Consider the following 57,671-nt stretch of genomic DNA (forward strand, 5'->3'; position numbering starts at 1 on the left):
GCCCCTGAGAGAACACATCAAAATTTCCTTTTACCAATCCGCTAGCGGAGTTAACTATATTACCAGTAACCTTTGCAGCACTAACCATTGTACTAGAAGCATTATCAGCATTGGCAACTACTCCAATATGAGTGTAAGCATTATTTACAACACTAATGTTATTATTAGTAATAGAAGCATCAATTCTTCCCACACTTAATACAGCATTATCATTTGCTTCAGAGAAAATACCGTAATTAGCGGCATTAGTAATTATATTATTAGCTATTTCGGTAATATGTTTGGCATTTCCATAAGCGGCAACACTAATACCATTACTAGAAGAAGTTGAGCCTCCACCATCAATAGTATTATTATTTATACGCCCTTTTATAGTTCCCGAGCCTTGATTTCCAACACTGCATGCAGAAAGACCATTATAACTTGATTTTAAAGTGTTATTTAGAATATTGTAGCTCACAGTTGCTGTACCGCCTACTTGCAAAGATAAACCATTGCTTCCAGGACTTACAGTTGCTGCATTTATAGTATTAGCATCTGTGGATGCATTATCTCCTCCAATTTGAACTGTATTTACAGAAGATCCGCTAAAATTCAGAGCTAAACCAGTAGTTTTTGAATTAGAAAAATCATTCTTTTTAAAAACTAATGTATTGTTTGTTGTTCCTTTAGCTTGAAAAATAAAATTACTGTCTCCGTTTGATTTATTAAAAGAGTTTTTAAATTGACAACCGGTTACTGTCAAATTAAGTGCAGGATTTTGAGAAAGTTGTCCATTAAATCCAAAAAAGCCTCTTCCCCAAGAATCATTAACATTTGTGTTTGTTATCGAACATGTCCCTTTTAAATTTAACGCAAATATTCCTCCAACACTTACATTTCCTCCATTTGCACTTCCACAGCCTGTAATTGTACTATTAGCTAATACTAAATTATTAACATCATTCAAATTTATTCCAACAGAGTTTGTAGTACCAATGATAACAATATTATCTAAACTAACACCTCCAGAGATGGTTTTAAAATGCAGTGCACCATAAGAATTAGTGTTATCATCTTCAGGATCTCTAATTACAGTAGTAGAATTATTTGCATTAGTAAAATTCATGTTTTTAAGCGTAACATTGGCACACGATATAAACTCAACACCTCTTAAAGCTATATTTTGTATTGTCCCTCCAGATCCTGCAATAGGTCCTGTTCCAGTAACCTGAAAACTTCCTTGTGAACCACTTACTGAAATTCCTTTAGAGACTCCACTAGCAGAAATACTGGTAAAAATACAATCTAAAGTACCACCGCTGGTAATATTAACGGCCTGTGCATTTGTTGTACTAATAGTTGTATTCCTAACTTTTAAAGCTCCAATAGATGAACCAGATAAAGTACCTGTTAACGCAACAGCTTGAATATCATTATTTGCTTTTAAATTGACACCGGCAATAGTAGGATTTGTTCCGCCAGTAGATGGTAAAACGTTACTATAAGTTGGCACGGAAAGACTTAATATAGAAGCCAGACTTGCACTTGCCCCTTGTCCAATTACTTTTTGATTATCATTTAAAGTCAAAAGTCCAGTAACTGTACCTGAGTAAATAAAAATAGGATATGCAGCACTTCCTGTAATAGCATTTAAAGTTTGGTAAGGTGTAGCTAAAGTTCCGTTTCCTGCTGTTGCAGCCGCACTATTAACAAAGATAATAGGAGTTGTTACCGCAATATTTACTGTTGCAGTTGCAGTTTTACCATTAGCTGATGTTAAAGTGTAGGTAAAACTATCAGATCCGGAATATCCTGCGTTTGGATTATAAGTAAAAGAACCGTTTGCATTCAGAATTACAGATCCGTTTGTTGCTCCTGTCAATAAAGAAACTGATAAAACAGTTCCATCAGGGCTAAAATCATTTGCTAAAACACCGCCTGCCGCATCTACATCTATTCCAACATTTCCGATACAGGAATAAGAATTATTGTTTGCTATTGGTGTTGCTTTAAAAGAGTTTGGAACTAAGGTTAGATTAGAATCTAAAATATCTTCGAAATTCATTCCTAAAGCATCTTCCGCACCTGTATTTGTTATCGTTACAGTAAAATCAAGCTGAGAACCAGGCTGAGCATTTCCACCTCCATTTACCGCTACAGTATTTGTTACGGTAACTGTAGCAGCTACAGCTGGCACGGTTGTTTTATCTGTTTTTATTTCAACTTTTTTAACTTTACTTTCTTTTTTCTGATCTATAAAAGTTTTTTCAGCTTTTACAAAACTTTCAACTATAGGAGCAACAAAATTTTTCCTAATAATAGTGTTGTATTTCATTCCAAAACTTAGAAATCCAACTAGTATTATTACAACTAAGAGTTTGTTATTTTTCATTTTTTTTGCTTTTAATTAGCCTAATTAAGAAAATACCGCTTCATATTTCATTCCCACTTCATCAAACCCAAGTGGTGTAAGAAATAATTCTAAATTGCCTTCTTCAGGGTGTATAATATTAAAAATACCCTGTTCGTAATATTCGTCTTTTTGCTGAGTTCGAAAAACTAGAGAAAATGGAGTTCTTTGTAACGGAGAGTAACTATCGAATTCAGTTACAGAAATTAACTCCGCATCATGCTGAATTTCTTCTGAAAATTTAATAACAAATACTCTATTAAGCATAGAATTAAACTTATTTGCAGAGAGTAAAGATATATCCATATAATTTTGTTAATCGTTAAAATCAGTTATTAGAATTCCATTCCATTAAATGGTAAACACCATTTGTTTCACTTATTTTTTTAAATCCTAATCGTTTATATAAATTCATTGCTGGGTTAAAAGCCTCAACATGTATCGAGACATTTAAATTATTGCTGCCTGCTTTTTTAAGGATTTCATTTAAAATGGAGCTGCCAATATTTTTATTTCTCCATTCAGGCAATATTGTAATATCTATAATTCTCACAGGTTCATTTTCAGAAAGGAAATCAATATATAATCTTCCAACCGGAACTTTTTCTTTTTCAATTATATAAAATTTTGCATCTAAAAAATTCTTCTGATAATATTCATGTTGGACAGAAAATTGCTGATCAATAAAAAGTCTTTTCTGTTCATCATTCCAATTAGTTCCTTTATCTAGTTCTTCTTGACGAGTACTGCCATATATTTCCCGAAGAAGAGTTTTATCACTTTTCTGAATCTCTCGAAAACTAATATCTTTTATTTCTAAATTCAAATCCATTTAAATTAACTTCTTGGTGGAAAAATTCCCTGAAGCGCAATACAAAAATTCATTGTCAAATAAGGCATCATATTATTGTGTGGCAAACCCGAGCCAGCTATAGCTACGGAGTTTAAGCTCATATTGGTATTTGTTCCCGTCTGGCCATAAATTCGTATAGGATTTCCACGGCCTAAACTATTATTAGTCGGAGATGTTGACTGTGAGTTTGAAGTTGCAGCCATCAATGAATGATTGTGAGATGGAATTTCAGACTCAAGCAAACTAACATTTTCACTTCCGCCTGTTTCCCCTAAATCGTGTAAAGATAATCCTGGACCTTGTCCTGGATGCATAGGAACACTCCCTTGTAAATTCGGGAGAGCAAAAGTGCTTTTCCCGTCACCTCCATATGTAGTTCCCAGCAAAGAAAAAAGCGATGTATTTTGAGATATAGGCAATAATTGCCCATTGCACATGGCCCAACCTTTTGGTGCAAAATTGAAGGGAAAAAGGCGTATCTCGGCAACAAATTGATCCATAGATATATTGTTTTTTATTTTTATTTAAAAAGTATTGAAAATTTTAAAATTTCTATGTTTGACTAGGAAATATTCCATACAACGAAAGAATAAAATTAACGCACAAATAAGGCTGAAAATTAGTGTGAGGCTGACTTCCTCCTGCACTTGTAACCGATGATGCATTTAAATCTGATGTTGGTACAGCACTAGAAAACATTTTACTTCCTGGAGGATTAGTGCTAAATAGCGCATTAGACGGACTTGCAGTATCTGCCAAATCTGTAGTCGCTATTAAATTATGCGTGTGAGCAGGAATTTGATTAATGGTTAACGTAATATTTTCTGCCCCACCTGTTTCTGCCAATGTATAGTTTGTACCGCTAGAGGATGTGCCGAAATGGATAGGAACTCTTCCGCGTAAATCTGGTAGAGCAAAAGTACTTTGGCCATCACCTCCATAAGTAGTGCCAATTAATTGAAATAATGTATCATACTCAGAAATAGGAAGAATCTGTCCTTCACAGAACATCCATCCTGCAGGAGCAAAGTTTCCTCCAAACATTCTGATTTCCCCAACGAAAGGTTGTGCCATATCTTTACTTTTTACAATTAATAATTAATTTTGAGAAGGAAAAATACCTTGTAAAGAAATACAAAAATTCAAGGTAAGGAATGGTTGCATGTTTAAATGAGGCTGACTTCCGCCGATACTTTTAAGAGAACCAGAGTTCATCGAAGTAAAATTTTGACTTTGACCACTATAAACTAAATTAGGGGCAGTATTAGCCAATGAATTTAAAGAGCCAGGTACATTGGTACTTACCGAATCTGTTTTCGCCTGCAATATATGAGTGTGCTGAGGCAGTTCTGATACACTTACAGTATGTGCTTCTTCTCCACCTTGGTCTCCTATTGTATGCCCATTTCCAAAATGAATAGGAATTCTTCCTTTTAAATTTGGTAAAGCAAATGTCGTTTGTCCATTGCCTCCATACATTGTTCCTAGTAGAGAAAACAAAGCTTGATTTTGGTTTATAGGCAAAAACTGCCCATTACATAAAGTCCAGCCTTTTGGAGCAAAGTTAAAAGACATGATACGTATTTCTCCTAAATAAGGTGTTGCCATAATATTGACTATTTGTAAGTTTTACGAAGTAAAATATATTAGACCAAAAAAGAATCTGAAGCAAAACTATGCTTAGAAATTATTTCCTTTTGATATACGATAGAATTGCCTTCTTTTATCATAATTTTTGTCACGGTTTGTTCTGGGGATAAATTAGTTTGCAGAGAAACGCTTCCTTTTCTTGTATAAAAGCCATAAGGATCTAATTTCTGTACTGGAGCAGGAAATAAATAATGAGATAAATTAACATCGTTACGATATATATTTAAGTCTTTCATAGCTACAGTAATAGCTTCTAAATCAAATCCCGATAAAGGTCTTAGAGATTTCCAGTTACCATTTGAATCTTTTCCAAAGCATAGCAAAACATTATCTACTTTTCCAGTAGCCTCAGTTTGAAGATGCATGGGAAACATTTTTAACAGACCGTCCGAAGAACCGAAACAATAATTTCCTGAAGCAGCGTATCCCGTCTTCTCCCATTTTAAAATAGATTTTTTATAGCAATCTGCTAGAGATTGATCTAAAAGGAAAGCATCAAAAAAAGTTATTTTTGAGAATTTGGCTAGAATATTTTCTTCATCATTTTCTGAAATCGAAAAATTTTCCAGAGTGCTCTGAGCTGCTAGAGAGCCACAAAAAAGAGTTGTTACACCAACAAATCCAACATTTTTTATAAAATTTCTTCGTGCTAAATTGATCATAATCCTCTGCTTTTCTGTTAAATTCACAGTAAAAGTAATAAAAGGAAATATGAAATGGTAATTTTTTGTTAAAGAACACAATAAAAACCGTATAAGTACGTTAAATAACTCTTTTTTTAAAGAAAACACTTATACGGAAAAAATATGCAAAGATAAAGTGTAGAGTTAAAAAGGAAGTCCAACAAATCCTGATAAAATCAATAAGCTTACAATTCTTAGCTGTTTCATATTTTTTGTTTTAAAAGTTATTTTACTTCTGGAACAATAATTTGATATTTTCCGCTAAGATGCATTAGACTAAAAAGATACATTAGCCCATCATAATACGGATCAAAATAACCGTCTTCATAAGGTTCGAGCTTTGCATTCCAAACCGCATGAACAAAATCTAAACTTTCTTTATCCTGATTGACCAATGATGCTGTTGCTGAAGTAGCCACTAGACCAATAGAATGTCTTAGTTTTTTAACAGGGCCAGCCTGAAGGATAAAGTCAGGAGTCGAACCATCCAAATTAAATTGATCTTCGAACTTGTCTAATCCTTTAGATCTAAGAAAATTTTGAAATCGCTTCGAATAGTCTTCCTGCCATTCTTTATCTTTTCGGTACCAAGTGTAATCCATAGCAATATTCATAGGGACACGCCAAGAATCATAACGGAATCCAGGAGGCATCCAAGGTGTCGGATGTGGTTCTCCGTTAAATTCGGTATAATCTGAATTTAGCCCCGTAACAGGATGGCAGGCCTTATGTAAAAAGTTACGTGACACATCGGCACATTCCTTATAGAACTGTTCATGTCCGTCTTTAGCATAGCATGCCCATATTTCATAAAAGGCTGGAACATGATAAGAAGGATCTGTCCAATTGTAACCGCCTCCTTCTGGCACAAAAGAAATTTGCTTATGTTCTGTATTAATAATATTATGCACATTGCCTGTTCCGTCTTTTTTCCACATGGCATCTAGTATTCTTCTGGCTTCTTTGTAGTAGTTTATTCCTGTATCATTACCCCATTTATTAGAAGCGAAAAGCAAGCTCGTTATATAATATAGTTCTCCATCTGAAGCAGAACCTAGAGAATTTTGTTTTTTAGTCTCTGGATTTACGCTCCATGCAAAATATCCTTCTCTAGGTCCATCTTGATGTTGCATGTATTTTACAGACCATCTCCATAAACGATCAAAAACCTCTTTCTTGTTAAGCTGAACGGCAACCATCATACCATAAGACATCCCCTCGGTACGGGCATCTTTATTTTTAACGTCAGAAACATATCCCAAAGAATCACCTTCTTCAAAGTACACTTTATTTGGACCTTCGAATATATCAAAATAAGCTTTGGCTAATTTCTTGTCTATTTCGTCTTGACTGTAGCCTGCTTCCTTAAAGAGATTTCTATACTGAGGCCTTTCAGATTCTGTTTTAGCTGCTTTCTTCTTATTCTGCCCTAGTCCCGATAATGGCAGTGTCAGTACAAAGATCATCACAAATGCAGAAATTTTAATGTTTAATTTTTTATATTCCATCATGTTTATCTTTTTAAATAGTATTTCTTCATATGAAAAAATAAAATGAGATTTTATTTTACAGAACTTACGCCATCTGTAGTTTGTACAATTTTTTGAATGGTTCCGTCTTTATTATAATGCATATAGTCTACGCAGATTGAACGTCTGTAACTGCCTCCTGTTGGCAAACTTCCATTGTGGTAAAAAAAGTACGACTTTCCTTTATAGTCAATAATTCCGGGATGTGTGGTAAAACTATTTGGTACATTTTCCTGAATAATTCCCTGATACTTCCATGGTCCAGTTATACTTTTTGCTGTACAATACTCTATCATTTCGGGTTTTGTTCCTTCACTGGCGTACACTAAATAATAAAGTCCTTTTCTTTTATAGACCCATGGACCTTCAATATAATTTTTAGGCTTAAAAGTGGTAATTTCACCATCTACCTCTATCATGTTCTTCTTAAGCTTTACCCATTTGCAACTTCCATTTCCCCAAAACATATAGGCTTGTCCATCATCATCTATAAATACTGTTGGGTCAATATCATCCCAACCATACTTCATATCTGTTGTCATTTCATTTATAATAAGTGCTTTTCCTATTGCATCTTCAAAAGGCCCCGTTGGACTATTTGAGACTGCCACTCCTATTGCAGCACCGCCTTGGCTTACTTCATTTTTTTTATGAAATGTCGAAACAAACCAATAAAACTTTCCATCTCTCTCGATGCATTGAGCAGCATAAGCATCGCCGGTTGCCCATGAAAATGCGCTTGGCGAAAGCAGCGCTCCGTGATCTTTCCAGTCCTTCATATTTGTTGTCGAAAACACATGCCAGTCAGCCATTTTATAATTGGTATCATCCTGAGTTGCTACATCGTGTCCTGTATATAAATACAAGATTCCTCTATGTACAAGAGGAGCTGGATCTGCTGTAAAGATGTTTCTAATAATAGGATTTTGTGCTTCTATGTTTACTGTAAAAAAACAAGAAATGGTCACAAATAAAATTTTACTTATATTTTTCATTTTTTAATTCTATTAATTCAAAATACAATTTGACTTTTTCTTCAATACTATTTCTTTAAACAATAAACAGCGCATTTACTGCGCTGTTTATAAAAACTAACTTAACTTAAACTAACCAAAATTTAAAGCCTTAATAACCAGGATTATTATCGCTAGGCTTTATTTTAGGATTAGACGAGGTTTCTCTGTTTGGTATTGGCCATAATTCGCTTTTACCAGCAGTAAAACCTGTTCCTTGCAATACAGTACTCGCTATACCCCATCTTATAATATCATCAAAACGAGATTGCTCTCCGGCAAATTCTACTTGACGTTCGTGAACAATTGCAGCAAAAACGGCATCTTTTGATGCTGTAATATTTGTTGTTAAATTTGCTCTATCACGAACTTCTTTAATGTATGCTATGGCCGCTGTTTGTGAGCCGCCATCTCTTTGGTTTTCACATTCTGCTTTCATAAGCAATACATCTGCATAACGCATTACTTTAAAGTTAATGCTTGAACGTGTTGCCTCATCTTCTCTATCGTAATAGTTTTGATATTTTTTCCAACCCGCTCTTCTAATACCAGCAGAGGTTGTAAAATCACTTGCCACCATTACCTTAGTTCCCTTTAAATAAGATGATCCTGGTACATAAAAAGTATCTCCAAAGCGGTTATCGCCTACTTCATAAGAATCTAAAAGATCATCTGAAGGATAAACATTGTACCAGCTAAGATTACCATATTCTTGACCTCTTAGTGTTGATTCCTCAAAACCAGTTCCTTGGCTATCACCAGCAGCACCCCATTGATCACCAGTTCCATTTTTTTCATCAAACTCAATTTCAAAAATAGATTCTCTACCATGTTCAGTTTCTTCCATAAAGTTGTTGTAAAAACTCCCTTTATCTTCAAGACTGTAACTTGTAACATTATTAAGCGCAGCTAAAGCTTCATTATATTTTTTCTGATATAACAATACTTTACCCAATTGAGCATAAGCGGCTTCTTTATTGGCTCTTCCTGCCGCTTCTGATGTTTTTGGCAAAAGGTTTTGTGACGCAAATACAAGATCTTCCTCAATCAGAGCGTATACCTCTGCTTTAGGGCTTCTTGCGTTTCCGATAATAGTACCAGTTTTATAAATTGGCAAATCGCCAAAACGTTTCACTAAAAGGAAGTAATAGTATGCTCTTAAAAAATGAGCTTCACCTAGATATTTGTTCTTTTTTTCCTGAGATAAAACAGCATTTGGAAGGGCATTAATTTTAGCTTCATTGTCTAACACGAAATTTGCTCTTGAAATTCCGATATAACAAGATTCCCAATAATATTGAATAATATCGTTTCCTGCATTAAAAGAAAAATCCTGAAAAGGTTTCTTATTACCTTCTAACTGAGGATTTCCTAAAGCATCATGTCCCATAAGATCCATGGCAAAGAAAAGATTTCTTCCATAAAGCCCTCTTGTCTGAAGATTTGCATATGAAGCATTTACCGCAGACTGCACCTGTGCTTCTGTTTTAAAGAAAGTTTCAGGCGATAAAGTATTGGGATTACTCAATTCTAATTCGCTACTGTCACATGAAGTCATTGTTAAAGCTCCAGACAGTACTATAAGTATATATTTAATTTTTTTCATCGTCTTTAAATATTAAAATGTAACATCAATTCCAAAAATTACCGATTTCGGCTGTGGATATCTTCCTAAATCAATACCTGCTGAATTTGCATTACCGTCTGCACGTGCAATTTCTGGATCTAAACCAGAGTAATTTGTAATTGTTATAAGATTTTGTCCGCTTATATAGAATCTTGCTTTAGAGAAATAGCTCTTAAAGGCATCTCCTGTTAATGTATAACCTAAAGCAATGTTTTTTAATCTTGTAAAAGAACCATCTTCAATATAGCGTTGGTTTGCAGAAGACCAGTTGATATCGGCTCCTTGAGCTCTTGGCAAGGTAGCAGAAGGGTTTGTTACGACACCGTTTTGAACAATTGCCCTGTCTAAAACATCAGTGCTTGCATTAAACAAACGATTCATTCCTTTTAAATCAAAAGTATTTGCATTATAAATATCGTTACCCGCAACTCCAGTTATAAAACAGTTAAAATCAAAGTTTTTATATGCTGCGCTTAAATTTAATCCGTAAGTAAAATCAGGATATGGATTTCCGATGTTTGTTTTATCCTCAGAATTGATGATTTTATTGCCATCACGGTCAACAATTTTAATATCTCCCGGTTTTATAGCAGTCTGGCCCGGTCCAAAAACAGCATCAACTTCTGCTTGGTTTTGGTAAATTCCATTAGTCTGATATCCATAAAAATAAAATAAAGGCTGTCCTACTTCTAATCTAGAGAAATTTTCAAGACCCGCTCTTGGTGTAGGACCTCCTAATACGCTAGTTACGCCAGGCGCTAAGCTCGTTACCTCATTTTTACTTGTTCCTAAATTTGCCACTGCAGACCATGTAAAGTCTCCTTTTCTGTCATTGTAGCCAAGCGAAACTTCAAAACCGCTTACTTTTACGTCTGCGATATTTTGAATTTGAGTTCCACCACCTGCAGATCCAACAGAAGCAGCAAGCGGAACTGCAAAAAGAATGTCACTACTTTTATTGTTAAAATATTCAAACGAACCTGTTAGTTTATCATCAAATAAACCAAAATCAACCCCAATATTTCTATCTAATTTTGACTCCCATTTCAAGTCTGGATTAGCCGCAACACCTAAAGAAACCCCAGGCGCATTTGCTCCTCCAATTGGATAGTTATAATTTGCCAATAAAGTAGCGCTATATTGATAGTTGTCTATTCTATCATTTCCAGTGGTTCCTGTACTAGCTCTAAGTTTTAATGTGCTGAAAATAGAATTTTCCATAAAACTTTCTTTAGCTATGTTCCATCCTACAGCAACAGAATAGAAATTACCCCAACGGTTATTTGATCCAAAACGAGAAGATGCATCTCTACGTCCTGAAACAGCTAATAAGTATTTATCAGCATAATCATAGTTGATACGAGCAATATATCCTAAGTTTTTTTCTTCATAATTAGCAGATCCTAAACTTCCTTCATTATAACGCAGCTGATCAATTTCGTTTGAAATATAATAGCGGCTTCCTGCTGCTAAGCTTTGTGATTTTCCGTCAATTTTAGTAATAACTCCTAATACTTCAAGGTTGTGTTTTTGAGCAATAGTTGTTTTATATGTTAAGCTATTATCAAAAACGATAGTTTGTCCTTGTGAATTTGTTTCGTTTGTTGAAGAAAATGCCTGTTTGTGATAAGAACCATCCTGAAAACCAGGAATAAAAGTATGGTCTTTGCTTGTATAGTAATCTAAAGAAACTTGTGATCTGAATTTCAAACCTTTGTAAATTTCTAACTCGGCATAAATATTTCCGATAATAGATAAATTATTAATTTTCTGATATCCTAAATTAGCTACACGCACTGGATTTTCTGCATCGTTTCCATCAATAGCACTAGGACCTTGATAGCCTCCGATATTATCTTCATTATAAATTGGTAAATAAGGAGCCATTTTAATAGCATGCTCTAAGAGTGTTCTTCCGCCCGAGCTGCGTTCTGGATTTATTGTACTGAAAGAAATTCCCATGTTGCTTCCAATTCTTAGTTTACCAATATCTTGTGTATTATTAGCTCTAAAAGAATAACGTTCGAAACCAGTGTTTATAATAGCTCCGTCTTGTTTCATATATTCTGCAGAATAACGTCCTGTCGAAGTTTCTGTACCATTCGAAAAGCTCAGGTTATAATCCTGCATAACTCCAGTTTGAAAAATCTGGTCCTGCCAATTTGTGTTAATGTTTCCAAATTCAGCCGCTCTTGCTGTTAGATCGCTTCCTAAATCTTTAGCATATTGAAGATATTGTTGCGTATTTAAGACATTGTATCTTTTTGTCACTTCCTGTCCTCCAACGTAAGTGCTAAAACTTAATTGCCCTGGACCTTTTTTACCTTTTTTAGTAGTAACCATAATTACACCGTTAAAAGCTTTAGAACCGTACAAAGCTGTAGTCGAAGCGTCTTTTAAAACAGAGATACTCTCGATATCATTAGGGCTTAAACCAGAAAGATTTCCAGTTAAAACTCCATCGATTACATACAAAGGAGCGCTATTTCCCATTGTAGCCAGACCACGAATACTAACGGTAGGATTAGAACCTGGTGCACCATTTACAACTGTAACACCTGCTGCACGTCCTTGTAAAGCAGATTCGGCATTCGTAATAGGCACTGCGGCAATATCTTTTGAGCTTACTGTTGAAACTGCTCCTGTAACCTTAGTTCTCTTTTGAGTACCATAAGCTACTACAACTTCATTTAAATTTTGTGCAGATTGAATAAGAGTTACATTTATTGAGTTTCTTTCGCCCACAGTAATAGTCTGTGACACTAAGCCAACATAAGAATACGTTATTTTATCAGTAGGATTAACTCCTTTTAAAGAGTATTTACCGTCAAAATCTGTTGATGCGCTATTCTGCGTACCTTCTACATTGATGCTGGCACCTGGCAACGGAAATCCCGAAGGATCTGTAATCACGCCATGAATGGTCTTTGATTGTGCCATTATACTATGACTGCCCACGATCAGCAGTCCGATTAGTGCAATTTTGAGTTTTAAGTTCATGTTAATAGTTTTTTTGTTTGGTTTAAATAGTTAATGGTTTTTTGTTTGTTTTTTAATTCAAGGTTTGGTTCATAAGCTTTTTGTTTAAATCTTTTTTAGTTTCAGGTTGTTTTTATCTTACAGAATATTCTTCTAATTGAGTTATAGGGCGGAGAAATAACGAAAGCAAATATAAAAAAACAACTCAAAAAACAATCGGTTGTTTTATATTTTATTCAAAAAAAACTCATTTTAAAAACACAAAAAATATTTTTTAACTTAAAAAATTAAAAATATACTAATTCAAAGACTTAATATAAATTGAAAATAAATAATTTAATATACATTTGTCAGATTTTTTGCAAAAAATACAATAATAAAAAATTAGATAAAATTTACACTAACATTAAATTATATAAATAAATTACTACTAATATTAGTTAAAATAATGTATTTTAGAAATTATCTTATACTATTTTAGTCATTAATAGAAGCAAAATAATCGAAAACAACAATCGGTTGCTTTAAAAGTATTCTATTTTGCATTAGAAATGTAGATTCTAAAAAATTTAGTTTATCAAACTGTAGTACAAAACTTTATAGTAAATATTCTCATTTAAACATCAATTTCATGAGCCCTCTTTTAATGCAATAGATTAGTTTTTATAATGTCTTCCATTTTGTAGGAAACCTTAATTGCCCTCCATTCTCTAACTGCAATAAAACTTAAAAAAACTGAAGGCTAATCCGTACCCATAGCTAATAAAAATTAATGCATTGCCTTTAACTGGAATACCTCATTATTTCTTTAGAAAGAATACCTTTCTTTTGTAGTGGGACTACTTTTGTTGATTCATACATACAACAAAAAAAGCCAGCTTATTTATCTTAAGCTGGCTCCTATTGGAATTGAATAAATCAAATTTGGCTATATCACATATTTTCTACCCTTTTAATTGGTTAATAGCATTCCACCGTTGCATGGTATTTTCATTTCAACTTCTTTATTTTTATTTACCACTAGCTTGCTGATCTTTCCATTTAGCTGATCGTCATCGCTGTAACAATCTACTTTAGCACCAGAATTAAACATATCTAATTTTAGCTTTATCTTTAGCAGTTTTTTTTCAGCATTAATTCCAGCAACATACCACTTTGCTCCCTTTCTTCTAGCCAGCACTACATATTTGCCAGGATAACCATCTAAAAAGCGAACTTCATCCCATACAGAAGGCACTTCCTTCATAAACTTAATAGCCCACTCCGGAGCATCATATAAATTATTTGGTGCTAAGGCAAAATGTTGCACACCGCTTTGAAAAAGTACCGAAGTCGCTAAAGCAAACACATCAGATGTCATTCTTTTTGATCCTTTACCTGCAATATTATCGCTATTATAGAATTTATTTAAAGCACTTCCTCCAAAATCCATACTTCCTACCGTGTTTCTAATAAAAGTATGCGTTGTGGCATTTAAGGCTTCATTATCGCAGCTTAGTTGTCCAAAATGCAGATTTTCACTTGCCAAAACCGCTTCGCTAGATGCATAATTTGGATACATGCGTTCCCAACCTCGAGGTAAAGTACATCCATGAAAAATAACCATAATTCCAAATTCATTGGCATCTGTCAAAATATCTTCATACAATTTCATGGTCACCTGTTTATCTCCTCCAAAAAAATCAACTTTGATTCCTTTAATCCCAATGCTATTCATCCATGCCATTTCCCTGCGTCGGATAGTTGCATTATCCATTAAGCCTCTCGGCCCCTGCGGAGCATCATTCCAATACCCATTTGAATTGTACCATAAATAAAGCCCCACGCCTTTCTGCGCACCGTATGCGGCTAATTCTGCAATTTTATCACGACCTATTTGCGTATCCCAAAGCGCATCAACTAAAATGGTTTCATATCCCATTGAAGCGCTAAAATCGATATATTGTTTTTGTACAGGAAACGTCGTGCTGTTGTCCATCTTCATAATCCAACTCCAAGTTCCTTTTGTGTACTGGTATTCTTTAGAAGCTTCATATTTTGGTTTAACCAAATCAAACGAAACAGTAGTTTCAACTATTGGAGCCAGTGTCTCCCCAATTGTGATGGTACGCCATGGAGTTTCTCCTGTAAGTGGAATTCCAGGCGCAACTGTACCGTTTCCGTTATTTTCTCCCTGCATAGGAAATCCAATTGAATATAATCCGTTCTCATGCCCAATTAATCTGCTTGCACAATAACCGCTGTCTACCCCAGTTTCAGAAATTAAAACCCATCCGTCGCTATTTACTTTAAACAGACATGGAAACGTGTAGCCATTTCCCAAACCATTTTTTCCGACAGCATCATCAAGTGCATATGAAGTTTCATAACTTGGAGCTGTTCTCGCAAATCCTGTCATTGGATTACTTTGCGGACACAAGAATGTCGTGGTTCCTTTTGGCAGTAAAAATCCTGAGACTTCTTCCTCAACTACGCAGGAAACTGTTTCTTTCTGTGGATATATTTTATATTTAAATGCCAGATTATTATTGCTTACTCTAAAAATCACATCAAAAGCTGCCCTGCCTTCTTTTGTAAATGAAAAAATAGCTTCGTTAGCGGTATAATGAACATTGCTTTTTTTTATGTTACGCAATTGATAAGATTCGTCAATTTTATTTTGATTGTTATTTGCCTCTAAAGTCAAACCGAAACTAAAATCTACTGCACTTGTTTTTAGACCTAATGGAGACTTCTCAATAAACGTTTTTTCATTGTATGTTACATTATACTGCGGTATTCCATTATCTGCAGAAATCGACACAACAAGTTTTCCATCAGGACTTTTTACTATTGGCTGCGCGTTTAGCTGAAAGAAACCAACAAAACATAAGAATATTATTTTTTTAAGATTCATAAACTTTTAAAATTTTTCTTTTGTGAATACTCAAACTTTTTCATCTTCCAGAAATAGCATTGACGTTTAAAATATTATTTACAAAACAGTGTTAAATGAGTCTGCCTATACAGGTTATGTAATGCAATAGTTGTTTTTTTGATTGTAGACTATTTCATTTCTGAAATCGTATCCTCAACACGGAAATAATCAAAATCAGCGAAACCGCCTGCAGTTTTTGAAGCGTAATTAAAAAGTCCAAATCGGTAACCCATAAAATGAGGAAGTGTATAAGGCATTTTTATAGTTTTTCCAATGCTGATCCATTTTTTTCCATCTAAACTGTAATAAAATTTTCCTTGATCTGCTTGATTTTTAAAATTGCATTCGGCTTTAAAAAACACTCTATCCTGATTTAATAAGGCACTTTCTATTTCTTTTGGATTTCCGTTCTCTGCATTTATCATAACTACTTTTTTCTTTCCATTCTCAACTTTTACACCAACTAGACCAAAATCTTTTTGCAGTAATGAAAGCCCTGCAAAATCACCTTCTTTCATATTAGAAAACTCGATCATAGTAGATCCCGAACATACAGGCCCAAAAGTTCTTTGTGTCAAAATATTTTTTACCTGCGTAAAACTGCTGTCTATTTTAGATGTTCTTAATCTTAAATAGCCTTTTCTTTCTTTAACAGACCAATTTGAATTATCCGGATTGTGATTCCACTGCCAGACCAACGGCAGATCATTTTCTCCATTTTTACGGGTAAATTCATCTGAGTTTACAATTCCGGGAATAAGGCTTTTATTGGCTGGAAGATCTAAATTATCAGGCACTTTACCATTTTCCCCCAATACAGGCCATCCATTCTCCCATTTTACAGAAACAAGATACGGAATACGGCCAACACCTCCTGCATCTTTAAACAGATAAGAAAACCATCTGCCATCTGGAGTATCGATAAGTCCGCCTTGTGCTACGCCCAAATCCTGAAGTCCGACTTTTCCTTCCCAAGGACCTGCCATCGAATCGGCTCTGTGTATGATTACAGTACGCATGCCATTTTTAGGCCAGCAGATATTAAATAAATAGTATTTCCCCTTAATTTTAAAAAGCTGCGATCCTTCTGCCGGAAGCATGATCTCACTCATTGCAGGAGCATTAGCATTTTCAATTAAAACTTTCTTCGTTTCTTCTTTAACTTCTAACAAATCTTCTTTTAATTCTACAACTTGAAGTTTTCCGCCTCCCCAGACAAGATAAACTTTGCCATCATCATCAAAGAAAAGCGAATGATCATGGTACGAATTGCTTAATACAATTCTTCTCCAAGGCCCTTTTTCAATATCTTTTGTAGAAAAAATATACGTTTTATCTGTTGTTCCCGAAAAAGTACTCACATAATATACCCCATTATGATAGCGCAGACTGCTTGCCCACGAACCTCTACCATAGTCATTTTTTCCATTATCTAAGTTCAGGCGGTCATCTTTATCTTCTAAGGTTTGGTAAACGTAATTAACGAGATGCCAATTCACTAAATCTTTAGATTTCATAATCGGAACACCTGGATTCATGTGCATAGTTGTACTGCTCATATAGTAAGTGTCGTTTACCCTGATTATGGATAAATCTGGTACATCGGCAAAAATAATAGGATTTTGAGCTTTGCCTTTTTGAGCTTGACCCGCAAAAATGTTCATTGCTAGTGCCAAAAAAGCACATATAAAATCTTGTGTTTTCATCTTAATTTCTGTTTTCGATATTTCTAAAGCTTTAGATTTCATTTCTCTCGAACAACTGTCGAAATCCCATAGAAAAACGGACAGTTAAACAAACATCTTTTCGTCTCATTTTATTCATTTCATTTTTTTGCATGTCCTATTTTCTTTCCAAATCTAGTGGTACTTTCAAATTTGGCCCGTCGTTTCTAAAACAGTATATTTTGCAAAACTCGATTCATCAACGGGTTTGAATAGTAATTGCGAAAACATATATAAGCTGTTTTTCCATACTTTAAAATCGTGAACTCCTGGTTCTAAATAATAAATGTGCGGCACATTATTTTTAACTAAATAATCGTGAGTGCGTTGACTGTTTTCAATTAACCAATCCTTATCTCCGCAAGAAATCCAAAGCAGTTTCAGTTTCTTTTTAGTTTCCTCGGGATTTGGCACTAATTCTTCTGTTTTCTTAGTATTTGGAGCCGATGAAAACCCTCCTATCCAAGCAAATTTATCCAAGTTTCCTAAACCGAAATTCAGCGATTGTCCTCCTCCCATAGACAATCCTGCAATGGCACGATGTTCTCTATCTTTGCGAACATTATATTTTTTTTCAATAAAAGGAATTAAATCTTTTAATAGATCTTTTTCAAAATCTGCAAATGCCTGCACTTTCTCTGGCGCCATAATATTTCCCGAAGCACTATCATCTTTCATAGCTCTTCCGTTTGGCATTACCACAATCATTGGCTGTAATTTGCCTTCTGCATAAAGGTTGTCTAATATAATCTGCGGACTTCCGCCGTTAAGCCATTCTTTTTCATCTCCTCCAATTCCGTGCAATAGGTATAAAACTGGGTATTTATTATTTTTAGCAAATCCTGGCGGTGTATAAATAGTTGCTTTTCTAACTGTGCCAACCGTCTTTGAATTATAACTTACCGTTTCTATTTTTCCTGTCGGAACTTTCGGGTCTAGCGCGTCGAATCCTATTGGTGCCTGAACAATAAAAGGGTCATTTGAAGCATTTGACTTGTAGCCTAACAGGGAAAGCATTTTTTCTGCATAACGCTTTCCTAATTCTCTATATCCTGCAGCATTGAAATGAAGAAAATCTGTAGCAACTGCACAACCCTTTGATGAAATTACATACGAGGTTGGAATAGTCTGAGGCAATGTTGCAATAATTTTATTCATGCTCGCACATTTTCCGTTTTGGTCTTCATTGACGGTCTCTCCAGAAAGTAAAGGCACTTTTTTAGGATCTAAATTGAGATCCCTCATCAGATTATCATAGACTATTTTGACCTTTTTCGGCCACAATGTATCACCCGTATTAGATTCTCCCTGATGTAGCAAAATACCTTTTATAATACCTTTTTTCTGTGCAATTTTTGCCATCTCTACAAGTCTAGCATACGGACTCCCATCATATTCTTTGATTATACCCAGCATCCAGTCTGGCGCTGTTTTGATGTAACTCTCTAAATTGTCTTTATCAAAAAGTTCTATCTTACATCCTCCAACTGCAACATTTACCACTCCCACTTGTATGTTTTTAGGAAGATTGGCAACCATAATTCTTCCAAAATAATCTGTTGGTGTTAATCCAGTTTTACATCGGCATAGAGGTGGTATTGCTGTATACCATTTACCCATTTCGCGGTTTAAATCTGGACAGTCTACTGCTTCCAGCACTTGAAAGCGAGGATCTATATCTATCTTGTCTTCAGCTTCTATTGGCGCGGCACCTTCCATATTAGACTGACCAAAACTTAAATAGATATGAAAATTTGGATCTTGAGAATATCCCTTCTGCCCTGCAAAAAAAAGGACTACAATTAAGAAAAATCTAATTATTGATTTCATGATATCTTGTTAAATCTAATTTTATTTAAATAATTCTAAATGAACTGCTTTACCCATTTTTCGGTATCATGTTCCAAACCAAAATAATGAGCTTTTAATGCTTTTATTTTCTATTTCAGAATTGCATTATTGGAAGCAGTAGCATACAAACCAACCAAAGCCCCTGTAAATCCTCCTGCTACATTTGTTGAAAGAATATCTCCTGAAACTCCTGTTCCAAGATTTTCAAAATCAGCGCTGTTTAATGCATAACTAAACTGATAATTATCTCCTGCAGCTTTAACTTGCAAACGTATTGCACCCATAATTTCAATTTTTTTGCTAGCTATAATTTCAGATTGACCATTTTCTGTTCTTTCTAGCAAAACATAAGTATCTTTTTCTTTTTTAGTTACCCCAAAAACATAATTGAAACTTTCATTCTGCAGACATACAATTCCTGCCAAATCTTTCTCAGATTCAGGTTTATAATCTAATGTGGTTTCAAATGAAAAAGTGTTGTGCTGCTGTCTATAAAATAATGTTGAAGTTGGCTTTAGCTCTTTAATATTTACCGGAAATGGATTAATCTGCAAGCCTTTTTTAACAATAGAAATAAAATGTTCTCTCGGCCCCCTTAATCCTATCCATCTATAATCTAATTTTTTTGAGGTAAAATTCTCTGTAAATGTAAAATTGCCATTAGGAAGAAAACCTTCTTTGCCAGTTTTGTTTATTGCACCATTTGGCATTTTCAATTTTGGCACCATTGGAATTAAACCGTTTTCAAAAATAGGGAAAGTCCCCGACCAGTCTACTGGCAAGATAAATGTTTCGCGTCCTGTATTTACTCTGTCTTTTTCATTTGGACGAATTCCCAAAAACACACCATAATATTTATTATCAGGACCAAGCACTAAATCTGCGTGTCCAGCCCAATCTACTTTATCGGGTCTGTTTTTAGGGAAATATCTTTGCGTAAGAATTGGATTATTGGGTGCTGGCTTAAAAGGACCTTTTGGACTATCGCTAATAAAAATAACTTCACTATGATTATCTCCTGTACCTCCTTCTGCACACATTAAATAATAATGATTGTCTTTCTTATACAAATGAGGCGCCTCTATCCATATTGGTTTCTTAGAAAGATCAACTCCGCCATCTACTATAATTTTATCTGTTCCAGTAATAACCTGATCTTTATCTAGATCATATTCCCATACTTTAATAACACGATGTCCATTATACAATTCTTTTCCTTTATCTGGAGCATCATTGTGCACCACATAACCTTTTCCGTTGTCATCAAAGAAAATAGAAGGATCAATTCCGTTAAAAGCCAATTTAATTGGACTTCCCCATCCATTTTTTGGATCTTTAGTTTTCACAATAATATTTCCCATATTTCCTGTAAATGCCGTTACAATCATGTAGAAAGTGTCATTGTGTGGATTATAAGTAATTCCCGGCGCGTAAACACCACCACTAATGCCTGTATCATGGGGATTAAACTCTGATACATTATTCAATACTCCTCCCAAATCAGTCCAGTTTACCAAATCTTTAGAATGAAAAATTGGAACTCCTGGAAACATAGCAAATGAAGAACAAACCATATAGTAGTCCTCTCCTTTTCTTGTAATAGCAGGATCTGGGTAACATCCTTGCAGAATTGGAGAATAGAATTCATCGGGTTTTAAAGGATTTCTTTTATAGATTTCATCATCTCCCTGATATATAACACTAGAGAAGATTGGAAATCGCTTATTTGACGTTTTGTTTGATTTTTTCTCTTGGGCTGTCAGGGAGAAAAAACATAAAAATCCGATAAAGTATAAAAAAGATATTTTTTTTGTAATCATTGCTGCTTTTATTTTAATCGTTTTTACTTGTTTTAATTGTTTGAAAGACTTGATTGAAAAACTAGAAAAAGTTAATTGCCTAACGCAAAAAGGCCGAGCTGTACTCACATAAAATTCTAAGCACATATGCATGCAAAACCTGTAATTATGAGAATATTATAATTACAACGAATTCTGCAAATAGTCCATTTTAGTTTGTTTCACATTCATAAAAAGTTAGTTTAATTATTTAAAGTTGGTTTTGTTCGCTAGCTATTTTAAACACTTAAAGAACTTAAATATAACAATATTTTATAAGTGTATTTTTTACAAATATAAACAAATAACTATCAAACACAATCGGTTGTGTTATTTTTTATTGATAACTATAAAAAAAATTGCAATAAAAAACATTTTAATCGCATAAAAAAACATAAAAAACTAACAAAACATTAAATTCAATTAGAATACTGACATACTATTTAATGAAAATTATCTCTTAATGCGATATCATTACAGAAAATATAAAAAGATAAAATCCTACCTTTTATTTTAAAGTTTTAAACTTTAGCATTTCTGGCATTACAAATAGCTAAAAAAAATAATCACTACAATCATACATTATTGTATCACTGTATAATAACTACTCTTAAGTATAAAAAACGAACATCAAAATGAAAGGAGTTTGCGCATAACGTTCTTTAGCTATCCTGTGTATTTGTAAAATTAAATGCATCCAAAAATCATCAAATTAAGGAAATTTCATTTAGTCCGGAATATTCCAAAAAAATGCCACTGCTATTTTAATTATACAATACAATAGCTTGAATAAGCAATAAAAACACAATATTTAGCATAATAAATTATTGATAAATCAAAAAAAAAAAATCATTTTTTACGAAATAAAAATTTCAGGTTAGACAATTTTTTCCTTTCTTTACGCAATCGGTTGTATTTTTTTTTCTATAACATAAATCGACTTTCGCTTCAAATAAAAAATTATCTGCATGAAAACAAAAAACATAAAATATCAGATTCTACTATTGATCTCATTTTGCATTTCAGCACAAAATAATGAGCCAAAATTTCTTTTTCAAAATACCAGTGCCACATTTGAGGAACGAGTCGAAAACTTAATCAGTCAGCTTACATTAGAAGAAAAAGTAGCACAAATGCTAAATGCCGCACCTGCGATCCCAAGGCTTGGAATTCCAGCTTATGACTGGTGGAATGAAACTCTACACGGTGTTGCAAGAACTCCTTTTAAAACAACAGTTTTTCCGCAGGCCATTGCAATGGCTGCAACCTTTGATAAAAATTCTCTTTATAAAATGGCCGATTATTCTGCTTTAGAAGGCAGGGCAATATACAATAAGGCAGTGGAGCTTAAAAGAACAAACGAACGTTATTTGGGACTAACCTACTGGACTCCTAATATCAATATTTTTCGTGACCCAAGATGGGGACGCGGACAGGAGACTTATGGAGAAGATCCCTATTTAACAGCTACGTTAGGTGATGCTTTTGTAAAAGGTCTTCAGGGTGATGATCCTAAATACTTAAAAGCTGCAGCCTGCGCAAAACACTACGCCGTGCATAGCGGACCAGAATCTCTACGACATACTTTTGATGTTGATGTCACTCCTTATGAACTGTGGGATACTTACCTGCCAGCATTCAAAAAATTAGTTACCGAATCGAAGGTAGCCGGAGTAATGTGTGCCTATAATGCATTTAGAACACAGCCCTGTTGTGCAAGTGATATCCTTATGAATGACATTCTGAGAAAAGAATGGCATTTTGACGGCTATGTCACATCGGACTGTTGGGCTATCGACGATTTTTTTAAAAATCATAAAACCCATCCTGATGCTGAATCAGCCGCTGCAGACGCAGTATATCATGGAACAGATGTTGATTGTGGAACCGACGCCTACAAATCGCTTGTGTCAGCTGTTAAAAACGGAAAAATTACTGAGGAGCAGATTAATATTTCTGTAAAACGTCTTTTCTTGATCCGCTTTAAATTAGGAATGTTTGATCCTGTTTCGATGGTTAAATATGCACAGACTCCAAGTTCTGTTTTAGAATGTGAAGAACATAGCAATCATGCTTTAAAAATGGCCAGACAATCTATAGTTCTGCTAAAAAATGAAAAAAATACGCTGCCATTGAGCAAAAAACTCAAAAAAATTGTTGTGTTAGGGCCAAATGCAGATAATTCAATCTCCATTCTTGGAAATTACAACGGAACCCCATCTAAGCTAACAACTGTACTACAGGGCATAAAAGAAAAAGTAAGCGCCGATACAGAAGTTATTTATGAAAAGGCTGTCAACTTTACGAATGATACTTTATTGGTTTACAAAGATCTTAAAAACCAATATTCTTATGAAGGAAAACAAGGTTTTAAGGCAGAATACTTTACTAATAAAACATTGTCTGGTAAACCTGAAATTACAAGAACTGAATCTGAAATAAATAATTTTTGGCAAGAAGGAGAAGTTATTACTAAAAACATCAAAGCAAATCATTTTTCAGCACGATATACCACTAATTTTAAAGCTGACGAAAATGGTTCAATCACTTTTGAAATCCGTGCAGACGATGGCTACAGATTCATCATAGATGGAAAAGAAGTCATAAATGCTTGGGAGAAAAACCGATGGGGCGAAAAAACCTATAGACTTCAAACCAAAAAAGATGCAGTTTACAATTTAGTGCTAGAATACTGGCAAGGTGAAGGAAAAGCCGAAGTGTCATTGCAAACAGGAAATTTTATAAAAACCGATTTCAATACTTTAATTGAACGTCATAAAAATGCAGACGCATTCATTTTCGTAGGAGGTATTTCACCACAGCTTGAAGGAGAAGAAATGCCAGTAAATGTTCCAGGATTTAACGGCGGAGATCGTACCTCTATATTGCTTCCTGAAATACAGACACAACTTTTAAAAACTCTTAAATCTTCTGAAAAACCCGTAGTTTTTCTGATGATGACAGGTAGTGCAATAGCCGTTCCGTGGGAGGCGGAAAATATACCTGCAATACTTAATATATGGTACGGCGGACAATCTGCTGGAACTGCTTCTGCTGATGTTCTTTTTGGCGATTATAATCCTGCTGGAAGACTTCCTGTGACTTTTTACAAAAGCGACTCTGATTTACCTTTGTTTACTGATTATAAAATGGAAAACAAAACATACCGTTACTTTAAAGGCACTCCATTGTATGGTTTTGGCTATGGTTTAAGTTATACCGAATTTAAATACAGCGAGCTAAAAATACCAGAAAAAATCAAAAAAGGACAGCCAATCACAATTTCTGTCAAAGTAACAAATTCAGGAAAAATGGAAGGAGAAGAAGTCTCGCAACTGTATTTGGTTAATCTAGATTCGACAATAAAGGCACCTTTAAAAAGCCTTAAAGGATTTGAAAGATTTAATTTGAAACCTGGCCAAAGTACTGTCGTAAGCTTTAATCTTTCTCCAGAAGATCTTTCCTATGTAACCGAAGACGGAAGCCTAAAACAATATCAAGACAAAGTTCAGATAGCTGTAGGTGGCCGTCAACCTGACGAAAAGGAAAAAGGAAAAAATAATTTAATAACTAAAACTTTAAAAATAGAAAAATAACCGCTTTTAAAAACGTTAAAACATTAGTTTTAGCGTTTTTTTTATGTTTTTTCAGAACTGTTTGACCATCTTTTACAACTATAACCTAAAGGTTCAAAAAATTAAAAAGCTGAGCAAGTACAACAGCTCAGCTTCTATATTTAGCTTAAGGCTTTTAAATCTTATTTAAAAATATTTCTTATCGCTTTTCCGATTTCAGCAAAATCATCATGACTGCTTACTGATCTTTTTTCGGTATTGTTTGAGGTAGTTTTAGAAAAAGGATAGATGAGCATGTAGTTGTTATTACTGAATTTCAGATTTAAAAGATCTGGAATATCTCGCATTCGCGAAAAATACGAGTGCATTCCCCTATCTCCCATCATAATAATTAATCCTTCATTTTCTTCAATAGTTAGAGCGGTTTGCTGGGCATCTTCCCAATTTTCAAAAACATCAAATGTTGCTTCTATAGAAGCTTTTTTAGCGATTCGTTTTAAGATATTTAGTGTTTTTTCCTTTCCATAGAAACTCATTTTGGCTCCAGAATTACGGCCAATATTCCAAATTCTCAACATCGAATGAAAAAATCCCGCATCCAATTCGGCATCTGCTGGAATAAAAACCAAATATCTTTTAATAGTCGCTGCTGGCTGAACCGCATGATAGACCATTAAATTGATATTTTTATTTCGGAGATAACCATTATACAAATTGTATACAAATGAAGCCGAAAAGCCTTTTCCGCCTTCTAGACCTACAATAAGATCGGTAATATCTTTTTCTTTTATCACATTGCTTATTCCGCCAGCTGTATCATTATCGTGACGCGTAATTGGATGCAATTCTACATCGGCAGCCGAAGCAGCTTTTATCGCGCTTTCTAGTATTCTTTCGGCATTTTTTTCAGAAGATTCATTGGCATCTTCATTAATCACATTTACGGCGTAAAGCTGTTTGTTTGATGCCGTTTTTACCATCAAGCCAAGATTCACCATTTTTTCTACCGTAGCTTCATGATTCACAGCAAGCAGTATATTTTCCTTCTCTTTACTATCGCCCGATACTGTGTTATCTTTTTCTGCTTGTGCAATGCGTTGTGCACTCGCCATAGAGACAAACGATGATACGGTACAAGAAACCAAAATAAGAAGAATACTGCCGTTAAGCACATGTTCGTTTAAAAGTCTTATAGGTTCACCCGCATCATTTTCGCCAATAATTATATTATAACCAACCATAACAGAAGCCAATGTCGCTGCCGCTGATGCCGAACTCAGTCCAAAAATTAACTGTCCTTCATCATTAGTAAGTTTAAATGTTTTTTTCGTCAGAATAGCTGCGACATATTTTCCTCCTATTGATGCCACCAACATAATTGACGCTACCCACAAGGTCTCCCAACTTTGAATAAATGCATTAAAATCAATCAGCATTCCCACACTGATTAGGAAGAAAGGAATAAAAATCGCATTTCCGACAAACTCAACCCTGTTCATTAATGATGATGTATGCGGAATCAGTTTATTTAAAGCCAATCCGGCAAAAAAAGCTCCAATGATCGATTCGATTCCTGCCAATTCAGCCAAAAGTGCTGCCAGATAAATCATAACCAATACAAAAAGATATTGCGAGATTTTGTCATCTACAGTTTTAAAAAACCATCTAGCAATTATTGGAAAAATGAGCAGTACAATTAAAGCAAAGACAACCATTGAAACGGATAATTTTACCCAAAAAGCTGTTCCGACTTCTCCCTGCGACATTCCAACAATAGCAGCTAAAACCAAAAGCGAAAGTACATCGGTAATCATCGTTCCGCCTACTGTAATATTTACAGCGAGGTTTTTAGCAATTCCCAAACCACTTACCATTGGGTACACAATTAAAGTGTGCGACGAAAAAAGACTGGCAAACAAAATTGAGGTAAGCAATGAAAAATGAAGTAAATAATAACCGCCTAAAAGCCCTAAAGCAAACGGAACGGCAAAAGTGAAAATCGAAAAGATAATACTCTTCCATTTGTTCTTTTTAAAATCGGCCATATCAATTTCCAGACCTGCTAGAAACATGATATACAAAAGACCTGTAGTTCCTGTAACTACAACGCTGCTGTCTCTAGAAAGCACTCCAAATCCATTTGGACCAATAAGAGCACCGGCAATAATAAGACCGAGCAAATGTGGTACCTTTATTTTGTTCAATAAAAGCGGAATGCATAAAATAATGATAATTTCGATAAGATACTTTAAAAGAGGATCTTCGATGGGAAAGGTTATATGATGTATACTCAGTAGCATAAATTACTTTTTAGTAGATGGAGTAAGTTCAACTGAGAATTTTGCGATACAATTATCCTGACCCGTTATAGTCTGCGTGCCTTTTATGATATTTTTTTTAATATCATCTAGCACTACGCTCACTTTTATTTTGTTTTTTGAAGAGGCTTCTTTTGCCGAATCAAGGACGATTTTACTTTCTAAATATTGTCCAGCAAAAACACGTTTAATTTCGTTATTACTTAAAACGTTTGTAAACATTCCAGTAGAATCTGAAACAAACTCCCAAACCTCACTGCGCTGATCGCCAATAACATAATTACTGCAGTTAGATTCTCTGCAGATCATTTTGCTATTCCATGTCACTTTGAGATTTTCTGGCCATTCTTTTATCTTAGGAAGTGTGTCTTTTACTTTAGAAACAGACAATAAACTGTCTCTCATTTTTAAGAGCTTATCATAATCTGCTTCTTTATCTTGAAATTGTTTTTCTCTTTCTAAAAGCGCATTTTCACGCACAATGAGTTCCTGTTCTTTTTTATTGCTGCAGGAAGATAAAACAAGTACAAAAAGGATAAGGAATAGTCTATTTATAGTCATAAAAATTGGTTTTGGATTCTACAAGATAAGCAGAAAAATCCTTTTAGCAGGCCAAAAACAGATAAAAAAGAGATTTTTTTTCTCTTTCTTATCCGTAAAACCAAGATTTTGAGTGCTGTTTTTATAATAAATTTACTTTCACGCTATTTATTTTTCCTTCAAATTTAAAAGGCGCTTTTTTATAGTAACGAATAGAAACTGGCCCTCCTAAATCTTCGCCGACATCAAAAGTTTCGCTTGCGGTAAATGCTACAGGAACAGTACGTTTTACTTGCCCTTTAGCATATTCTTTTCCATCAACCGTAATTGCAATATCGGCAGGAGCACCCGGTTTTGCAATAGTCGTTAAAACCTCTATTTTATGTTTTCCTGCCGGAATTTTTTCAGAAGATTCAACATTGTAGCGTTCAATAATTAGCATGTTATATTCGTAAACTAATTTCCCGTTATCCATAAACAAAGTCACACCGCCACCAGAACCTCCAAGCGCATATAAAACTCCCGAAGCATTTTCTTTAATTTCAACATCGGCAACTACTTTATTGCTTTTTTTGCCTAAACCTGGGGCGCTAAACTCGGGCATTCGTTTAGTTGTTTCATCAAAAGTCCATGAAGTGTAAGGTGCTTTAATAACATCTTCTGGATGAATGCGAAGCCAGATTCCAGCACCAATTGGGTAATCTTTGTTCTTTTTCGCTTCTTCGTTAAAGACTTCCTGTAGTTCTTTTAACTTCTGCGGATTCTTAGCTGCCAAATCATAATACTGTGTATAATCCTCTTTAATGTTGTACAGTTCCCAAACATCTTTAGTAGAATCCCATTCGGCTAAACCTTTCTGAGCAGGAATCCACGGATATAAAGGTCCAAAAGTACAGGCATACCAGCCATCTTTGTAAACTCCTCGGCTTCCGTTATTATCAAAAAACTGAACTTTGGATACTTCTTTTGCTTTAGCATCATTAAAAGTATATTTAAAACTCACTCCATCGAGAGGCATCTGCTCAAAACCATTCACCACTTTTGGCGCTTTAATATTCAAAATATCATAAATAGTAGGCACAATATCGTTTATATGATGAAACTGACTTCTAGGCGTACTATCGGGTTTAATCATTTTTGGCCAGCGAACCACCATTGCATTTTGTGTTCCGCCAAAATGAGAAGCCACTAATTTGGTATGTTTAAAAGGCGTATTTCCTGCCCAAGCCCAAGCGGCATGATAATTATTCTCTAAAAGAGGGCCGCCAATGGCATCCAATCCGCCAAGTTTATCCAAAGCTTCAAGCTGCTGCTGAATGGTATTTGAAACGCCGTTCTGAGCCAATAATTCACTTATAGAACCATTTTGCCCTTCGGCACTCGAACCATTATCTCCCCAAATAAAAAATACGATGGTATTGTCCTTTTGCCCATTCGCTTCAAGCGCATCCAAAACACGACCAACTTCATGATCAGCGTGTTCTACATATCCTGCAAATACTTCCATCATACGAATTTGAAATGCTCTTTCAGACTTCGGAATACTTTCCCATGAAGCCATTGTTTTATCTCTCGCTGTCAGCACCGCGTTTTTCGGAATCCATCCTAATTCTTTCTGGCGTTTAAATACTTTTTCGCGATAAGCATCCCAACCATCATCAAACTTTCCTTTGTATTTGTCTGCCCATTCTTTAAAAATATGATGTGGCGCATGCCCAGCACCTGGAGCGAAATACAACAGAAAAGGTTTGTCTGCTGCATACGATTTATGCTGTTTCATCCATTCTATTGCATGATCTGCCAAATCGGTTGTTAGATGGTATTTTTCGTCTTTTGGAGGTTCTACTGGTGTAAAATCATTGATTAATCTTGGTTCGTATTGTGAAGTTTCTCCAGCCAAAAATCCGTAAAAATGCTGAAATCCGTAATTGACTGGCCAGTAATCAAAAGGTCCCGCAACCGTTGTCTGGTTTGCTGGCGTATTGTGCCATTTTCCGAAAGCAGAAGTGCTGTAACCATAATCTTTTAAGACTTCGGCAACGGTAGCTGCTTCTTTGGGAATAATTCCCGTGTAACCATCCCAATCTACGGCTCTTTCTGCTATAGTTCCGTTTCCTACGTGCGTATGATTTCTGCCTGTTAATAAAGCAGCACGACTTGGAGAACAGATTGAAGTGGTATGAAACTCATTATACGCAATTCCTTCTTTAAATACTTTGGTTAAAGTTGGTGTATTTACTCCGCCTCCAAAAGTTGATGGTGTACCAAAACCCAAATCGTCCATTAAAATGATAATGATATTTGGTGCGTCTTTCGGCAAATGATCTGGCTGCGCTCTTCTTTTGTGTGTGCTTTCTGCCAGTGTTTCGTTGGCCACGCTCGCACTAGGAACTGGCGGAAAAGGCAGAACATCTTGCGCGTAAATTTTTATCGTACCGCTTAAAATTAAAACCGCTAATAAAAATATACTGCCAATATTGTTTTGGAAAGAACAATTAAATTTTAAATTGATGATTTGCTTTAAACTATAATATTCTTTCATGATTTCCTGATCTTAAAGGTTCTGATACTATTTTTAAAACTTTGATTCTGTTAGCTTTTCTTGGCATAAACAATTTTTGTCTTTCCTATTTTTCCATTGAATGAAAACGGAGCCTGATCGAAATAGTCTAAAGAAACGGGCGAATCTAAATCGGTTCCAATATCAAAAGTGGCGTTTGATGTAAAATGAAGCGACATTGCTGTTGGAACCGTTCCCTGACCAACTGTTGATCCGTTGACTTTTAATGTCACGTTCATTGAACCGCCAATTTTATCTACTAGTTTCGACTCGACTTCAATTTTCACTTTACCTTTTGGAAGTTTATCTTTTGATTTGATTTTTGTACGCTGAATTTCAAACAGATTAAATTCGTAGTTTAGATAACCATCTTTTACATAACACGCAACTCCTCCCGAAAATCCTGCAAGAGCATACAGAACTCCATTTGCATTATCTGGAACTTCTACATCCATCGTTACGGTGCTGCTTACTTTTCCTAATTTCGGAGCTGCTGATTCTGGCATTCCTTTTATAGGTGAATCAAAAGTCCACTCGGTTAAAGGAGAAGAAGGTGCGTCTTCTGGATGATAAAGGGCTGTTGACCATAATCCGCCACCAATTGGTAGGTTTTTATTTTTGGCTGATTCTGTTAAAAATAAAGCTTTCATTTCTTCCAGCTTTTTAGGTTCTTTTGCCGCCAAATCGACTGCCTGCGACCAATCCTGATCCAGATTGTATAACTGCCAAGTATCGGTAAGCGGCGACCATTGTTTAATGCCTTTCGGAATTCCTCCTACCCACGGCTCTCTTGGCCCACGGGCGCTTGCAAACCATCCGTCCTGATAAATGCCTCGGCTTGCCATAATATCAAAAAACTGTGTATGACGCATTCCTTTTGCTTTTGGATCAGTAAAAGTGTACACCATACTTACTCCGTCTAACTCATCTTGCGCAAAACCATTCACTACTTTTGGCGCAGGAATCTTATCAATTTCGTATATCGTTGGTGCAATATCAATTACGTGATGAAACTGCGATCTAGGCGTTTTGTCGTGTTTAATTCCTTTTGGCCATGAAATAGCCATTGGCTGACGAGTTCCTCCAAAATAAGCGCCCTGCAATTTTGTTCCTTGATACGGAGTGCTGGTTGCCCATGCCCAACCTGCATTAAACATATTATCGGTTTTTGGTCCACCTAAGACATCTAAACCTCCTAATTCATTTAAAGCGGTAATATGCTGTTCTATTTTTGTCGGAATTGCATTTTGTGCCAATTGCTCGCTGATTGTGCCGTTTAAACCCTCTGCAGAAGAACCGTTATCTCCCCAGATATAAATGATAATCGTATTGTCAAGTTCTCCCAATTTTTCGATTTCGTCGATAACTCTTCCTGCATTAAAATCGGCATGTTCTGCAAAACCAGCCCAGATTTCCATAAGTCGTCGCTGAAAAGGTTTTTCTGCTTCTGGAATATTTGCCCATGACGTCATCGATTCGGCTCTTGGCGTAAGCAATGTATTCTGCGGAATCCATCCTAATTCTTTTTGACGTTTAAATACTCTTTCGCGGTAAGCATCCCACCCATCATTAAATTTGCCTTTGTATTTGTCTGCCCATTCTTTCATAACATGATGCGGACCATGAGCCGCTCCAGGTGCCCAATACACAAAAAAGGGCTTTTCTGGTGCGTAAGCTTTTTGTTCTGTAAGCCACAAAATTGCATCGTCAGCCAGATCTTCTGATAAATGGTAATAATCATGCCCGCCTGATGTTTTTGGATGTTCTACATAACTTGTATTTCGTACCAAAGTAGGTTCATATTGTGAAGCTTCTCCTGCCAAGAATCCATAAAAATATTCAAATCCATAACCTGTAGGCCAATAATCAAATGGCCCTTTTGATGTGATTTGTTCTTCGGGCGTATTGTGCCATTTTCCAAATGCTGCGGTATTATAGCCATAGTCTTTTAATATCTCTGCAAGTGTTGCAGAACTTTTTGGAATAGTTCCGCTAAAACCATCAAAATCATTTGCAATAGCGGCAATCTGACCGTTTCCTACACGAGTATGATTACGTCCTGTAAGCAAAGAAGCACGCGTTGGCGAACACATGGCTGTTGAATGAAAACGATTGTATGAAATTCCTGTATTGGCAACTCTGGATAATGTTGGCGTGTTTATTTCTCCCCCGTAAGTCGAAGGAGCTCCTGGTCCTGCATCATCCATTAATATTATTAAAATATTAGGCGCATTTTCAGGCAGGTGTTTGGGTTCTGTTCTTTTTTTATAACTCGATGTTTCAATTGTCACTCCAGCCTGAGAAGCAGAAGGAGCTGGAGGAAATGGCAATACATCCTGCGCATTTACAGAAAATGAGGCTAAAAAAATAATACTTAAAAAGAAAATTATCTTACTATATTTTGCAGTTTTCATCGCAGTCAGTTTAGTATTTGAAACATTTATTTTCAATTTTATAATTAACAGCATTATATGCGAAACAAAAACTGAGTCTATAAAAGACAAAAAGTGATTTTTAAATTCTACTTCTGTTTTTTTAATACACTCAGTTTTGCTAGTATTTATAATAAATTCAAAAATTAAGATTTTAAATTCACCGTAACTTTATCTATTTTACCTTGAAATTTAAACGGCACTTCATAATCTCTGATTACAGGAGTTCCAAAATCTTCGCCAACATCTAATGTTTCGTCTGATGAAAATCTTTTTGGAACAGTTTGAGGAATATCTCCTTTTGCAGCTTCTTTGCCATCCACCAATATGGTTACTTTGGCAGCTTTACCTGCTCCGCCGCCAGCATAATCAAAATTCATAACAAGGGTATGTTTACCTGCTGTTAAAGGAGTTGGAGATTGTATGGTCCATTTATGGTCTGGATAATGAGAAAAAGCGTATGTAAAAGTTGGTTTTCCTTTTAAAAGCATTAGCGCTGTTCCTCCAAAATAACCTCCTTGTGTAATAATCATTCCTTCATCACCAGATTTCACTTCAATATCCGCTTTTATGCTGTAGGATGTATTTTTCATATTTGGAGCCATACCTTCTGTAATACGAGATGTTCCTTCATGAAAAACAAATTCATTTCTTCCTTTATTAAAATTAGGTCTGTTTTCGGGATTAAGCCTTTCAATGTATCGATCATCTAACGGATAAACTTCGTATTTAGAAGCTTCTTTATTAAATACATCCTGTAATTCTTTTAATTTCTGCGGATTTTTAGCTGCAATATCATTAGTTTGAGAAAAATCGGTATTTAGATTATAAAGTTCCCATTTATAATCATTTACAGGATCTTTTGATGCAGGATGATTTCCTTCCCATGGCAGTATTTTTGGCGTTGTGCTGGCAATCCAGCCATCTTTGTAAATTGCTCTGTTTCCTATAATTTCAAAATATTGTGTGGCATGCTTTTCTGGAGCTTTTGCATTATCAAAAGTATATTCGATGCTTGTTCCTGCCATAGGCTCTTGTACAAAACCGTCAACACTTTTTGGAACTGGAAGACTCGCTGCTTCCAAAATTGTAGGCACTATATCTGTAATATGAGTAAACTGACTGCGAATTTGTCCTGTCTGTTTAATTTTTGCAGGCCATGAAATAACCATTCCTGTACGGCTACCGCCTAAATGTGAAGCAATTTTTTTATCCCACTGATACGGTGTGTTCATTGCATGCGCCCAACTTTGCGAATAATGTTCAGCCATCCAAGGCCCTCCAAAATTATCTAAGTTTTTTAGCATAAATTCTTCTGTGTCTACTTCACCATTGACCATAATTCCTATTTCGCTGGTAAGCCCATGACCAGTAGGATCTTCGGCACTAGCTCCATTATCACCCATAATATAAATGATTAAAGTATTATCAAGTTCACCCATATCTTTTATGGACTGTATCACTCTACCTATCTGATAGTCGCTGTAAGCTAATTGAGCGGCATAAACCTCCATTTCTCTTGCGACGATTTTTTTCATATTCGGGCTTAAGGCATCCCATTTTTGATATTCACTTGGCGTTGGTGCCAGTTTTGCATCTTTTGGTATGATTCCCATTGCTTTTTGTTTTTCAAAGGTCATCTGGCGTTGTTTTTCAAAACCATAATCAAATTTGCCTTTAAACTTTTCAATCCATTCTTTTGGTGCCTGATGCGGAGCGTGAGCTGTTCCGGGCGTGTAATAAACAAAGAAAGGTTTATTTGGTGATACTGATTTTTGAGTCTGAATCCAATTAATTGCTTTGTTGGCTAAATCTTTGTCCAAAATATAGTTTTCGTCTACTTTTCCATCAACAATATAAGGGTCTACAGGTTTTGTATTCTCCATAAGAGCAGGTCTAAACTGGTGCGCATCAGCTCCTAAAAAACCATAGAAATATTCAAATCCTAAACCTGTAGGCCATAAATTGAATGGTCCTGCTGGACTGGTCTGCCAATCTGGAACATTATGGTTTTTACCAAACCATGAAGTTCCGTAACCATTATCGGTCAGGATTTTTCCAATTGATGCCACACTTCTCGGCACTAAACTATTGTATCCCGGATATGGTGTAGAAAACTCCATAATAATACCTGTTGCTGCCGTATGATGATTTCTTCCTGTAATTAAAGCCGCTCTTGAAGATGAACAGACTGCTGTGGTGTGAAAACGATTATAAGTTAACCCATTTTTTGCTAAATTATCGAAGACGGGAGTTGGTACCGGACCTCCAAAAGTAGAAGTTGCACCATAACCTACATCATCAATCATAATTAGTAAAACATTTGGCGCTCCATTGGGAGCACTAATTTCTTTTGGCCATTCGATTGGATCAGAATCTTTAATGGTTGGTGCAATTTTGCCAACTTTCTGATAAGGCTCAATTGGCAGTACTGTTCTGTCTGGCCATGAATTTGACTGCTGCGCATTGACTACATTCATTGAAATTAGAAAAGCCAGTCCGATAAATTTATACTTAGATTCCATACTTAATTTTTTTAGTGACACTATAAAATTATGTATGAAAAACGGAATTGATTAAAATATACATTATCAAACTTGTTGCAAGTTATAATTTGCAACAAATTTATAAATCAAAGAGATAGCGATTAAAAATATAAAAACAGAAAACTCCTTGTATATATGGCAGTTTTCTGTTTTTAGACTTACTAAATAATTTTATGAATATTACTCAGCACCTGGCTTTTTAAGACCAATATCTTTCATTGGATATTTTTGATAAGTAGCAAGATGTGTAGCGATTAATTGCATGACGCCAGGAATTCCCCACTCAAAAAAACGATGTCCTGTACTTAATTGTTCTTTTGGATCTGTGTACAAATTATATACCCAAGGACTCATACCAACTCCTTCAATTGTAGATTGGTCAATGTTTTTTCTAAGTCCCGAAGTGTTAAAAACATTCATGTGCATTTTGTATTCCTGCCAGCGTACAGCCATGAATTTAGTTTCTGAATACATAAAAACAGCATTTCGATTCGACACTCCTTTGTCTGACAGAAAAAACGATAACTGATCTACTCCATCAATATAATTGGATGAAGGAATTTTATCTAAAACTCCTGCTGCTGAAAGAGAAGTATTGAACATATCGCAAATATCAAATAATCCATCGCTTATGCGTCCCGGAGCTATCATACCTTTCCAATAAGCAATTCCCGGTACTCGCACTCCGCCTTCCCAAGTTGTTCCTTTTCCTCCTCTAAACGGAGTATAACCGCTATCTGGCCAAACATCCTCATTTGGTCCATTATCTGAAGTAATGAAAACTAATGTGTTTTCATCTATTTTTAAGTCTTGCAAAAGTTTCATTAGTCGGCCAACGATATCATCAACTTCTACTACAGCGTCTTTATATGGAAAAGCTGCGGGGCTTTTTCCTTTATAACCTTCAGATACGTAATTGTCATTGTGCACTTTAGAAAAAGAATGAATCAAATAAAAAGGTTTATCTTCTTTAACCGAACGTCTGATGAAATCTTCACTGTAATTAGCAAAAACTTGATCTACTTTTGATAGCTCTTCAATAGTAGAAATTGGCTGCACAATTTTATTTTCGCCACCTTTTTTACCTGTTAAGATATTCTGATCAACCAGTTTTTTCATTGCTGCCAATCGTTCTGGCTTATTGATCAAATCAGGGTAAATCCATTCGTTGACAAACTGCGCATATTCTGACTGAACAGAACCAAAACCAAGCCATTCATCATAACCAACATCGTTAGGAAGACTTCCTTTGCTTTCGCCTAAATGCCATTTTCCTGAAAGAGCGGTTTTATAACCATTTTGTGAAAGTAATTTTGCAGTTGTATTTTCAGAAGTCCATGGATTTACTTTAGGATTTTCACCTGTTAAAGTTGGTCGTGTCAATCCTGATCTTGCTGGGATTCTTCCGGTCATAATCGCGGCACGACTTGGCGTACAAGTTGGCTGCGAATATGTTGATGTAAGCTGCAAACCTTCGTGAGATACTTTGTCAATATTAGGAGTTGGCGCACCAATAGCAACACCTCCGCCATAAACACCAATATCTCCGTAACCCATATCATCAATAAGAATAATCAAGATATTAGGTTTCTTTTTCAACTTGCTCATTTTGTCCTTCATCTCTTTGTCCTGATCAGGATGCGGAATTGCTGGTTCTAAATAATCTTTTACTTTAACCGTTGGATTAAAATAGTTTTGCTGCGCGCTCATTTCGGTTACAAAAGCTAAGGCTGCTAATAGAACAATATATTTTTTCATAATAATTTATTTAAACTAAAATTCTTAATTCACAATTCACCATTTACAATTCATTATTATTTCAAGTCTATGTCAACTTTGTCAATAATTCCGGTAAACCTGAATGGAAGCTTGTACGAATTTGCAACTGGAGATCCTGTATCTTCACCAATTCCGAAAGTATCGATTCCGAAGCGAGCTGCGACAGTTTTATCAATTCGACCTTCGCCGACTAATTTATCATTGATATACAGTTTTCCAGTGCCACCTTTTCCAGTTCCGCCGCCATCATAAGCGAAATCAAATCTTACGGTGCTTTTTCCAATCGGAAGTGATTCTTTCGAGGTAATGACGTAACGAGCATCATCAAAATAATTATAATGGTAAACCAATTTTCCGTTTTGAACATACAAAGCAAATCCCGCCGAACTTCCGCCAGAGGCCACAATAATACCACTGTCTGATTTTGATTTCAGCTCAATTTCTGCCGTAATGCTGTGCGATTTGTTTTTAGTGTTTGGAGAAGCTGTTTCTGCCAATCTAGTCGCTCCTGCATAAAAAGTAAAATGTTTACGTTTAGGATCTGATGGCGTTGGTTTTGGCGAAATTAATCTTCCCGTACCTCTATCATCCAACGGATAAACGTTATATTTTTTGGCTTCTTCATCAAAAATGGCTTTCAATTCTTTAAGCTTTTCTGGATATTTTTTAGCTAAATCAACCGATTCGCTATAATCTTCATCAATATTATAAAGTTCCCATTTGTCTTTGTCCCAGTTTCCTGGTGCATAATCCTGTCTCCACGGAAAAGTATGCTGCGTTGCCGCTACCCAACCGTTGTCATAAATCGCGCGGTTACTGAAAACTTCAAAATATTGTCTGGTTCTAACAGGTTTAGCATTTTTATCAGTGAAAGTCGATAAGAAAGAAACCCCATCCATCGGTTTTTGCTCTACGCCGTCTACTGTTTTTGGTGCTGGCAAATGAGAAGCATCTAGAACCGTTGGAAGTACATCGATCAAATGTACAAACTGACTGCGCATACCACCTTTATCTTTTATCACTTTTGGCCAGCTAACCACCATAGGATTTCGGCTTCCGCCAAAGTGAGAAGCTACTTGTTTTACCCACTGAAAAGGAGCATTTCCTGCCCAAGCCCATCCTACAGGATAATGTGGCTCGGTATTAGGCCCTCCAATTTCGTCAAGATGTTTTAAGTTATCTGCCAAAGGAGTTGAAATACCGCTTAATGCTTTTATTTCATTAACCGTTCCCTCCATTCCTCCTTCAGAACTTGCGCCGTTATCTCCAACAATATAAAATATTAAGGTATTGTCGGCATCTGGAAGTTTGCTTAAGGCTTCTAAAAGTCGTCCCGTTTCATGATCTGCAAACGAAAGATATCCTGCATAATTTTCCATCAAACGCGCAAACAGTTTTTTCTGATCTGCCGAAAGTTTATCCCAAGGTGTAACCCAGTCTGGTCTTGGAGTAAGTTTAGTTCCAGGCGGAATAATTCCCATTTTCAGCTGACGTTCGTAAGTTTCCTGTCTCACAACATCCCAGCCTTTATCAAACTGACCTTTAAATTTGTCACGCCATTCTTTTGGCGCATGATGTGGCGCATGTGCAGCTCCTGGAGCAAAATACATCATAACCGGTTTCTGAGGTGCAACCGATTTACTGTATTCTAACCAATTAATGGCTCTATCGGTCATATCGGTCATAAAATGATAACCTTGTTCTGGAGTTTTATCTGGTTCTACCGCTTTAGTATTTTCAAAAAGAACTGGATAATATTGATGCGTTTCACCGCCTATAAATCCGTAAAAATAATCGAATCCTAAACCTGTTGGCCAACGATCAAATGGTCCAGCAATACTACTTTCCCAATCTGGCGTATTGTGGTTTTTGCCAAACCAGCTTGTACTATATCCGTTTCCTTTTAAAATTCTTCCAGATGTTGCCGTAGTTTTCGGAATCATACAATTGTAACTTGGATATCCTGTTGCCCATTCGGCCAAGAATCCTGAACCTGCATTGTGGTGATTTCTTCCGGTCAACAAAGCAGCACGCGAAGGTCCGCAGATTGCTGTGGTATGAAAACGGTTATATTTTAAGCCGTTTGCTGCCAATTTATCTAATTCTGGTGTTGGAACAGGCCCTCCAAATGTGCTAACCTGTCCAAATCCAACATCGTCTAAAAGAATGATAATCACATTTGGTGCTCCTTGCGGAGGTGTAACCAATTTTGGCCATTCTTCTTTGGAATCTTTGTAGGTTTCTCCAATTTTTCCGCCAAAAGGAGGTTCTGGAATTGGCAGTATTGTTCGATCTAGTTCTCCCGAATCGGTTTTTTCTGTTACAGAATCGGTTTTCTGAGATTGATTGCAGCTGAAGAGAAATACAGCTAAAATGAAGAGCAGTTTTGGGCTAATAAACGGTTTCATATTACGGGATTTTGTTATTCGTAATAAATTTACAAACATGGGTTTTACAAAATCTCTTCATGATGTTGCAGATTATAATTTGAAACAAAGTTTTTTAAAACAAACTGCAGAAAAATCATTTTTCTAAATATTGTTTGTTAAAATTCTATTATAAAATGAAGCTGTGCCTTATCTTTGAAATTGTTGTTTTTTTAAATGACTCTTACGGTCTTTTCAGACTTATTTTTAAATCTCAGCTTGAAAGCTAATACCATCATTCTTAATGCTTAAGAAAAAACTTTTACAAATTGAAGCCCTGCTGATTGTAGGAAGAAAAAAACTATCTCCAAAGCAATTCATATTTTTAGCTAGTGTTTTGGTAGGCATTTCTTCTGCATTTGCTGTTATACTTTTAAAATCTTTTGCCCACTCGGTTTACCTGTCTGCTTCGTATATTAACAGTATTCTAAAACTAAGCTTTATTAATTCTTTACTGCCTATAATTGGGATCATGCTTACGGTTTTAGTGGTAAAAAAAGTATTAGGAGGCACTATTGAAAAAGGAACTTCCCAGATTTTATATTTAGTGGCGCGTAAAGCCAGCATCGTACCTAAAAAACAGATGTATGCACAGATTATTACAAGTTCTCTTACAGTCGGACTTGGAGGATCTGCCGGACTAGAAAGTCCGATTGTTGTGACTGGTGCTGCATTTGGATCTAACTTTGCCCAACAGTTTAGATTAAGTTATAAGGACAGGACGCTTCTCCTTGGTTGCGGAGTTGCTGCAGGAATTGCCGCAGCATTTAATGCACCAATTGCAGGAGTTTTATTTGCCGTAGAAGTCCTTTTGGTTGATGTGACCATTTCTGCCTTTACTCCTATTATGATTGCTGCTGCCACAGGCGCTCTAGTATCCACAATTGTACTTAATGAAGATATTCTGCTTACTTTTCGAGGACAGCAGACATTTGATTATTATAATATTCCATTCTATATTCTGTTAGGCTTATTCACTGCCTTTATTTCGGTATATTATTCACGAAATTTCCTAAAGACCGAGCATTATTTTGCAGGACTTAAATTAGGCGTTTATAAAAAAGCTTTTGCAGGTGCTCTAGTTCTTGGGCTTCTTATTTTTATATTTCCGACTTTATTTGGTGAAGGGTATGAAAGCATTAAAACTCTTGCCGACACCAATCCTGGAGAACTGCTAAAAAACACTCTTTTTAAGGATTTTAGTGATAATGAGTGGGTTCTTCTCTGCTTTGTGGGTCTATCAATGATGCTCAAAGCTTTTGCATCAGGCATCACGCTTGGCAGCGGCGGAAACGGGGGAAATTTTGCGCCATCACTTTTTCTGGGATCTTATGCAGGCTATTTTTTTTCTAAGTTTTTAAATCTTACCGGACTAACAGACCTTCCAGTTAGCAACTTTGCAATTGTAGGCATGGCAGGAATACTGAGCGGACTTTTTCATGCACCTCTTACTGCCATTTTCCTTATAGCTGAGATCACTGGTGGATATGCTTTGATTATTCCTCTTATGATTGTAGCATCTATAAGTTTTGCTATCTCAAAACGTTTTGAAAGACACTCTCTTGATGTAAAAGGACTTGTAAAAAAAGGGAATGTATTTACTAGCAATAAGGACACAAACATTCTTTGGACTTTGAAAATGGAATCTATACTGCATCCAGATCCTAAAACCCTTTCTCCTGATGAAAACATGGAAGATTTACGAAATGTAATAAAAACTTCTGATCAAGGAATGTTTGCCGTTACGGTTGAAGAAAAACTTGTAGGAGTGATTTATTTTAGTGACATCAAAGAAATTATTTTCAATCAGATCGATGTTACTGTCAAAGAGCTTATGACCGCTCCTTGCGAAATAATTTCGTATACCGACAGTATGGAAACAGTAATGCAGAAACTTGAAAAAAGCAGTAAAAATTATCTGCCAGTAACTAAAGATGATCTTTATTATGGCTATATAGATAAAGGTGGCGCTTTAGAAGCTTATCGAAATCAGCTTAAGTCAATGATTTTTGAATAATGTTATAAACTATTCATAAAGTATTGATTCAAAGAATATGAAATATTCTGCTGCCTTCATCAAAAGTCTCCCAGTTCATTTCTATTATATTTCTTGCCAGATTTTTAAGATCTCTATAATTACTTGGCTTGACAGCATAAAAATCTGCTCCATGTTCAAATGCTTTTTCAATGCTAGACCTCTCGTTGTCGGTTGAATAAATAATAATCTTTATTTTCATACCCGATTCGACTTCTTTCCTGATTGCTTCGATGTATTGAAATCCCTCTACACCTGGCATACTAGTATTGAGAAAAATAAAATCAGGGAGAATCTCCGACAATCTAGACAATCGATCTGCCAGCTGATCCTTGCTGCCAATTTCTAAAATCTCAAATGGCTGATCTAAAGTTAATAACGCTTCATGTAGCAGCATTCGGTCATCTTCGTCATGGTCAGCAATGCATATAATCTTTTTTGAATTTTGAGACTCAGGCATTATTTTTAGTTTGTCAGGCAAACATAAAACTATAATCTAAGAATCTGCAGCTGTTTATATTTCTATAATCCTTTGTAAATCTTTAAAAAATGGAATTACATCCGTTATCCGGTTAATAGTATTTAAAAGTACCTATACTATTATTAGAAAACAATGTCGTTTTACAATTTCCATCTTTAAAATGGGAATTATGTAATTATAGTATAAGAATTTACGCTCAAAAAAAATAAATCTGAATGATGTAAATTTTTATGTCTATCAAAAACTAAAATCCCATTTCTAACAAATGTTTTTTCTATGATCAGCTACCAAGTGAGAAAAAAAACTCATACCAAAGTTTAAATTTCTTCATGTATTATACATACTTTTGAAATACCTGTCCAGTAGCAGTATGTCCCCTCTTTTAGCCCCTTTATTAGATCTGAAAATTGTTTTTCTAAATTTATTTCTTTATCAATAATAGTTATAAGTATCTGAACTTTTCTTCTTAATTCAGTTTTTTCTATTTGTTCTTTGGTTTGAGATTCAGGATAAATTTCTGAAAAATAAGCTTGCTTATTTATTGAGTCAATTTGAATATTAAACGATAAACTGTCACCGTCAAGAAAACAGATAGAATGACAATCTAAATCTTCATTGCATTTTTTTAAAGTTTCAATTCCTGAGTTTTTTAAATCAAGCATTAGTTTTTTAACTAGTACATTATCAAAACTGGTTTTGTTTATAATTTCTTTCCTTTTTCTCAATACTTTTCTCGTAAGTTTAGTTTCTAAAAAGCCTTCTACAAATCCATTTTGGTATTCAATTAATTTTATAGTTTGTGGCTTACCACAAAACGAAATTTCATATGATCGCCTTATATCTAAATTTTGAGAAAAAGTCTGCTGAAATATTAAAAATAGTAATATCGATATTTTTTTCATAGTTTCTAATTTTTAATCCTCAAGTACAAAAAATACTTGAGGATTTTTATGTAAACTACTGCTTAGTAAGCATCAAACCGTCTTTAGGAAAAGTTAGTTCTGCGGTTTTAAACCCAGGGCAATCATCGTTTGAAATCATGATTTTATCAGGCTCATAACCAAATGACATTGATGTCTTTGCTGTATTTTTTATACGAATAAATACTGTTCCCGCATTTCCACATATTGCATTTTTACCAGCAAAATCCAATGCGTAAACAGACAAATCTTTACCAAAATAAGAACCCGTAATAATGTAAGGACTACTATCTGGTAGGCTCTGCGTATTTTCTAATATCGTGCCATTTGATGATGTAATTAAATATCGAATTCTCAATTCATCAAAAGTTACTTTATCATAAGTATAAGTGTATTTAGTTATGAAAAGAGTATAAGTTTTACCCCCATAATTTCCTTTCCAAGTACCTATGTATTTGCCAAATAAATTATTTAGATCTTTTAGGTAGGTATTGTCAGGGATGCCATTTCCTGCTCTTCTATAATCAATTGCTTTTTCTACTGGTACAATAGTTTGTGCTTTACAGGATATTACTGAAAGCATTATAAATCCTAGTATAAATATATTTTTCATCTTTATTTTAATTACAATTAGTAGTTGTTACTTTTCCTGAATTATCTAATGTTTTTTTTGAGTTTCCAGAGGCATCGATTTTATACAGCTCGATCCCACTAATTCCTATTTTTTGATTTAAAAACTTTAAAAATCCTTGCTCCAAACCATTTTTCTTCATTATTTCTTTGTAAGCTTTGTCAAGACTTTCATCCCAAATAATACTATTAGCTTTTGCACTTACAATATTTATATTTCCAGTAAATCTTAATTGATAAGTTGCAGAACTTGAAACCATTGTTCCGTAAGTATCACTTATTGGAATGCCATATCTATTAGCATTTAAAATTAAAATTACAAACATTTTCACATCGTTAGGAGAAAATATTTTTATAGGCTCTACTGGATCTATATCTCCATTTGCTTTTACCTTATCATAAGGATCTAAATGGTTATGCAAGTAGCCTACCGTATTGGCATCAGGCTTAAAATTTATTTTGTCCGCACCATCCGTACTAGAAGCTCCAGTTAGTGCTGTAAAAGGGCCATTCTTACTTTGCATATACCCTGTTTCTACTTTTAAATTTGTTTTTTTTCTTAGTTCTTCTATTTTGGCCGTAATATTGGCTATTGCCATTTGCGCTTTTATTTTAGCACAAGGGTCTGTTGCATTTGAACTTTGATCTTCTCCACCCTCGCTACCACTGCCAGTACCCGTGCCATGATTGGTGTAAGAACCAGTATCTGTGTAGTTAGAATAACCGCTACCTGTGCCATTGTAAATAATATATCCGCCTGAACTGGGATTCTGGTAATTATTGTATACCACAACTTCTTTTAACTGAATTCCTGTATCTGTGGTTCCTCCGCCATCAACATCGCATTCAATTCCGGCAGGACACGCAACACCTGACGGTGCCTTACCGGTTGTGTTTGCATTTTTTAGAACCAGCTTAACGGTACCATTTTCTATAAGTCTACCATTTTCAAAGCTAGCAGTTTTTACAAATCCTTTCTTTAAATCCCAAGCTGCTATGTAGCCGCTAAAAGTAGCACTATCTATTGATAAATCTTCTGGAGATCTACTCGTACCATTAGGAAATATTTCAAAGAGCAAAGCTTCATAATTGTTTTCGGATAATTTATAAATATACAATTTTTGCTCCCAAAGTTCCGTAGCGTCTTTTTTCGCTTCATTAACAGGGACTATGATTGTTTTGGTTCCATCTTTTGAATTCCTAATTTCGGCATCATTCCATTTATAATCTAAATTTTGTAATAATTCAAAATTATCACCATTAGATTCATAGGCTTTGAACCATTCTTTGGCAGACGAAAGAATTCTAGCATCTGTCTGCCCTACATCATTGTCATCTTTCTGGCACTTTGTAAAAGTGAAAGAAACTAATAAAATGACCATAGATCTTGTTGCATTGTTAATTTTTCTTCTCATATTTTGGCGTTTAAGTTAGTAATATCTAAAACTTGTAAGAATTAAATGATACAATTGTAATGATAAAAAATAAGAAAAAAACTATATTTTAAATATATTTTAAAATTTTAACATAATACTTTACTTACAAAAAAGCAAATGATTAGATTTTACTGGGAGTTTTTATGTTTTTTTAAAGTTTGCATAAAAAAAGATAATGAGGGATAAAATTTGGAATTGTACAATTTTTTTAAATATCCTCCGCTTGCACAAGTGAGGAGCAACTTACCCAAACAATTAATAAGAACTATTTTATCCCAATGTGTTTTCCTTTTCAAAGTTTTGGTGTAAATTTACACCAACTTCAAAATTTATATTATTATGCCACGACAAAGTATATCATTAACAGCTCCTAATGACGAATGGTTAAAAAATCAGGTTAATACAGATGAATTTAGTAGTAAAAGTGAGGCTATTAACTATTTGATAAAGCAAGCACGTTCGAGAGAAGAATACTACGAGTTTGTAAGGGCAAAAATAGAAAAGGGAGAAAAAAGCGGTTTTGCAAAAAAACAAACCAGAGAAGAAATGTTAGCCGAATTTAAAAAAGATTTACCTAGTAATGTATAGCTATTATTTAAGTAGCGAAGCCAAAGAAGATTTAAAAAGAATTTATTATTATGGTGTTAGTAAGTTTGGCGTTAATCAAGCTGACAGCTATTTTAATATGTTTTATGATTGTTTTGAAAAAATAGAAGCAAATCCTTTTTTATTTCCATCTGCTGAACACATTAAAAAAGGATATCGTTATTGTCTTTGTGGTGTTGACACTATTTACTACCAAATTAACGGAGATAAACGGGTAGAGATTATTGCCATTATCGGAAGGCAAGATTTTTAAAGCCGTTTCCCTTGCTGGCACGAACATCTCGCCCCGTGCACAGATAAAAGAGAAATGAGAATGAGCCCGATACAATATCGAGCTCATTATGATGAAATTTAATTATAAATTCAACTGCAGTTCATTTTCTAAATTTTAATCTATCATTTAATAATCAATTTTTTAGAAACATTAAATCTATTAGAGTTAATTGTCACAATATATATTCCAGCGGTTAAATGATGACTGATTTTTGAAGATGAACTGATTCTGTTTACCAAAACTTTTCTTCCGCTGCTATCAGTAACTGTTACAGTTGCTGTATCACCTGCTTCCAGTTGTGGCAAAACAATATTAAATTCATTATCAAATGAAGGATTTGGATAAATGCTAACTACAGTATTCTCAACCGCAACTTCAACAGGATTCACTTTTTTCGATGTCGAAGTGTTTTGAAACTGCCATTGTGCACTTTCCCAACTATTTTGACCACCAAGATATTGTGCAGAACCATTTAGATTTTCAATATGAATCATTGCTGTTGTCTGCCATCTGTTTTTGATTCTTATCCAGGTTGCGTCTACATTTTCGGAAGACCATTGTGCGCTCCACCAGCTAGACTGACCTGCTGTACATTGTACTGCACCGGTTAAATTCTCAATATGCATTACATCTCCTGTACCTACATTTTTAATCATATAATAAGTGCCATCAATGGCTACTTTTTCCCATTTATAAGTATTGTCTGCAACTGTTGGACCGTATCCTACATTGTTTCCGGCATCATATAAATAATTACCTGTCCATTTGTTTTTAATTGTAAAATAGCTTCCTGTTGCGGCATTTACAGTAATTGCTGCAGTACTCGTTTTATTTCCATCAACTGTTGTTACAGTAATTGTAGCGGTACCTGCTGAAACTGCAGTGACTAATCCTGATGAATTAACCGTTGCCACAGCTGTATTGCTTGAAGTATAATTAACCGATTTATTAGTTGCGTTTGAAGGCAAAACTGTTGGTGTTAGTTGCTGTGTTCCGCCTACCGCTAATGTAGCTGATGAAGGGCTCAAGCTCACACTTGTTACTGCTACATTTGATGAATTTACTGTTATTACAGAAGTAGCCGTTTTATTACCATCCTGAGTCGTTACGGTAATGGTAGCTGATCCCGAAGCAACTGCAGTTACTAAACCTGAACCACTTACTGTCGCAACACCTGTATTATTTGAACTATAACTTACTGTTTTATTGGTAGCATTGGCAGGAGAAACAGAAGGAGTTAATTGCTGTGTAGCACCAACACCTAGAGTTACTGCTCCTGGCGAAAGCGTTACACCTGAAACCGGAACATTTGTAGTTGAGCAGTTTGCGCCCTGTGTCCATGAAAATGTACCAATTGCACTAATTTCTTCATTAGTTGTGGCATTTCCGCCTCTATTAGAATAATTCATATTACAATAGGTACCGTTTCCGCTTGGAGAACCTGCAATAAGCACAAAATAGCCTCTGCCCCAGTTTCTGTTCAATACATTGTTATTTGGATATTCTTTACCAGTTCCGTTAACGGTTATGTCTTTAAAAGAAAGATTATAAATCCCATCTCCTGATCTTTTACTAATAGAAATCGCATCGTTTCTTGAATCTATAATATCAATGCTGTAAAGCTGAACATTCTTAACCTGACTTCCGGCATTCGTAGCACTAAAAATATCAATTGCCGCCACGGGATTATTGTAGGTATCATTAAAAGTTCCGCAGGCTGTTACGGTAATATCATGAATTTCGTGCATACCATCGTTGTTAAATGGTGCTCCCGGAAAATTATTACTTACTCTGATTCCTGCTTCCAAATTGTCTTTGATAATTAAATTGTAGCCTTTGTTGTTTTTCCCTCCATAAATAGCAAGTCCACAAGCGCGCCAACAATTTTCTGAAGTATTGTATCTAAATGTATTATTGATACATTCGAGTCCGTCAGCAGACCAAATCGCCTGATCGTCGTCTCCATTGTTTCTAAAATTACAATGTTCTACAATTGAATTCGCTGTTCCTTTACAAAGATTGATTCCATCGGCATAATTATTTCTAAAACGACAGTGCGATAATGTAAAGCCGTCAGCAATTGCTGGCCCACCAGAATTGTATTGCGCAATCCAAGCACCACATTCAAAATGTTCTGCCCAGATATTTTTTACTATTGAACCACTTGTAAAAACTCCATTTATAGCTTTATAAGAATTACTTCTCGAAGCTGAATTTGTTGTAAGATATAAATCTGTGAACGAAATATTACTTGCATTGGCACGTAATCCGCCATTTAAACTGCTTGTGTTGGTAAAATTAATCTGTGTGTACCACATTCCTGCGCCAATTAGCGAAGTGTTTGCTGAACCAAAATATAATTCTCGGTTAACATTATAAACCCCGCTCGGAACAAATATTTTTTTTCCGCCATTTGCATCAATAAAAGTCTGAAGATCGCTTCCGTTACCTGAATAAGTTACGGCACCTGCAGGAGCTGTAACAGCTGTTGGCACTGGTTCCATTTCTGCAAAGTCAATATGCACATTACCAGATTCTCTCACCAATTTTAATGTTCCGTTTACAGCAATTTTAGCAGGAAGTTTATAACGAACTTCATCAAAACGCATTCTTGGGTTTTGATTCGTAATTCCGTTATTGTTCGGATTTCCGTTGCTCCACAAATATTCCCAAGACCAAGTTGAAGTCAAAGTAAGCGTTGTAAGCTTTGTGTTGCCATTATAAACCCCAATAGTTCCAGATTGCCCGTCAGGAACACTATAACGAATTACTAATCCATCGGCAGCTTCACTTAGCGTCCATTGAACGGTCGCGTTTGTGGCAGACATATTCACACACTGCTGATCTGAAGCTTCTGACTGAAGATCGGCCTGATTGTATGATTTTGTAGTAACTAAAGCACCATTAGACAGTTGACCTAAATTTGCTTCGTACCTCTTATAAGGTGCATCATAATAACCGCGCTGGGCATAGGAACCTGAAGCAAAAAGAAGAAAAAAAAGCCATAATATAACATGGTAATATTGGGCTTTTCTCAAAAAAATAAAATGTAATTTGTTTCTCATAAGTTTTGGTTTATTAAATAGTTAGTGCCTTACAAAAAGGCCATAACGAAACTATACTTAAAAAAGAAATTAAGGTAAAAATGGACAAAAAATCAAGATCTATAAAACGATTTTTTAACTATAAAAACCTGACAATCAATATAATATTTTTTTTTGCCAAAATAAAAAATCAAGAATCAATATAGATGCAAATTTGATAATTTAAGGTTCTGAAAATGAGAATATAAAAAAAATAACCTTCTTTTTTAATCTCATTTGCTTCTAAGAATTTACTTATATCTATTTCTCTAGAATCGTCTGATTAAAAAACTTTATTTTTCTCAATTTGCAAATTCAGCCAAATCTATTTATTACAAAAACAATACATTTTATCCATAAAAAAACCAGTGAATCAACTTCACTGGTTTTCTATTCTTTCATAAATCATCTTCAATTTTAAGATGACTTATAGAACTGAATCTATTTTGTAATGCCAAACATCATGACCAATCTATCATTAAGATAAAAATTAAGCGTTTGATCTGCTACATCAAAACGCAAGTCTTTATTGTTTAAATACGACAACATTTTTTGCTCTGTTTTATTTGCTTCTTCATCAATACATGCCATTCTTGTAGACGCTACTTTATCAAAAGAAATATGATCACCATTAGTTTCATAAGTTCCAGAGAAGTTGTTGCAACCTGAATTTCCGCTTACTTTTTTTTCTGCTGGGTTAAACTTAATAGAAGCTTTTCCGTAATCTTGTCCAACATTTTCTAGTGCAATTAGTTTCCAATTGTTTTTTGCAATAAAACTCCAAAGTTGGTCTTGAGTTGGTATAGAAAATTCCATAACGACTTTGTTCTTAGTGTTTTTGAACTGTACTTTATTGTTTTTCTTTGCGATCTTGAACTTTTTGTTGGTGATCGCTGTGCTAAATTCTTTTTCTAATTTCATGCTTTCGTCATCACAAGCCATTAAAGTTCCCATAGGGGAATTGGTCTTAATTTGATTTTTTGAAGAAAGCTTCGTGTATTTTACGTTGAAATTATTGCATCCGTTTTTACCGCTTATTGTTCCCGTTTCATCATTAATGATAATAAATGCTTTTCCGCTGTTTACCTTTTTTCCATTTAACTGAGTTAAAATCATTTTGGTATTATAAATTCCGTTTTCCTTAGTTACAGGCGTTTTAGAAATTATGCTTTTCAGTTTATATTGGTATGCAGAAGCATCAGCCGGAATAGGTTCTGGTCTTTTGGTTTTCGTAACCAGTATCTCATATCGGTTTCCTTTTTCAAAATTAAAACCTTCAATATGATCATAAAATAATTGCCATTCTTTGTCATTATCATACTTTACCTGCAGACATTCCATTGGGCCAATGCCTGTACATGGCACTTTACTTTCTTTTACAAACATTTTTAAACTTTCCTGACCATATGTAAATGTTGATAATAACACTACTACAAAAACATACATACATTTAAATCTTTTCATTTATTTTAATTTTTTAGAACACCGATTAAGCGCTCTGATTATTCAATGATTTTTTTGCAGGCACGAATTGTGCCACTTTAGAATAAAGGATGTTTTTAACTTTTTTTTATTATCCCTAAATTACGCTTTTTCTTTAACAATCTAACTACTACATACTAATAATCAGTTCATTGTTTTGTATAAGCAAAAAATCATCCTTCTGTTTTAGTTAAGGATGATTTAGTAGGATTTTTTAGTGTATTTAAATTTAATCTGTCAGATATTAATTCTATAATAGATTTAAGATCGAATTAATACAGCTGCTCTTCGAATGTTCAACTGAAAAACTTCTAGCTTTTAAAATAGCAGCGAAAAACCTTTGGTATATTTTATAAACAAATCGATTGCAACCAGAATAATGATAATTAATATAAGAGCTATAAAATAGGTTTTTCTTTGAGCTCTTTTATCAAATTCAAAAGTTTTGGGATTAATAAAATTCTCTGCGTAAACTGCTGGAGAAATTTTTATATGAGGACAAAATAAAGCGGCACCTTGCAAAAAATGAGCAATTAACTGATTTCTATTTTTCGGAATATAAGATAGTCCATTTTCAGCTGTAGAAAAATGAAGAGGAACTTTTACACCATTTTTAAAACCGAAAATATATCCTGGTGAATATTTTGTTCCAATTTTTCGATCAATATCGCTTACATAAGCTTCTTTGCTACGTTCTAAGTCTTTATACAAAATACTTTGAACCGTGCCATTAAATTGGTGATGGTGCAAACCATCTTGATCTACAGCAATCAAAATGACTTTTTTATGCTTCTGACGTTCGTAATTTTTATAAAGTCCCCAAATACCCCAAAGCAGTAAAGGGAAATAGATAAGATCGAATATCATTTCTCTATTAGACAAACTGCTATTGTGCTCCAACTGAATACTTAAAGGAACTCCAACAAATAGAGAAAGCATGGCAAGGCATAAAAGTCCAAACAGTAAATATATTACTACTGTAGCGGTGTTATTGCGCTCTGAAGATATTCTCGGAAAGTTTTCTTTATTATGAATCATTAATTTTATAAACTCTTGAGGAAACAAGCTGGTATTTGTGGTTATTTCTTAGATTGCCAAAATCTGTCTTTCCCTTCTGCAATCCACTCTAGCGATTGTGTAATTCTTTTATTTCTAGTTTCATCTGTCTTGGCATCTGCAATCCAAATAATATAATTTTTACGGAATGACGGCGATTTGCTTTCAAAAATCTCGATCGCTTTGCTGTCCTTTTTTAATGCATCCATAAATTCTTTAGGAGCCACAACTTCTGCAGCAGATTTTTCTTTTACAGGTTTAGGTTTAGCGGTTCCGTTTTCATTTAAAATCATTGCCTCTTTGATATATGCGGTTAATATCTCTTTACTTGGCAACTCCGATAAGTTTTTGATCTTGTCTAAATAGCCAAATTTTTTGCCCGCTTTTACACTTGCTTGAATTTCCTTGTCTTTCATCAATTCAGCTTTATATAAGCTAAAAGAACAATGTTGTTTAAAACCTCCCATCATAACTAAATGATCACCTTTATAAGAATAATGTGGTGTTCCCCATTTAATATTTTCTTCTACATCGGGGCAGGTACTAAAAATTACATCTCGTAAATGGTTTAAAATAGGTTTTGCAAAGTCTGCCATTTTTGCAATGTAAGCTGTAACATCTTTGTTATAATTTCCCATTGATTGAACTATTTAATTTTGTGATAAATTTTCAAAATGTTTTATTATGCTCTAATACAAAATGTTTAACATTATTTTTTCGAGCTCATAACAAATCTACTTAATTGATTATTTAAAATATATCCTATTAAAAATATTTTATAAACATTATTTCATACAATCCTTTAAAATTTGGGATGCAAACTTTATAAAAAATTAAAATCCCATTTCTAATGAAATGGGATTTTAAAAAACTACTTATTTTTTTACTTTAAATATTTTATAAAATAGGAAAAGAATACCTAGCCAAATAGGAATCAATTCTACGGATATCTTCATATTTGTCATCCACATGATGGCTAAAATACCTAGTAAAAATGCAAAACAGATGTAATTGCTTACTGGGTAAAATATTGAAGCAAATTTTGTTTTTGTATTTTCCTCGTCTTTTGCTCGTCTAAATTGCAGATGCGTATACGAAATCATAACCCAGTTAATAACCAAGCAAGAAACTACTAAAGACATTAAAATGCTAAAAGCTTCTTCTGGCATTATTTTATTGATTAAAATACAGATTGCAGCAAAACAGGAAGATATTAAAATAGCATTAACTGGCACTGAGTGTTTGTTTAACTTCTTTAAAAACTTTGGAGCACTGCCTTGATCTGCTAAACCAAATAGCATACGTGAGTTGCTGTATACACTACTGTTATATACAGATAAAGCTGCAGTTAATACAATTAGATTAAGAACATTAGCGATAAGCTTTGTAAAAAAGATTTTCTGGCCAAATAACGTAAATTCCATTCCGTTTAAATTTTGAAAAACCATTACAAACGGACTACTATCTGTGGTAATTTGTCTCCAAGGTGACAAAGCAAATAAAATTACTAATGCACCAACATAAAATATAAGAATTCTATAAATAACCTGATTGGTTGCTTTTGGAATGTTTTTTTCTGGATTTTCTGCTTCAGCAGCGGTTATTCCAATTAGTTCTAGTCCGCCAAAAGAAAACATAATCAGCGCCATTGCAGACAATAAACCTTGGAAATTTCCATTGGCCGTTTTTTCAAAGAAACCTTTTGGAAAAAAACCTCCATCGTTATATAAATTATGAATTGTAGCGTGTTCTCCTCCTGTTCCGCTTATTAGCAAATAAGTTCCAAAAAGAATCATAGCAATAATGGCAACTACTTTTATAATTGAAAACCAAAATTCTGTTTCTCCGTACACTTTTACAGAGGCAAAATTTAAAGCGTTAATAACCAAGAAGAAAAATAAACTGGATGCCCAAAGCGGAATTTCGGGCCACCAAAACTGTACATAAACACCAATTGCTGTAAGTTCTGCCATACTAACCAGAATATATAAAATCCAATAATTCCAACCTGATGCAAAACCAGCAAATGAACCGCAATATTTATAGGCAAAATAGCTAAAACTTCCCGAAACAGGTTCTTCAACAACCATTTCTCCAAGTTGTCTCATTATAAAAAAAGCGATAATTCCGGCAATAGCATATCCTAAAATAACAGACGGTCCCGCTAAAACGGCTGCTGGCCCAATGCCAAGGAAAAGGCCTGTTCCTATAGATCCGCCTAAGGCAATTAACTGAATATGTCGATTAGTGAGTCCACGTTTAAGCTGAGTCTCTTCTGCAGCATCATGATTATTTTTCACAGATTAGATTTTAAAAGGATTTAAATGTTTTTGGAAATGTACAAAAAGCGAAGATAACTTAAAAAAGGAATCGTACAAAGAGTTTGTTAGAATACAAAAACACAAATAAAGAATAATAAAATACTAAAAATAATGTACCTCAAAATATATTTACCGTTATGAGCCTCGTATTTTTCTAATAGCTTCTCGTATCTATTATTAAAAAACAAAATAAAATAATTGGCTAAAAATGCTGGAATAACAAAATACATTAATGCTTCTCTTTTTATCGTTAAGCTTTTTTTTTCATAAAAATCGCCCAATTCTAAAGGTAATATGCTTTTCAAAATTATAGCAATTGTCATAAAATTGATGCATAAAAAAGCGCTCATATACATTATGGTATTAAATTTCCAAAAACCATTATTTGCAATCTTAGATTGTGCAACTGCATCTACACAAATCTTATCGTAAATTTTTATCATTCTTAAAAACTCATTTTAAATACATTTTAAGGTTGCTTTTCTATTGCAACAATTTATATATCAACAATAAACGATAAGTAGTTTTAGGATTTGAGTGGGCCTGATGGAAAATTAGAAACGCTAGAAATCAATGCCAAAGGCTCAACATAATTTGGATTTTTACTGATCTTTCCATCTTTGATAACGTAAGGATGCGTAAGCAATATATCTGTAAGTGTGCTTTGGCTAAAGCTATTGATATCGTACATGCAGATTAAAGATACAGAGTGTTTTGGAGTAAGCAAATTTAGACTGGCCTCATATTCTAAGAGTTCGTCAGTTCCAGGCAAATTCTTGAGCGCCCATACCATATCACCGCAAGCTCTTGTACTTTCGTAACCAGCTCTTGAAGCCGATAATAAAGTTTGTTCTAGCATTTTATACATTTTTTCAGCCGCAAAAGTGCCATCCTTAATATATGTATTTTCAGAAGCCAGAACTTCAAATTGACCACTCGAAAGTTTTTCGGTAATAGATACTCCATTATTGGTAAGGCAACGGCAATGTTCACTATGACGATTTCCTTCAAGAATGTTAATTACTTTTTCATTCTTTTCTAATCCTTCCAAAATGTACGGAATGATTACCTCATATTGCTGTTCTTTGGAATCGAAAAAACCGCAAATGTGCATTGGAGCCGACAAAGATTCTCCACAGACTGAAAAAGATGTTTGTTTATTCATACATCAAATATATATAATTAATTTTCGTCAGTGCAATTTTTCTCTTTTAACAAATCAACAAAAGTCTATATTCGCCATCATTTTCCTTTGGCGCTCTATGAATACAAGGCTGTACTTGCTGTTTTGGATGATCAACAGCCAAACGCCAAAGATGCATTTGCCCTAAATTAATAGGTTTTGCATCCTCCTGAAGCTGATAATGCAAATCAAAGTAGTTCTCTTTTAAAAAGTCTTCGAACTCTGCTTCTGCTCCATCATGCAATTCTTTTAGTTTTGTTCTAATTTCTGGAATTAGAATTTTCTGCTTTGCTTGATCATTAGCTACAATATCGCTTGCTGCTCCGTGATAGGTACACAAAAAAGTATCTGTTGCAATTGGAGAACGATCGACATGAAATGAATATACGTCAGTAGATATGAAATCGAACTCGTCGTCGCGTTCGTAGCACTTTAATAAATTAAGAGAAGGCGAAGCTCCAAAATCAGTTAACAATTGCAAATCGTTTAAGATAATTTCCCTTGCTATATTTCCTTTTTCTGATAATTGAAGCGCGATTAAGTCTTCTGGAAATACTTCTGTTATATTTTCTTTTAAAATCAATTGGTTTACAATCTCTTGAAAATCGCCATCCAAATTTCTGTACCAGCATAACGCATTCATTTCTCCTTTGAAATCGGTATTTATAAGCTCAGAGAAAGTAGAGACTACACCTATTTGGCTGTTGGAAGAAAATGCATTATTCATAATTTGGATATTAAGATCAATTACAAAAATATGCAATAGCAATTACTTTTAAAATCTTTACACTTCTAATTTCATGTATTCGATTGCCATAGCTTTTCAATCGTAAATAACCATGAAATCAGGTATTGCTTTCTGCTTTTGAGGTTGGTAAATTTGCTATGAACTCAAAAAAATATATGATGAAATGTAGTAATATTGATGATTTTAAAGCAATGAAATCATTTTCTTTTAAAAATAAAACAGTACATTTTGCAAAACAGCTTTTTTATGTTTCCATTCTTTCGATACTTTTCTCAGCTTGTTCGAGCAATGACAATGAATCGAATAACAATCAATCTGAATATTATTTTAAAGCCACTTTAGACGGCCGCAAAATAAATTATTATGATGCCAATTTTCAGTTCAGCGGTAATAATGGACGTTTTGAACACATTATAATTGGAGGATTTGAAACACCGTATCCTAAAACTCCTGGCCAGCTCGCGCCCAACTCATTAGATTTTGAAATATGGAGAACAGGAGGAAATATTGCTGAAGGAACTTATTCTACTCCTCTCGAACCAGAAATGATTGCTCGATATGCTGTTCAAACAAAAGAGGGAACTATTGTTTATAACACTTCAATTGCTGATGACGTTTTTACAGTAAAAATTGAATCTATTAGCGAAAAAGGCATTAAAGGTACATTTTCTGGAAAGCTAAGAAATATGGATTCAGGAGTAGTCGTAGAAGTTACTGAAGGATCTTTTTATCTTCCTGATTCAGTTTTAGTTAATCCATCATAAGATCTTCAAAAAAGAAAAGGTGTCTGAACTTCAAACACCTTTCTTTCGCTTTTACTATTTTATCTCTTTAAAGCTTAATATTTATTAATGTAAACTGTTTTCTTGTTTACAAATTCTTGAATGCCATCTTGCGAAAGTTCACGTCCATAACCTGAATTTTTAGTTCCGCCAAAAGGCAATCTCTGATCACTTTTTACCAGTTCATTTACAAATACCGCCCCTTCGTCAAATTTTGGAATTAATCGGAATGCTTTCTCAAAATCTTCTGTAAAAATTGTGACGCCAAGTCCGAAAGCACTGCTGTTTGAAAGTGCAACAGCTTCTTTTTCTTCTTTGAAAGTCGTAATTCCAATCAACGGACCAAAAACTTCCTCTTTAAAAATCAACATATCTGTAGTAACCTTTCCAACAACAGTAGGCTCGAAATAAGCTTGATTTCTTTTACCGCCAAGCAAAACTTCTCCTCCTTTATTTAATGCATCTTGAAGTTGTTTTTCTAATTCTTCAGCAAGGTCAACACGCGCCATAGTGCCTATTGTTGTTTCTTCACTCAAAGGATCTCCCGAACGAAGTTTACTGACTTCTTCTATAAAAGCTTTTGTAAACTCTGTTGCAATAGAAGATTCTACAAGCAAACGTTTTCCTGCAATACAGCTTTGCCCTGCATTCTGAAAACGTGCTTGAACGCAAGTTTTAACAGTTTTCTGCAAGTTGCAATCTGCAAAAACGACCAAAGCATTACTTCCTCCTAGTTCTAAAACTGTTTTTTTAATTTCATTTCCAGCATTAGCTGCCACCGCTCTTCCTGCTGCTTCACTTCCTGTAAGTGTAACTGCTTTAACTTTAGGATTTTTAATGATTTCTTCTACCATTTTACTTCCAATCGGTAGATTCGTAAAACATCCCGCAGGAAAGCCGGCTCTTTCGAATATTTTTTCAATACTGATAGCGCTTTTCATGACATTGCTAGCATGTTTTAAAATCGCAACATTACCTGCCATTAACGCTGGAACTGCAAAACGCATAACTTGCCAGAACGGATAATTCCAGGGCATAATAGCCAAAACAATGCCTATTGGTTCGTAACTTACATAACTCTTATATGCTTCGGTTTCTATTATTTTATCAGCAAGCATTTTGGGAGCGTTCTCTGCATAATAATCGCATAAGGCGGCACATTTTTCTACTTCTGCTATTGACTGAGTGATTGGTTTTCCCATTTCTTGAGTAATAACTTCGCCATACGCTCGGGAATTTTTTTTAAGTTCCTGACCAACGGCTTTCATTAAAACTGCACGTTCAGAAAAGGGAATTTCTTTCCAAATCTTATATTGAGCGTCTGCTTTATCAATTGCATTTTCAACGTCTTTTTTATCAAATTCGGCAACCTCATGTACAATCTCTTGGTTATAAGGGTTTA

Annotated in this window: 40 protein-coding genes (2 of these 40 only partly in view); 5 read left to right on the forward strand and 35 right to left on the reverse strand. The window is 34.8% G+C overall.

Annotated features, from left to right (window positions below; genetic code table 11):
- The 15 genes from JC605_RS08665 to JC605_RS08735 form a co-directional block, all read right to left on the reverse strand.
- On the reverse strand, nt 1-2,374 hold the 5' portion of the coding sequence (locus JC605_RS08665) for an Ig-like domain-containing protein (RefSeq protein ID WP_198855792.1). It extends 1,775 nt beyond the left edge of the window; the window shows 2,374 of its 4,149 coding nt (coding positions 1-2,374); it begins with the start codon at nt 2,372-2,374; the stop codon falls past the left edge of the window.
- Nucleotides 2,375-2,398: 24 nt separating this feature from the next.
- Nucleotides 2,399-2,698 (reverse strand): hypothetical protein, encoded by a 300-nt coding sequence (locus JC605_RS08670; protein WP_198855793.1) that lies wholly within the window; start codon nt 2,696-2,698, stop codon nt 2,399-2,401.
- A gap of 22 nt (nt 2,699-2,720) precedes the next feature.
- Complete coding sequence (locus tag JC605_RS08675; protein ID WP_233074061.1) at nt 2,721-3,224, reverse strand: GNAT family N-acetyltransferase; 504 nt, start codon at nt 3,222-3,224, stop codon at nt 2,721-2,723.
- A gap of 5 nt (nt 3,225-3,229) precedes the next feature.
- On the reverse strand, nt 3,230-3,745 hold the full coding sequence (locus tag JC605_RS08680) for a phage tail protein (RefSeq protein WP_198855794.1): 516 nt from the start codon (nt 3,743-3,745) through the stop codon (nt 3,230-3,232).
- 52 nt (nt 3,746-3,797) lie between these two features.
- Nucleotides 3,798-4,319, reverse strand: coding sequence for a phage tail protein (locus tag JC605_RS08685; protein WP_233074062.1), 522 nt, complete (start codon nt 4,317-4,319; stop codon nt 3,798-3,800).
- Between the two features lie 24 nt (nt 4,320-4,343).
- Nucleotides 4,344-4,853 carry a phage tail protein gene (locus JC605_RS08690; protein WP_198855795.1) on the reverse strand — a complete coding sequence of 170 codons (510 nt, stop codon included), beginning with the start codon at nt 4,851-4,853 and terminating at the stop codon, nt 4,344-4,346.
- 38 nt (nt 4,854-4,891) lie between these two features.
- On the reverse strand, nt 4,892-5,584 hold the full coding sequence (locus tag JC605_RS08695) for a hypothetical protein (RefSeq protein WP_343587680.1): 693 nt from the start codon (nt 5,582-5,584) through the stop codon (nt 4,892-4,894).
- A gap of 218 nt (nt 5,585-5,802) precedes the next feature.
- Nucleotides 5,803-7,089 carry a glycosyl hydrolase family 8 gene (locus tag JC605_RS08700; protein ID WP_233074064.1) on the reverse strand — a complete coding sequence of 429 codons (1,287 nt, stop codon included), beginning with the start codon at nt 7,087-7,089 and terminating at the stop codon, nt 5,803-5,805.
- Between the two features lie 50 nt (nt 7,090-7,139).
- Nucleotides 7,140-8,102, reverse strand: a complete 963-nt coding sequence (locus JC605_RS08705; RefSeq protein ID WP_198855796.1) for a glycoside hydrolase family 43 protein — start codon at nt 8,100-8,102, stop codon at nt 7,140-7,142.
- 130 nt (nt 8,103-8,232) lie between these two features.
- The gene (locus tag JC605_RS08710) at nt 8,233-9,726 is read right to left on the reverse strand and encodes a RagB/SusD family nutrient uptake outer membrane protein (RefSeq protein WP_198855797.1); all 1,494 of its coding nucleotides are present in this window, start codon (nt 9,724-9,726) and stop codon (nt 8,233-8,235) included.
- A 12-nt stretch (nt 9,727-9,738) separates the two neighbouring features.
- Nucleotides 9,739-12,747 (reverse strand): TonB-dependent receptor, encoded by a 3,009-nt coding sequence (locus tag JC605_RS08715; RefSeq protein WP_198855798.1) that lies wholly within the window; start codon nt 12,745-12,747, stop codon nt 9,739-9,741.
- Nucleotides 12,748-13,678: 931 nt separating this feature from the next.
- Nucleotides 13,679-15,622, reverse strand: coding sequence for a glycoside hydrolase family 97 protein (locus tag JC605_RS08720; protein WP_198855799.1), 1,944 nt, complete (start codon nt 15,620-15,622; stop codon nt 13,679-13,681).
- A gap of 149 nt (nt 15,623-15,771) precedes the next feature.
- Complete coding sequence (locus JC605_RS08725; protein WP_198855800.1) at nt 15,772-17,349, reverse strand: glycoside hydrolase 43 family protein; 1,578 nt, start codon at nt 17,347-17,349, stop codon at nt 15,772-15,774.
- A 165-nt stretch (nt 17,350-17,514) separates the two neighbouring features.
- Complete coding sequence (locus JC605_RS08730) at nt 17,515-19,197, reverse strand: sialate O-acetylesterase (RefSeq protein ID WP_198855801.1); 1,683 nt, start codon at nt 19,195-19,197, stop codon at nt 17,515-17,517.
- 110 nt (nt 19,198-19,307) lie between these two features.
- Nucleotides 19,308-21,038: a glycoside hydrolase family 43 protein gene (locus JC605_RS08735; protein ID WP_198855802.1), complete on the reverse strand. Its 1,731-nt coding sequence runs from the start codon at nt 21,036-21,038 to the stop codon at nt 19,308-19,310.
- A 986-nt stretch (nt 21,039-22,024) separates the two neighbouring features.
- On the opposite strand from JC605_RS08735, the gene JC605_RS08740 reads away from it, so the two are divergent.
- A complete protein-coding gene (locus tag JC605_RS08740) occupies nt 22,025-24,652 on the forward strand; it encodes a glycoside hydrolase family 3 protein (protein ID WP_198855803.1) in 2,628 nt (875 codons plus the stop codon).
- A 161-nt stretch (nt 24,653-24,813) separates the two neighbouring features.
- On the opposite strand, the gene JC605_RS08745 is transcribed toward JC605_RS08740, so the two are convergent.
- The 7 genes from JC605_RS08745 to JC605_RS08775 all read right to left on the reverse strand — a co-directional run bounded on the left by JC605_RS08745 (nt 24,814) and on the right by JC605_RS08775 (nt 39,214).
- Nucleotides 24,814-26,931 (reverse strand): cation:proton antiporter, encoded by a 2,118-nt coding sequence (locus tag JC605_RS08745; protein WP_198855804.1) that lies wholly within the window; start codon nt 26,929-26,931, stop codon nt 24,814-24,816.
- Between the two features lie 3 nt (nt 26,932-26,934).
- Nucleotides 26,935-27,510, reverse strand: a complete 576-nt coding sequence (locus JC605_RS08750; RefSeq protein WP_198855805.1) for a hypothetical protein — start codon at nt 27,508-27,510, stop codon at nt 26,935-26,937.
- Nucleotides 27,511-27,631: 121 nt separating this feature from the next.
- Complete coding sequence (locus JC605_RS08755) at nt 27,632-30,031, reverse strand: arylsulfatase (RefSeq protein WP_198855806.1); 2,400 nt, start codon at nt 30,029-30,031, stop codon at nt 27,632-27,634.
- 50 nt (nt 30,032-30,081) lie between these two features.
- Complete coding sequence (locus JC605_RS08760; RefSeq protein WP_198855807.1) at nt 30,082-32,463, reverse strand: arylsulfatase; 2,382 nt, start codon at nt 32,461-32,463, stop codon at nt 30,082-30,084.
- A gap of 164 nt (nt 32,464-32,627) precedes the next feature.
- Nucleotides 32,628-35,006 carry an arylsulfatase gene (locus tag JC605_RS08765; protein WP_198855808.1) on the reverse strand — a complete coding sequence of 793 codons (2,379 nt, stop codon included), beginning with the start codon at nt 35,004-35,006 and terminating at the stop codon, nt 32,628-32,630.
- A gap of 201 nt (nt 35,007-35,207) precedes the next feature.
- Nucleotides 35,208-36,785 carry an arylsulfatase gene (locus tag JC605_RS08770; protein WP_198855809.1) on the reverse strand — a complete coding sequence of 526 codons (1,578 nt, stop codon included), beginning with the start codon at nt 36,783-36,785 and terminating at the stop codon, nt 35,208-35,210.
- A 56-nt stretch (nt 36,786-36,841) separates the two neighbouring features.
- On the reverse strand, nt 36,842-39,214 hold the full coding sequence (locus tag JC605_RS08775; protein ID WP_198855810.1) for an arylsulfatase: 2,373 nt from the start codon (nt 39,212-39,214) through the stop codon (nt 36,842-36,844).
- Nucleotides 39,215-39,476: 262 nt separating this feature from the next.
- Here JC605_RS08775 and JC605_RS08780 point away from each other — a divergent pair, with 262 nt between their 5' ends.
- Nucleotides 39,477-41,249 carry a chloride channel protein gene (locus tag JC605_RS08780; protein ID WP_198855811.1) on the forward strand — a complete coding sequence of 591 codons (1,773 nt, stop codon included), beginning with the start codon at nt 39,477-39,479 and terminating at the stop codon, nt 41,247-41,249.
- A gap of 28 nt (nt 41,250-41,277) precedes the next feature.
- Here JC605_RS08780 and JC605_RS08785 read toward each other — a convergent pair whose 3' ends face one another.
- The 4 genes from JC605_RS08785 to JC605_RS08800 all read right to left on the reverse strand — a co-directional run bounded on the left by JC605_RS08785 (nt 41,278) and on the right by JC605_RS08800 (nt 44,713).
- Nucleotides 41,278-41,727: a two-component system response regulator gene (locus tag JC605_RS08785; RefSeq protein ID WP_198855812.1), complete on the reverse strand. Its 450-nt coding sequence runs from the start codon at nt 41,725-41,727 to the stop codon at nt 41,278-41,280.
- A 338-nt stretch (nt 41,728-42,065) separates the two neighbouring features.
- Nucleotides 42,066-42,650 carry a hypothetical protein gene (locus JC605_RS08790; RefSeq protein WP_198855813.1) on the reverse strand — a complete coding sequence of 195 codons (585 nt, stop codon included), beginning with the start codon at nt 42,648-42,650 and terminating at the stop codon, nt 42,066-42,068.
- Nucleotides 42,651-42,705: 55 nt separating this feature from the next.
- The gene (locus JC605_RS08795) at nt 42,706-43,281 is read right to left on the reverse strand and encodes a DUF6705 family protein (protein ID WP_370569052.1); all 576 of its coding nucleotides are present in this window, start codon (nt 43,279-43,281) and stop codon (nt 42,706-42,708) included.
- Nucleotides 43,282-43,288: 7 nt separating this feature from the next.
- Nucleotides 43,289-44,713: a hypothetical protein gene (locus JC605_RS08800; protein ID WP_198855815.1), complete on the reverse strand. Its 1,425-nt coding sequence runs from the start codon at nt 44,711-44,713 to the stop codon at nt 43,289-43,291.
- Nucleotides 44,714-45,073: 360 nt separating this feature from the next.
- On the opposite strand from JC605_RS08800, the gene JC605_RS08805 reads away from it, so the two are divergent.
- Nucleotides 45,074-45,322: a CopG family transcriptional regulator gene (locus JC605_RS08805; RefSeq protein ID WP_198855816.1), complete on the forward strand. Its 249-nt coding sequence runs from the start codon at nt 45,074-45,076 to the stop codon at nt 45,320-45,322.
- Nucleotides 45,315-45,593: a type II toxin-antitoxin system RelE/ParE family toxin gene (locus JC605_RS08810; RefSeq protein ID WP_198855817.1), complete on the forward strand. Its 279-nt coding sequence runs from the start codon at nt 45,315-45,317 to the stop codon at nt 45,591-45,593. The genes JC605_RS08805 and JC605_RS08810 overlap by 8 nt, the downstream gene beginning before the upstream one ends.
- Nucleotides 45,594-45,736: 143 nt before the next feature.
- Here JC605_RS08810 and JC605_RS08815 read toward each other — a convergent pair whose 3' ends face one another.
- The 8 genes from JC605_RS08815 to JC605_RS08850 all read right to left on the reverse strand — a co-directional run bounded on the left by JC605_RS08815 (nt 45,737) and on the right by JC605_RS08850 (nt 55,466).
- On the reverse strand, nt 45,737-48,679 hold the full coding sequence (locus tag JC605_RS08815; protein WP_198855818.1) for an Ig-like domain-containing protein: 2,943 nt from the start codon (nt 48,677-48,679) through the stop codon (nt 45,737-45,739).
- Nucleotides 48,680-49,138: 459 nt separating this feature from the next.
- Entirely contained in the window at nt 49,139-50,161 is a 1,023-nt protein-coding gene (locus JC605_RS08820; RefSeq protein ID WP_198855819.1) for an META domain-containing protein, read from the reverse strand.
- A 336-nt stretch (nt 50,162-50,497) separates the two neighbouring features.
- A complete protein-coding gene (locus JC605_RS08825; RefSeq protein WP_198855820.1) occupies nt 50,498-51,217 on the reverse strand; it encodes a hypothetical protein in 720 nt (239 codons plus the stop codon).
- 41 nt (nt 51,218-51,258) lie between these two features.
- Entirely contained in the window at nt 51,259-51,873 is a 615-nt protein-coding gene (locus JC605_RS08830; RefSeq protein WP_198855821.1) for a YdeI/OmpD-associated family protein, read from the reverse strand.
- 237 nt (nt 51,874-52,110) lie between these two features.
- On the reverse strand, nt 52,111-53,535 hold the full coding sequence (locus JC605_RS08835) for an amino acid permease (protein ID WP_198855822.1): 1,425 nt from the start codon (nt 53,533-53,535) through the stop codon (nt 52,111-52,113).
- An 86-nt stretch (nt 53,536-53,621) separates the two neighbouring features.
- Nucleotides 53,622-53,999, reverse strand: a complete 378-nt coding sequence (locus JC605_RS08840) for a hypothetical protein (RefSeq protein ID WP_198855823.1) — start codon at nt 53,997-53,999, stop codon at nt 53,622-53,624.
- A gap of 83 nt (nt 54,000-54,082) precedes the next feature.
- A complete protein-coding gene (locus JC605_RS08845) occupies nt 54,083-54,721 on the reverse strand; it encodes an MEDS domain-containing protein (protein ID WP_198855824.1) in 639 nt (212 codons plus the stop codon).
- Nucleotides 54,722-54,767: 46 nt separating this feature from the next.
- Nucleotides 54,768-55,466, reverse strand: a complete 699-nt coding sequence (locus tag JC605_RS08850) for a DUF1826 domain-containing protein (RefSeq protein WP_198855825.1) — start codon at nt 55,464-55,466, stop codon at nt 54,768-54,770.
- Nucleotides 55,467-55,642: 176 nt separating this feature from the next.
- Between JC605_RS08850 and JC605_RS08855 the strand changes: the two genes are divergently transcribed.
- Nucleotides 55,643-56,251, forward strand: coding sequence for a hypothetical protein (locus tag JC605_RS08855; RefSeq protein ID WP_198855826.1), 609 nt, complete (start codon nt 55,643-55,645; stop codon nt 56,249-56,251).
- Nucleotides 56,252-56,325: 74 nt separating this feature from the next.
- Here the strand turns inward: JC605_RS08855 and JC605_RS08860 are convergent, their stop codons facing one another.
- Nucleotides 56,326-57,671: the 3' portion of an NAD-dependent succinate-semialdehyde dehydrogenase gene (locus JC605_RS08860; RefSeq protein ID WP_198855827.1), read on the reverse strand. It continues 13 nt past the right edge of the window; only the last 1,346 of its 1,359 coding nucleotides appear in the window; its start codon lies off the right edge, out of view; it ends in the stop codon at nt 56,326-56,328.

Origin of the sequence: Flavobacterium sp. IB48, assembly GCF_016405855.1 — a bacterium.
Lineage (GTDB): Bacteria > Bacteroidota > Bacteroidia > Flavobacteriales > Flavobacteriaceae > Flavobacterium > Flavobacterium ginsengisoli.

Excerpts from the sequence above, each read along its gene's own strand:
- JC605_RS08745 (WP_198855804.1), bottom strand. The coding sequence starts at position 26,931 with ATGCTACTGAGTATACATCATATAACCTTTCCCATCGAAGATCCTCTT.
- JC605_RS08855 (WP_198855826.1), top strand. The coding sequence starts at position 55,643 with ATGATGAAATGTAGTAATATTGATGATTTTAAAGCAATGAAATCATTT.
- JC605_RS08675 (WP_233074061.1), bottom strand. The coding sequence starts at position 3,224 with ATGGATTTGAATTTAGAAATAAAAGATATTAGTTTTCGAGAGATTCAG.
- JC605_RS08850 (WP_198855825.1), bottom strand. The coding sequence starts at position 55,466 with ATGAATAATGCATTTTCTTCCAACAGCCAAATAGGTGTAGTCTCTACT.
- JC605_RS08750 (WP_198855805.1), bottom strand. The coding sequence starts at position 27,510 with ATGACTATAAATAGACTATTCCTTATCCTTTTTGTACTTGTTTTATCT.
- JC605_RS08845 (WP_198855824.1), bottom strand. The coding sequence starts at position 54,721 with ATGAATAAACAAACATCTTTTTCAGTCTGTGGAGAATCTTTGTCGGCT.
- JC605_RS08800 (WP_198855815.1), bottom strand. The coding sequence starts at position 44,713 with ATGAGAAGAAAAATTAACAATGCAACAAGATCTATGGTCATTTTATTA.
- JC605_RS08760 (WP_198855807.1), bottom strand. The coding sequence starts at position 32,463 with ATGAAAACTGCAAAATATAGTAAGATAATTTTCTTTTTAAGTATTATT.
- JC605_RS08690 (WP_198855795.1), bottom strand. The coding sequence starts at position 4,853 with ATGGCAACACCTTATTTAGGAGAAATACGTATCATGTCTTTTAACTTT.
- JC605_RS08815 (WP_198855818.1), bottom strand. The coding sequence starts at position 48,679 with ATGAGAAACAAATTACATTTTATTTTTTTGAGAAAAGCCCAATATTAC.
- JC605_RS08840 (WP_198855823.1), bottom strand. The coding sequence starts at position 53,999 with ATGATAAAAATTTACGATAAGATTTGTGTAGATGCAGTTGCACAATCT.
- JC605_RS08670 (WP_198855793.1), bottom strand. The coding sequence starts at position 2,698 with ATGGATATATCTTTACTCTCTGCAAATAAGTTTAATTCTATGCTTAAT.
- JC605_RS08790 (WP_198855813.1), bottom strand. The coding sequence starts at position 42,650 with ATGAAAAAAATATCGATATTACTATTTTTAATATTTCAGCAGACTTTT.
- JC605_RS08810 (WP_198855817.1), top strand. The coding sequence starts at position 45,315 with ATGTATAGCTATTATTTAAGTAGCGAAGCCAAAGAAGATTTAAAAAGA.
- JC605_RS08740 (WP_198855803.1), top strand. The coding sequence starts at position 22,025 with ATGAAAACAAAAAACATAAAATATCAGATTCTACTATTGATCTCATTT.
- JC605_RS08805 (WP_198855816.1), top strand. The coding sequence starts at position 45,074 with ATGCCACGACAAAGTATATCATTAACAGCTCCTAATGACGAATGGTTA.
- JC605_RS08785 (WP_198855812.1), bottom strand. The coding sequence starts at position 41,727 with ATGCCTGAGTCTCAAAATTCAAAAAAGATTATATGCATTGCTGACCAT.
- JC605_RS08680 (WP_198855794.1), bottom strand. The coding sequence starts at position 3,745 with ATGGATCAATTTGTTGCCGAGATACGCCTTTTTCCCTTCAATTTTGCA.
- JC605_RS08825 (WP_198855820.1), bottom strand. The coding sequence starts at position 51,217 with ATGATTCATAATAAAGAAAACTTTCCGAGAATATCTTCAGAGCGCAAT.
- JC605_RS08780 (WP_198855811.1), top strand. The coding sequence starts at position 39,477 with ATGCTTAAGAAAAAACTTTTACAAATTGAAGCCCTGCTGATTGTAGGA.
- JC605_RS08730 (WP_198855801.1), bottom strand. The coding sequence starts at position 19,197 with ATGAAATCAATAATTAGATTTTTCTTAATTGTAGTCCTTTTTTTTGCA.
- JC605_RS08725 (WP_198855800.1), bottom strand. The coding sequence starts at position 17,349 with ATGAAAACACAAGATTTTATATGTGCTTTTTTGGCACTAGCAATGAAC.
- JC605_RS08795 (WP_370569052.1), bottom strand. The coding sequence starts at position 43,281 with ATGAAAAATATATTTATACTAGGATTTATAATGCTTTCAGTAATATCC.
- JC605_RS08775 (WP_198855810.1), bottom strand. The coding sequence starts at position 39,214 with ATGAAACCGTTTATTAGCCCAAAACTGCTCTTCATTTTAGCTGTATTT.
- JC605_RS08685 (WP_233074062.1), bottom strand. The coding sequence starts at position 4,319 with ATGGCACAACCTTTCGTTGGGGAAATCAGAATGTTTGGAGGAAACTTT.
- JC605_RS08770 (WP_198855809.1), bottom strand. The coding sequence starts at position 36,785 with ATGAAAAAATATATTGTTCTATTAGCAGCCTTAGCTTTTGTAACCGAA.
- JC605_RS08735 (WP_198855802.1), bottom strand. The coding sequence starts at position 21,038 with ATGATTACAAAAAAAATATCTTTTTTATACTTTATCGGATTTTTATGT.
- JC605_RS08710 (WP_198855797.1), bottom strand. The coding sequence starts at position 9,726 with ATGAAAAAAATTAAATATATACTTATAGTACTGTCTGGAGCTTTAACA.
- JC605_RS08820 (WP_198855819.1), bottom strand. The coding sequence starts at position 50,161 with ATGAAAAGATTTAAATGTATGTATGTTTTTGTAGTAGTGTTATTATCA.
- JC605_RS08705 (WP_198855796.1), bottom strand. The coding sequence starts at position 8,102 with ATGAAAAATATAAGTAAAATTTTATTTGTGACCATTTCTTGTTTTTTT.
- JC605_RS08700 (WP_233074064.1), bottom strand. The coding sequence starts at position 7,089 with ATGATGGAATATAAAAAATTAAACATTAAAATTTCTGCATTTGTGATG.
- JC605_RS08830 (WP_198855821.1), bottom strand. The coding sequence starts at position 51,873 with ATGGGAAATTATAACAAAGATGTTACAGCTTACATTGCAAAAATGGCA.
- JC605_RS08720 (WP_198855799.1), bottom strand. The coding sequence starts at position 15,622 with ATGAATCTTAAAAAAATAATATTCTTATGTTTTGTTGGTTTCTTTCAG.
- JC605_RS08765 (WP_198855808.1), bottom strand. The coding sequence starts at position 35,006 with ATGGAATCTAAGTATAAATTTATCGGACTGGCTTTTCTAATTTCAATG.
- JC605_RS08715 (WP_198855798.1), bottom strand. The coding sequence starts at position 12,747 with ATGAACTTAAAACTCAAAATTGCACTAATCGGACTGCTGATCGTGGGC.
- JC605_RS08755 (WP_198855806.1), bottom strand. The coding sequence starts at position 30,031 with ATGAAAGAATATTATAGTTTAAAGCAAATCATCAATTTAAAATTTAAT.